Genomic DNA, 48,519 nt, shown 5'->3' with positions numbered 1-48,519 from the left:
ACACCACCCCCCCCACCGCCGGCCCGGCGCGGGCAGGGCCGATTGGGCCGGGGGGCGCGGGTTCACTGCGGGGCCCCCTTCGTGTATCGGAACTCGGCATCGCGCCAGCGGCGGCGCCCGCGCGAGGGCGGCCTGCCCAGGCTGCCACACGCAACAATGACGAGGTCCAGATGACGGCAAAGCCCCTCTATCGACGTGTCCTGCTGAAAGCGTCGGGCGAAGCGTTGATGGGCGAGCAGCATTTCGGCATCGATGTCTCGGTGGTCGACCGAATCGCCGCCGACATCGCCGAAGCCCGCGCACTTGGCATCGAGGTCGGCGTCGTCATTGGCGGCGGCAATATCTTTCGCGGCGTGGCGGTGGCATCCAAGGGCGGCGACCGCGTCACCGGCGACCACATGGGCATGCTGGCCACCGTCATCAACTCGCTGGCGCTGCGCACCTCGCTGAACAAGATCGGCGTCGATGCCGTCGTGCTGTCGGCCATCGCCATGCCCGAACTTTGCGAGAGTTTTTCCCAGCGCCAGGCCACCGCCTATATGAACCAGGGCAAGGTCGTCATTTTCGCCGGCGGCACCGGCAATCCGTTCTTCACCACCGATTCGGCCGCGGCCTTGCGCGCCGCCGAGATCGGCGCCGACGCGTTGTTCAAGGGCACCCAGGTCGACGGCGTCTATTCGGCCGATCCCAAGAAGGATCCGAATGCGACCCGCTTCGAGCGCATCAGCCATGCCGAAGTCATCAACAAGGGCCTTTCGATCATGGATACCGCCGCAATTGCACTTGCGCGCGAAAACAACATCCCGATAATCGTCTATTCGATCCACGAAAAAGGTGGTTTCGGCGATATTCTGCGGGGCGGCGGCCGTTGCACGATCGTCGCCGACGAGTGACCCGGAGTATACTCTCCTAAAAAGGGGATCAGTTTTCGAAAGCGGGTCCGAATATAGGCCCTAAGCACTGAACCCGGATCAAACGGGTCGAGGAGACTAAGATGAGTGGTGAGTTCGACGACCTCAAGCGGCGCATGGATGGCGCGATCGCCGCCTTCAAGCACGATCTGGCTTCGCTGCGCACCGGCCGTGCCTCCAGCAATCTGCTCGACGCCATCCAGGTCCAGGCCTACGGCACCACCATGCCCATCAACCAGGTGGCGAACGTGTCGGTGCCGGAGCCGCGCATGATCTCGGTTTCGGTATGGGACAAGTCGATGGTCGGCGCGGTCGACCGTGCCATCAGAGAATCCAATCTCGGCTTCAATCCGATCGTCGACGGCACCAATCTCAGAATTCCGCTGCCCGAGCTCAACGAGCAGCGCCGCAAGGAACTGGTCAAGATTTCGCATGGCTACGCCGAGAACGCCCGCGTTGCGGTGCGCCATGTCCGTCGCGACGGCATGGACTTCTTGAAGAAGGCGGAAAAGGACGGCGACATCAGCGAGGACGATCAGCGCAAGCGCTCCGATCAGGTCCAGAAGCTGACCGACGAAACGATCAGCACCATCGATCACCTGCTTTCCGATAAGGAAGCTGAAATCATGCAGGTCTAGGGTCGGCCCACACCGGCCCGAAAGCGAGACAATGGCAACGCCCGCGCATGTCGCGATCATCATGGATGGAAACGGACGCTGGGCCAAGGCGCGCGGCATGCCGCGGCTTGCCGGCCATCGCGCCGGCGTCGAAGCGCTGCGCAAGACGGTGCGCGCCGCGCCCGGTCTCGGCATTTCCTTCCTGACCGTCTACGCCTTTTCGTCGGAAAACTGGTCGCGGCCCAAGGCCGAAGTCAGCGACCTGATGGGGCTTTTGAAGCTGTTCATCCGTCGCGATCTGGCCGAACTGCACCAGAACGGCGTGCGCGTCAGGATCATCGGTGACAGGGCGGGGCTGCAGCCGGACATCAGGGGCCTGCTCGAAGAGGCCGAATCGCTGACTGCGCGAAATGAATCGCTGACCTTGGTCATCGCCTTCAACTATGGCGGGCGCGACGAGATCGTGCGCACGGCACGCAAGCTCGCAGCCGCAGTGGCGCGCGGCGAGATCGACGCAGAGGCGATCACGGCAGACACTTTTGCCGGCGCCCTCGACACCGCAGGCATTCCCGATCCGGAGCTGGTCATCCGCACCAGTGGCGAGCTTCGGCTGTCGAACTTCCTTCTGTGGCAGGCAGCCTACAGCGAACTGGTTTTTCTGCCTTGCTACTGGCCTGACTTCAGCCGCGAACACCTGGCCGACGCATTGCGCGATTTTGCTGGCCGCGAGCGCCGTTTTGGCGGGCTTGCCGCTCAAGATGTCGCTGCCTCGTGATCGGCGGCGGGATGAACAATCTTCAGCTTCGCATCGTCTCGGCGCTGGTGCTGGCCGCAATAGCGCTTGGCCTGACCTGGTTGGGAGGGCTGTGGTTCCGCCTGCTTTGCGCCGGGATATCGGCGGTCATCTTCTATGAATGGGCGCGCATGTCGCGCCCCTTGGCCGGTGCGACCCTCGGCTTCATTCCCGAAGCGCTGCTTCTGGTTTTCGTCGTCGCCCTGGTTGCAGGCGTGCCGGCATCGTGGCTTCTGTCTCTTGTCCTGGCCATGGTTGTGGTCGCTGCTGTCGGCGCCCGTATGCGTGGAGCGGCGCAATGGGATGCAGCCGGTCTTGCCTACGCGGCTTTGTCCGGCTTATCGCTGGCGCTGCTGCGCGGCGGCGACCATCCCGGCCTGGTCGCAATCCTGTTTCTGTTCGCCGTGGTCTGGGCGACCGACATCTTCGCCTATTTCGTCGGCCGCTCCGTCGGTGGGCCCAAGCTCGCGCCATCTATATCCCCCGGCAAGACGCAGAGCGGCGCGCTTGGCGGCGCTGTCGGCGGCGTGGCCGCCGGCGTGCTTCTGGCTGCCGCCGCCGGGGCCGGCAATCTTGGCGTCCTCGCCTTGGTTGCGCTGGTGCTGTCGATTGTTGCCCAGGCTGGCGATCTCTTCGAATCCTGGGTCAAGCGCCGCCACGGCCGCAAGGATTCAAGCGCGTTGATACCCGGGCATGGCGGTGTCATGGACAGGGTGGACGGGCTTGTCGCGGCGGCTTTTGCCCTATACGTGATCGGCTGGATTTCGGCGGGCGCCGATCATCCGGCGCAGGGGCTGTTTCCGGCTTGAGTGATATTTCACGGCGAAGAAATGGCGCACGCCACGGATTCGCCTGGATTGATGTCACAGTCGCGGCGACACCTTTTGCCGCGGGTGAATTTGAGGGCATGACTTGAACGAAATTCTTCACGCGTTTTTCAGCACGGAAGGCTTTGTCCTCGGCACGCTGGTGCCGTTTCTGTTCGTGCTGACCGTGGTCGTCTTCATTCACGAAATGGGCCATTACCTGGTCGGCCGCTGGTGCGGCATTGGCGTGAAGGCCTTTTCGATCGGCTTCGGCCCCGAACTTCTCGGCTTCAACGACAGCCACGGCACGCGCTGGAAGCTCTGCGCCATACCGCTCGGCGGTTATGTCAAATTCGTCGGCGACATGAGCGCCACGTCGAGCCAGCCGAGTTCGGAAGATCTGGAAACGCTGACTGACGCTGAACGCAAGGTCGCCTTCCACACGCAACCCATCTGGAAACGCGCCGCCACGGTGGTGGCCGGCCCGCTGTTCAACTTCCTTTTGACCATTGCCGTCTTTGCCGTGCTGTTTTCCCTCTATGGCCGCCCTGTGTTTGAGCCGATGGTGGCGGCGGTCACCGCCGGCAGTCCAGCCGCAAGGGCCGGCATTTTGCCAGGCGACCGATTCGTCGCCGTCGACGGCAGCAAGGTTGAGACCTTCGCCGACGTCCAGCGCCTAGTTTCGGGCCGCGGCGGCGACGCCATCACCTTCACCATGTTGCGCGAGGGCAAGGAGGTCACGGTCGTCGCGACGCCGGAGCCGATGGAGCAGCTGGACGCACTGGGCAACAAGGTCAAGGTGGCCGTCATCGGCGTCGTCAACAACAAGGATGTCGGCCAGCCCAGGCTGATCACCTACAGCCCTGTCGGAGCAGTCGGCGCCGCGGTCGAGGAGACGGGGCACGTCATTCAGCGCACCGGCCAGTTCCTGCAGCGATTCGTTGTCGGCCGCGAAGACAAATGCCAGCTGGGCGGCCCGATCAAGATCGCCAAGATGTCGGGGCAGGCGGCAAAGCTGGGCTTCCTATGGCTGGTGCAACTCGTCGCCGGCCTGTCGGTCGGGATCGGAATTCTGAACCTTTTGCCGATTCCCCCCCTCGACGGCGGCCATCTCCTGTTCTACGCACTCGAAGCCGTTTTCCGGCGTCCGGTATCGGAGCGGATGATGGAAATGGGATACCGGGCCGGCCTCTTTCTGGTGCTGGGATTTATGGGCTTCGTCTTCTGGAACGATCTGTTTGGGTGCTGAAATCATGAAGAAATTTGGCTTCAGCACCGGCAATGTTGAGACGCCGTTTACCATGCACGGGAGTATGCGTGACGCGAAAGCCACGCATCAGGGTTAAGTAATTACAAATTAACCAGAAGCCTTGCGTGTAGGGAAAATCCGGTTAATACGGTAGGAGAAATTACCGCACGTCCGGTTTTCTCGCCGTGGGGACTTCGAGAAAAGGTACAAAAGCCCGATGAAGGCAGCATCCAAATTTTTGAGCGCCGCGTCCGCGGTGGCTATGTCCGCCGCTCTGGTTGTACCAGGTGCGCTCGCCGTGCAGTTCGTTGCCACATCTGCGGCGCAGGCAGCCGTTGTCTCGAGAGTCGAGGTCAGCGGCAACCAGCGTGTCGACGCCGACACCATCCGCAACTACATCACGATCAAGCCGGGCAAGGCGTTTTCCAGCGCCGATATCGACGATGCGGTCAAGGCGCTGTTCGGCACCGGGCTGTTCTCGGACGTGCAGATCAATCAGGTCGGTTCGACGCTGGTAGTCAAGGTTGCCGAATACCAGGTCGTCAACCAGGTTCTGTTCCAGGGCAACAAGAAGCTCAAGGACAACGCGCTGGCAGTCGCCGTGCAGTTGAAGCCGCGCGGGACGTTCTCGCAGGCAACGCTGGACTCCGATGTCGAGGCGGTAAAGGCTGCCTACAGGCGAATTGGCCGGGATGACGCCGCTGTCACGACGCAGATCATGGATCTCGGCGACAACCGCGTGAACGTGGTCTTCAACATCAACGAAGGCGGCCGCACCAAGATCGCCGCTGTCAATTTCGTCGGCAACAGCGCCTATTCGAGCCGCCGCCTGTCCGACGTCATCGCAACCAAGCGCTCGAGCTTCTTGTCCTTCGTGCTGCGTGACGACGTCTATGACGAGGACAAGCTCCGCGCCGACCAGGAATCGCTGCGCCGCTTCTATTACAATCACGGCTATGCCGACTTCCAGGTGGTCTCAGCCGTCGGCGAGCTCGACGACACGACCAACCAGTACACCGTTACCATCACCGTCCAGGAAGGCGACCGCTATACGTTCGGCGACGTCAGCGTCGAGAGCACCATTCCCGAAGTCGACTCGAAGGCGCTGGAATCGGTGGTTCAGACCCACAAGGGCGACGTCTACAACGCCAAGAATGTCGAGGACACCATCATCGCGCTGACCGAAAAGGTCGCGGGTTCGGGCTATGCCTTCGCCCAGGTGACACCGCGCGGTGATCGCAACTTCGAGAACCACACCATTTCGGTCGTCTATACGATCGACCAGGGCACCAAGGCCTATATCGAGCGCATCGAAATCCGCGGCAACGACCGCACGCGCGACTATGTCATTCGTCGTGAGTTCGATGTCAGCGAAGGCGACGCCTTCAACCAGGTACTCATCCAGCGCGCGAAGAAGCGGCTGGAAAAGCTAGATTACTTTGAGAAAGTCGACGTTTCGACTGTCCCGGGTTCTGAGCCAGACCAGGTCGTGCTCGTGGTTGACGTAGTCGAGAAATCGACCGGCGAGTTCTCGGTTGGCGCAGGATATTCGACCGGTGGCGACACTGCGGGTCCGTCCGTCGAAGGTTCGGTCGCGGAGCGCAACTTCCTCGGTCGCGGCCAGTACATCAAGGTTTCGGCGGGTGGTGGCAAGAATTCGCGCGACTACAGCCTGTCCTTCACCGAGCCCTATTTCCTCGGGCGCCGTATCGCTGCCGGCTTCGACATCTTCCAGCAGACACGCAACTACGACCACTATGACAGCGAGACGCTGGGTGCGACGGTGCGCTTCGGCCTGCCGATCACCGACAACATCTCGACGCAGTTGGCGTACAATATCGCCCAGGAGAAGTACAAGCTCGACGACGGTTGCGATAACAATCCTGCCGTCCCGGGCAACGCCCCTGGCGACGGGATTCCCGACGCGGACTGCAACGTATCTGCGGCAATCGTCCAGGGAATTGATGAAAGCCCTTGGATCAAGTCGTCGGTCAGCCTTGGGTTGGTCTACAACACCATCGATGACATGAAGAGCCCGCATGAAGGCATCTACGCCACCACGACCATGGAAGTTGCCGGCCTTGGTGGCGATGCCAAATTCGTAAAGGTTACCGGTCGTGGGACTGTCTACCAGACGTTGTCCGAACAGCTGGACCTGGTCGGCCTGATCTCAGGCGGCGCCGGCCATATCCAAGGCTTCGGCGGTGACGGCCTGCGTATCTTCGATCAGTTCCAGAGCAGCGACCGCATGATCCGCGGCTTCGAGTATGGTGGCATCGGTCCTGCGGATATTGCAACGGGTGACCACCTCGGCGGCACCACCTATTTCAATGCGTCGGCGGAAGCTCAGTTCCCGATACCGGTCATTCCGGAAAGCTTTGGTGTGCGCGGCGCCGTGTTTGCTGATGCCGCCACACTGTATGGCAGCAAGATTAACGTCGCCGGGGTTACTCAAGCTTCAACTGATCTAGAGTTGCGCGCTTCGGTTGGTGTCGGCTTGTTGTGGTCATCGCCTTTCGGCCCGATCCGCATTGACTACGCGATGCCCGTCAAGAAGGAAAAGACCGACGACGTGCAGGAATTCAACTTCGGCATGTCGAGCCGCTTCTGATGCGCGGGTAACGATGCTTCCGGGCCGTTGGGGTCCGGAAGAGAACTGATCCGACCTAGCTGGATATTGCTTCTGGAATGACCGATCCGGTGTTCTTCGCGCCATCACGCCGGTATACGGCTGGCGAAGTCGCGAATCTGACCGGCGCATCGCTTGTCGATTCCGATTTTGCCCACATATCGATCGATGCGTTGGCGCCAGCCAATGAAGGCGGCGAGGGTGCGCTCGTCTTCGTCGACGGCAAGCGCAATTTCGCGCTGATGCAGTCGCTGAAGGCGGCGGCCGTGTTTTGTCCCGCCGAGTTCGCGGGCAAGGCGCCGGCCGGCATCGCGGTTCTGGTTCATCCGCGCCCGCAGCAGGCCTTCGCCATGATCGGCCGCCTGCTGTTCCCGACGGCGGCTACGCCGGGACCGATGACCAGCGAAACCGGGGTCTCGCCGCAAGCTCATGTCGATGCCTCGGCGCATATCGAGGCCGGGGCGATCATCGAGGCCGGAGCGGTCATCGGCCCCCGCGCTTCCATCGGCAGCGGAACGGTCATTGCCCCCCACGCCGTTATCGGCCCCTCCTGCCAGATCGGCTGTGACGGCTACATTGGGCCGGGTGTCAGTGTTCAGTATGCGCTGATCGGCAACCGCGTCATCATTCATGGCGGCGCCAGGATAGGCCAGGACGGCTTCGGCTTTGTCGGCGGCGCCAAAGGCCCTGAGCGTGTGCCGCAGGTCGGCCGCGTCATCATCCAGGACGATGTCGAAATCGGCTCGAACACGACCGTCGATCGCGGCGCCATGTCGGATACGGTCATCGGTCAGGGCACCAAGATCGACAATCTGGTGCAGATCGCCCATAACGTTCGCATCGGCCGCAATTGCATTATTGCCGGGCTCTCTGGTATTTCCGGCTCCGTCACCGTCGGTGATGGTGTCACCATGGGCGGCGGCGTTGGCCTTGCCGATCATTTGACCATCGGATCAGGGGCCAAGCTTGCTGCAAGAAGCGGGTTCATGAGCAACGTGCCGGCGGGCGAGATCTGGGGAGGCTATCCGGCGCAGCCGATGGCGGAAGCCATGCGCGAGATCGCCATGCTGAGGAAGCTCGCCAGGACGCGCAAGCAGGGCGAAGGGGGAAGTAGCTGAGATGGTGCCGGCGACGCTCGAAGCGGTCGATATATTGGGGTTGATGAAGCTTTTACCGCATCGCTATCCCTTCCTGATGATCGATCGCATCATCGAAATCGACGGCAATGATTCTGCCATCGGCATCAAGAACGTGACCATCAATGAGCCGCATTTCCAGGGCCATTTCCCGGATCAGCCGGTGATGCCGGGCGTGCTCATCGTCGAGGCCATGGCGCAGACCGCCGGCGCGATCTGCATCCGTAACCTCAACACGGAAAAGCCGTCGCTGGTCTATTTCCTGACCATCGATAATGCGAAATTCCGCAAACCGGTCGTCCCGGGCGACCAGTTGAAAATCCACGTCAAGAAAATCAAGATGCGCGGCAACCTGCTCAAATTCGCCTGCGAGGCCATGGTGGAGGGCACAAAGGCCGCCGAAGCCGAGATCTCGGCAATGATGGTTACCGGCTGACGGTTCGAAATGCTCATGAAAATACAGACTTCAATCCACCCCTCGGCCGTCATCGAGGCCGGCGCGCAGATCGGCGAAGGCGCCGCAATAGGACCTTTCTGCTATGTCGGCGCTGACGCCGTGATCGGTGACCGCGTCGAACTGGTCAGCCATGTCTCGGTGCTGGGCGCGACAACCATTGGCGCCGCGACCAAGGTCTATCCAATGGCGACACTGGGCGGACCGCCGCAGAACACCAAGCACAAGGGCGGCCGCACCACTTTGGTCATCGGCCAGAACTGCACGATCCGCGAAGGCGTGACCATGCATCTCGGCACCGATTCCAGCCGCGGCGAGACGACCGTCGGCGACAACGGCAATTTCCTTGCCTATGCCCACATTGCCCATGATTGCGTCGTCGGTAAAAACGCCACCTTCGCCAATGGCGCGACCCTGGGCGGCCATTGCGAGGTCGGTGACAGCGTTTATATTGGCGGCCTCAGCGCCGTTCATCAGTTCGTGCGTGTTGGTGACAACGCCTTTCTCGGCGGCTGCTCGGCTTTTGTCGGCGATGTCATTCCCTACGCCATTGCGGTGGGCAATCGCGCCAGCCTGCGTGGACTCAACATCATCGGCCTGAAGCGCGCCGGGTTGCCGCGCGCCGAAATCTACCTGCTGCGCAAGGCTTACAAGACCATCTTCGACCGCTCCCGCACTGTCGGCGAGAACATCGAATTCGCCAAGGCCGAGTTTGCGTCGTCGCCGACGGCCATGAAAATCATCGATTTCATCACCAGTCGCGGCAAGCGGCATTTTGCCGTCCCGTCGCTTAAGGGTGGCGACGGCGACGATGCCGATGACGAAGGCTGAGGCCACTTCAACGGGCCTCGAACTTGCGCCGGACGCCAGGGTCGGCATCATTGCCGGCGGCGGTAGCTTGCCGGTCGAAGTTGCCGCCGGCCTGGCGGAGGCCGGACATCGGCCTGTCATCATCCTGGTCGAAGGTCAGGCCGACCGTCAGTCCGACCTCACAATCTATGAGCATGAAAGCCTTGCGCTGGAAGACATCGGCTCGCTGGTTGCGTTGCTGAGGCGCCGGCGCATCACCCATCTTGTGCTTGCCGGCGAGATCAGGCGCAGGCCGCGGTTGGTCGACATGCGTCCGAACCTTGGGCTACTGGCACTTATACCCTCGCTCGCCATGGCGCTTGCCCGCGGCGATGACGGGCTGTTGAAGATATTGACCCGCGGCCTGGAGGCACGGGGCGTCAAGGTTGTCGGTGCGCATGAAGTCGTGCCCCGGCTCGTCGCGGCCGAAGGGCCGCTGACCAAAGCAGTGCCGCGAAAGTCCGACTGGCGCGATATCGAGGCGGCACACGCGGCGGCAAAGGCCATCGGCGCGCTCGACATTGGTCAGGCGGCAATTGCCATCGGTGGCCGCGCTGTTGCCCTGGAAGGCGTCGAGGGCACCCACGGACTGCTCGAGCGGACGCAGCAGTTGCGCGGCCATGGCAGGCTGGCCGGCAAGACGCGCGGTGTCCTGGTCAAATGCGCCAAGCCTGGCCAGGAATTGCGTGCCGATCTGCCATCTATTGGCCCCCAGACCGTCGAGGCGGCGCATGCCGCGGGGCTCGCCGGCATTGCCGTCGAAGCCGGCCGTTCGCTCATCCTCGAAGGCCCCGCCGTTCTCGCGCGCGCCAATGCGCTCGGCCTGTTCGTGTTCGGCCTGCCGGCTGCGGGGGCTGTCCATGGCAGCTGAGAAGCCGCTGAAGATTGCCATCGTCGCCGGCGAAGAATCCGGCGACCTGCTGGGCGCCGACATCGTGCAGGCGCTGAAGCGCATGACCGGGCGCGAGGTGCAACTCGTCGGCACTGGCGGGCGGCATCTGCAGGCGCTCGGACTGGCGCCGCTGTTCGACGGCGCCGAGATCGCGCTGATGGGGCTCAGCGCCATCCTGCGTGACTTGCCGCGCCTGATGCGGCGGATCAGCCAGACGGCAAGTGCTGTCGCCGCCGAAAAACCCGACTGTCTGATCACCATCGACAGCCCCGATTTCTCGCTGCGCGTCGCCAAAAAGATCCGCGCCGCCGATCCGTCGATCCCGATCGTCCATTATGTCTGCCCGAGCGTCTGGGCGTGGCGGCCGGGTAGGGCGGCCGCGATGAAGCCCTATGTCGACCACATACTGTGCATCCTGCCTTTCGAGGTAAAGGAGCTCAGCCGTCTCGGCGGCCCGCCCGGCACTTACGTCGGACATCGCCTCACGCATGATCCAGGCGTGCTGGGCGCGGCCAGGGCGCAAGCCCAGCCACGCGATCTCTCGGCCGATCACGTCAAGACGCTGCTCGTCCTGCCAGGGTCGCGGCGCGGCGAGGTGAGCCGGCTTATCGGTCCGTTCGGCGAGACGGTGTCGGCGCTGCGCGCGCGTGGCCACAGGCTGCGGCTGTTGCTGCCGACGGTGCCGCATGTCGCCGAACTGGTCAAAACATCGGTGGCGCGCTGGGATCAGGAGCCAGAAGTCATCCTCGATCCCGAGCGCAAGTGGCAGGCCTTCGGCAAGGCCGATGCGGCGCTGATCGCGTCTGGAACGGTGTCACTGGAACTGGCGATGTCGGGTGTCCCGATGATCTCTTGCTACAAGTTCGATCCGATCATGCTGATGGCGCAGAGCCTGATCACGGTGTGGAGCGCTGCTTTGCCCAACCTTATTGCCGACCGGCCGGTCGTGCCGGAAAGCTACAACCAGTATGTGCGGCCGCACTATCTGGCGCGGCAGCTCGAGGCACTGTTCTCAGACACCGCCTACCGCGCTTGGCAAAAGGACGGCTTTGGCGAGGTTGCCAGACGCATGGCCACCGACAGGCCCTCCGGCGACATCGCCGCCGATGTCGTTCTTCGCCACATCGGGAGAGCGAATAGGGCTTAGCGAGTGAATAGTGAATAGTGAATAGTGAATAGTGAATAGTGAATAGGATTAACGAGCTCTCGACTATAATCAAGCTGCTACTTACTACCTGCTATTACTACCTGCTATTCACTACTTACCATTCACCATTCACTCTCTTTCACCTTTTCGCAATCGGCACGTAGTCGCGTTCCGGGGCGCCGGTATAGAGCTGGCGCGGGCGGCCGATCTTCTGGTGCGGGTCCTCGATCATTTCCTTCCACTGCGCGATCCAGCCGACGGTGCGCGCGACCGCGAACAGTACGGTGAACATGGTGGTGGGGAAGCCCAGCGCCTTCAGCGTGATGCCGGAATAGAAATCGACGTTCGGATAGAGCTTCTTCTCGATGAAGTAGGAATCGGTCAGCGCGATCTTTTCCAGCTCCATGGCGATATCGAGCAGCGGATCGTCCTTGATGCCGAGTTCGCCCAGCACCTCATGCGCCGTCTTCTGCATGATTTTCGCGCGAGGATCGTAGTTCTTGTAGACGCGATGGCCGAAGCCCATCAGCCGGAACGGATCGTTCTTGTCCTTGGCGCGGGCGATGAATTCCGGGATGTGGTCGACATGGCCGATCTCGCCCAGCATGTTGAGCGCCGCTTCGTTGGCGCCGCCATGCGCCGGGCCCCACAGGCAGGCGATGCCGGCGGCAATGCAGGCGAACGGATTGGCGCCCGACGAGCCGGCAAGGCGCACCGTCGAGGTCGAGGCGTTTTGTTCGTGGTCGGCATGCAGGATGAAGATGCGCTCCATGGCGCGCGCCAGCACCGGATTGATCTTGTATTCCTCGCACGGCACCGCAAAGCACATATGCAGGAAGTTGGCGGCGAAGTTCAGCTCGTTCTTCGGGTAAATGAAGGGCTGGCCGATATGGTATTTGTAGGCCATGGCCGCAATCGTCGGCATCTTGGCAATCAGCCGCATCGAGGCGACCATGCGCTGATACGGATCCGAAATATCGGTGGAGTCGTGATAGAAGGCCGACAGCGCGCCGACCACGCCGCACATCACAGCCATCGGATGCGCGTCGCGGCGGAAGCCGGTGAAGAAGCGCGACATCTGCTCGTGCACCATGGTGTGGCGCGTCACCCGGTAGTCGAAATCGTCCTTCTGCGCCTTGGTCGGCAGTTCGCCGTAGAGCAGGAGGTAGCAGACTTCGAGGAAGTCGCCATGCTCGGCCAGCTGGTCGATGGGGTAGCCGCGGTGAAGCAGGATGCCGGCATCGCCGTCGATGAAGGTTATCGCCGACTCGCAGCTCGCCGTCGAGGTGAAGCCGGGATCGTAGGTGAAGGCGCCGGTGGTGTTGTAGAGCGCACCGATGTCGATGACGTCGGGCCCGACCGAGCCGCTCCGCACCTTGAATTCATGCGTCTTGCCGGCCAGTTCGAGCGTGGCAGTCGACGGGTGCGTCGTCTTGCTGCCGGTTTCCAGTCTTGTCGCAGCTTCGCTCATTCTCAACTCCTTCATGTTCCTCATGCCGGCAAGGCAATTCCTGCAAACGACACGTCGAAATCACCGGAATGCGCGAACTCGCCACCGCATTTTGGGAGGTGCGTGCCTGATTGGGCCAAGGCCTAATGTTGCACTGCGAAACCCGCCTTTCAATGCCAATCTTTTTGGGCCAGCTCGCTCCTAATCGATTTGATCCGCAATCCGCGCCAGGCTTTCCTCGCGGCCAAGCACGGCAAGAACGTCGAACACGCCGGGCGAGGTGCTACGGCCGGTAAGGGCCGCCCGGAGCGGTTGGGCCACGGCGCCGAGCTTGTGGCCGCCGGCCGCTGCGAACTCGCGCACCGCGGCTTCAGCCGCGGCAGCCGACCAATCGCCCGGAACAGTCTGCAAAGCGGCATGTGCGCCGCGCAGGATCGCGCGCGCGTCGGCACTGAGCAATGCTGCCGCCTTCTCGTCGATCGGCAGCGGCCGCTCGACGAACAGGAAGGCCGCGCCATCGGCCAGTTCCACCAGCGTCTTGGCGCGCTCTTTCAGGCCCGGCAAGGCGGCCAGCAGCTGCGCCTTCCTGGCGTCGTCGAGACGGGCGGCCATAGCAGATCCGCCTTCGAGGTATGGCAGAGTGGCGACGAAAATGTCGAACAGCTCGGTATCGGCCATCTTGCGCATATGCGCGCCGTTGATCGACTCGAGCTTGGCGAAGTCGAAGCGCGCCGCACCCTTGTTGACATCGCCGATGTCGAACCACGAAATCATGTCCTTGATCGACATGATCTCGTCGTCGCCATGGCTCCAGCCGAGCCGCGCCAGATAGTTGAGCAGTGCCTCGGGCAGATAGCCCATGGCGCGATAAGCCTCGACACCGAGTGCGCCGTGCCGCTTCGACAGCTTGGCGCCGTCGGCGCCGTGGATCAGCGGGATATGCGACATCGACGGGACGTCCCAGCCCATCGCGTTGTAGATCACCGTCTGGCGCGCGGCGTTGGTCAGATGGTCGTCGCCACGGATGATGTGGGTGACGCCCATGTCATGGTCGTCGACGACGACGGCATGCATGTAGGTCGGATTGCCGTCCGAGCGCAGAATGATGAAATCGTCGAGGTCCTTGTTGGGGAAGCGCACCTCGCCCTGCACACGGTCGTGCACCACGGTTTCGCCCTCGGTCGGCGCCTTGATGCGGATGGCGCCCTTGACGCCGGGAGGCGCCTCCGAGGGGGCACGATCGCGCCACTGGCCGTTGTAGCGCGGCGGCAGATCCTTGGCGCGTGCGGCCTCGCGCATCGCCTCGAGCTCGGCAGGCGTCTCGTAGCTGTAATAGGCCTTGCCCAGGCGCACCAGCTCCTCGGCCACCTCACGGTGGCGCGGCGCGCGCTCGAACTGCGATATGGCCTCACCGTCCCAGGAAAGGCCGAGCCAGGTCAGCCCATCCAGAATGGCCTGTGTCGCCGCCTCGTTGAAGCGTTCGCGGTCGGTGTCCTCGATGCGCAGCACCATCGTGCCGCCGGTGTGCTTGGCGTACAGCCAGTTGAACAGCGCCGTGCGCGCGCCGCCGATATGCAGATAGCCGGTGGGCGAGGGGGCAAAACGGGTGACGACCGTGTCGGACATGGAACTCTCGGAACCTTGGAAAGCGGAGCGTGATCGCGCGGACTTTCGCGCTTTGCGCGTTCATGTAGCATAGGGGGTCTGGGGCGCAAGGGGCAGACCCGATGGCTGGACGTGGCCGGGGCACGTCGGCAATTATCGGTTGCGTCAACTGGCGCTGGAGCCTTGTAGCACAAAATCTGTTCGCACCCTCCGCGCAACCTCGTTTGACAGCAGCGTCAATGTCTGGGTTTCATTCGGCTGCAGCGTCCGTCACAGTGCCTGGAACATCGCTGCGACGGTGGTAGCCCCCTCTGACGAGCGGACATTTCTTCACGGATGCGGCACTGCCCGACTACAACGCCGCCGTGACAGCGTTGGCTTGGTCACGCATATAGACCTTTCTGCAATCATTATCGTGAACACCGCAACTGTGTGCAGGCCGGTCTCGCCACGAAGGAGGCATGATTGAAAGAAGGACTACCGATGACCGAAAACGCCGACCATACGGAGGGTGATCCGTTCTACCATGGTACCCGGGCGGATTTGAAACCCGGGGATCTGCTGAGCGTCGGCCACCCTTCCAATTTCAGAGGTAAACCACTGTCATGGATCTATTTCACCCAGACACTGGAAGCCGCCATCTGGGGAGCAGAGCTTGCAACGGGTGACGGTCGTCAAAGGATTTACATCGTAAAGCCGACGGGGTTTTTTATGGATGACCCTAACCTGACCGACAAAAAATTTCCCGGTAATCCGACGAAATCCTACCGCTCCCGTGATCCGTTGCTCATCCTGGGTGAACTCGGTGAATGGCAGGGTCATACACCGGAACAATTGAAGGCAATGCACGATGGGCTTGCTCGCCTGAGGGCGGAGGGCCAGGATATGATTGAGGATTGAGCGTCCTTGCCAGGTGATGGTCGATTCCGGCGCGGTGGACGTGATCACGCGGACTTTCGCGCTTTGCGCGTTCATGTAGCATAGGGGTCTGGGGCGCAAGGGGCAGACCCGATGGCTGGACGTGGCCGGGGCACGAAGGAAGGCGAAGGCGCCGAGGCAAGCGTCAGCGAACGCTCGCTGTTTGCCGATAGTCCCTATGCCGAGCCGCTGCCCCTCGCGCTGCCTGAGCCGCATCCCGGCGTCGCGCCTGCGCTGCCCGGTGGCGCGTTGCCGGCGCAAGTCACAGCGCCCGGATCTATCGCCCGTCTGCGCAGACGGCTTCGCCGTCCGTCATGGCCCGCGCTCCGCCGCAGCCTTGCCGTGGCCGCCAACACGGAGCTCGACCGGGGCGTCGCCTTCCTGCTGGTGCCGGTTTTCCTGGCGGCCGGCGTCATCATTTATTTCTCGCTGGCCGGCGAGCCCGGCTTTGCGCAGCCAATCGCCATTGTGGTGCTGGCGACATGTTGCGCCCTCGCCACGCGATCGCGGCCGAGGACGCATCTGTTCTGCATGGCCGCGATGCTGTGCGCGCTCGGCGTCGTCGCCGCCAAAGTCGAGACTTGGCGCGCCGGAACGCAGATGCTCGGCTCCGAGATTCAGACACGGCTGACCGGCCGCGTCGTCAGTCTCGAACAGATGGAAAGCGGCCGCATCAGGCTGACGCTCGATGTGGTTTCGACCGCTTACCCCGAGCTGCGCTACGCCCCGGAGCGGGTCAGGCTCTCGGCGCGGACCGTTCCCGCCGATATGACCGCCGGCTCCCTGATCACCGGCTATGCCAGGCTGTTGCCGCCGACCGGTCCGGTGCGGCCGGAGAGCTACGATTTCTCCTTCGACAGCTATTTCACCGGTATCGGCGGCAGCGGCTTCTTTCTCGGCAATCCGAAAACCATTGCTACGCAGGGACCGCCGCCGCTGACCGCGCGGCTCTCCTCGGCAATCGAGAACGCGCGCGAAAACATTGCCGACCATATCAGGGGCAAAATCGGCGGCGCCGAAGGCGAGATTGCCGCGGCGTTGATTGTCGGGGTGCGCGCCGGCATCCCGGACGAGGTCAACGAAGCGATGCGGCGCACCGGCATCTACCACATCATCTCCATCTCCGGCCTGCACATGGCGCTGGTTGCCGGCACCATCATGGCGTTGCTGCGTGGCGCCTTTGCGCTGTTTCCCGATTTCTCTTCGCGCCGCCCAGTCAAGAAATATGCAGCAGTGGCAGCACTCGTCTCCATCGCCGCCTATCTCGTCATTTCAGGCGTCGTGGTTGCCGCCGAGCGCAGCTTCATCATGCTGGCGGTCATGCTTGTCGCCGTGCTGTTTGATCGCGCCGCACTCACCATGCGCAATCTGGCGATCTCCGCCATTGCCGTCATCCTGGTGTCGCCGCACGAGGTGGTCGGTCCCAGCTTCCAGATGTCGTTTGCTGCCACCGCCGCCCTTGTCGGCGCCTATGCCGGCGGGGCCGATTACCGCGCCGACAAGGTGAGAACGCCGCCGGCAAAGCGCTCCTTCGTCGGCTTCCTGTCGCGAAAATTCGCGCTGGCCATGGGCGGCCTCGCCATGACCTCGATCATCGCCGGCAGTGCAACCTTGCTGTTCGCCATCTGGCATTTTCAGCGTGTGTCGCCGCTCAGCCTGATCGCCAATCTGGCCGTGATGCCGATTGTTTCGTTGATCGTCATGCCTTTTGCCGTGCTCAGCGCACTGGCGATGCCGTTCGGCGCCGACGGGCCGTTCCTCTATGTGATGGGCAAGGGTCTGATGGCGATGATCGCTATATCGGCCTGGATTTCCGAGCGCTCGCCGGTCGACGCCGTCGGGCTGATCTCCATCCGCTCGGTGCTGTTGGTGGCGGTCGCCCTCGTCATCGCCACCATGGCCACCACCTGGCTCAGGTTGGCGGCCGTGCCTTGCGCGCTGGCCGGCCTGTTGACGGTGCCGCAGGTGCTTACGCCCGACGTGCTCATATCCGAGGATGCGCATCTGGTGGCCATGCCGATCGGTGGCGGCGAACTCGCCCTCAACCGCGAACGCTCCAACGAATTCACCACGGACAATTGGAAACGGGCGCTGCGGGCCAAAACCATTATCCCACCTGAGATTTTCGAGGCAACAGATACGCGGTTCGATCTCGATCCGCTCGATCTGCCGCCCGGCTCGCCCTTCTATTGCACCGGCGATCTCTGTATCGCCCGGCACCCTTCCGGAGCCATTGTAGCGCTTGCGAAAGACCGCAAGACGGCGCGGCCGGCCTGTGCCTTCGCGAGCCTGATCGTCATCGATGACGCCACCGCCTACAATCCGTGCCGCGACCCGCTGGTGCTGGTCGTGACGAAGAAACAGCTGGCCCGCGACGGCAGCGCCGCCGTCTTCTTCGATCCGCAATCGGCAGCTGCAGCGCCAACCATCCGCTTCGCCGTCGACAAGCCGTATCGCCCCTGGCACGAGCAACGCCGCTTCTCCCGCGAAGCGCGCGGCCTGCCGCCTTACAACCAGCGTGAAAAGTACAAACCCAAGCCGGCTCAGTAGCGCCGGATCAATCCGACAAGCTTGCCCTGCACCTTCACCCTGTCCGGTCCAAAAATGCGGGTCTCGTAGGCCGGGTTGGCGGCTTCCAGGGCGATCGAGGCGCCCTTGCGGCGGAAGCGTTTCAGGGTCGCTTCCTCATCGTCGACCAACGCCACCACGATCTCGCCGGGGCTGGCTGTGTCGGCATTGCGGATGATGACCGTGTCGCCATCGAAAATGCCGGCCTCGATCATCGAATCGCCCTTGACCTCGAGCGCGTAGTGTTCGCCGCCCATGATCATATCGGGCGGCACCGAGATCGAATGGGTCTGATGCTGGATGGCGTCGATCGGCACGCCGGCGGCGATGCGTCCCATAACCGGGATTGAAATCGCGGAAACGGCATCGTCATTGCCGGCCGACATCGAACGCGACGGCGAGCCCGGCTTGATCTGGCGGCCGAGACCGCCTTGGCCCAACGCGCCTTGTCCTTGGCCGCCTTGCCCTTGGCCGGTTTGACCAAGACTGCCCTGAATGACGCTCGGCGAAAACTTCCTCGCCGCATTGAGGCCTGGTGCGATCGAGTCGGGCAGCCGCAGCACTTCCAGCGCGCGCGCCCGGTTCGGCAGCCGGCGAATGAAACCGCGCTCCTCAAGCGCCGTGATCAGGCGGTGGATGCCGGACTTGGAGGCGAGGTCGAGCGCTTCCTTCATCTCGTCGAAGGACGGCGGGATTCCGCTCTCCTTCAGGCGTTCATGGATGAACATCAGAAGCTCATGTTGTTTGCGCGTCAGCATCGCGGCCCCCAAGGGTTCTGAAACCAGAATCAGAAAAAACAAACCCAGAACAAACACTATCTGTTCCAGTTGTGTTCCGCAACCTTTTAAAGTTTAATGAATGTGTTGACGTTTTGTTCAGCGTAACGTTCGGCGCTGCGAGCGCCGCTCGTAGTCGTTGGCCGGCAACGGGGTGAAACGAAGACAAAGTGCCCTGCGTCGTCGGCTACGATCGCCGCTTCCTTTTCGGACGGGGCTGCGCAGCATCCGCGCCGGGTTCACTCTGGGCATAGACCTGCAGCGTGTAGCCGATGTGAGCGGTCATCAGAGTTTTCGCACGTTCGACGTCGCGATCGAGGGCCGCTTCCATCAGGGCGGTATGGTGTTCGATCGCCACGGCGTCGCGCAGGGCCGCCACGGCCTTCCGGTGGCCATCCGTGCGGCCGGCGGCGGCGCGCAGCGTCGGGGCCAGACCCAGAAAGCGGTGATGGCGATGCAATTGGTCGGAAATCGTCGCATTGAAGCGCAGCAGCCAGCTGGATGTCGCGGCACTGAGCAGCGCCGCATGGAAGGCATCGTGTTTTTCGTACCACGCGTCGACCGCATCATCCGATGGATCGTCGAGAACAGACCCGCACCGTGAGAGACGATAGTGGGCGGCAACGACCGCGTCTTCCCACTCACGGTCGCCCTCCTCGATCGATTCCACCAGCAGGGGCAGTTCGACCACCAGCCGCGCACGCGCCAAATCCTCGAGCTCCGCCCGAGAGACGGGAGCGACCGCAAACCCGCGGTTGCTGATGGCGGTCACAAGCCGTTCCGCCTCCAGCCGCGACAGCGCCTCGCGCAACGGCGTCCAGCCGATGCCGTAGGTGTTGCGCAGCGTGCTCAGCTTCAACGGCGCGGCAGGCGCCAGCCGGGTCGCAAGAATATCGCGCCTGAGCAGGCGATAGGCCGCTTCCGTCTTCGAGGTCTGCTCGTCATCCAGCATCGTGATCCATCAGACATAAACGCTCGGCGGATCATTATATATCAAAGCCTTTCAATGGGTGAATTATATATAATGTTTGACAGTTCAAGGGCGACCACTCAAGATCGCCGGCATGTTTGGGCGGCAGGCTCCGCCGCGCGCGTTTGTCCATGGAGGGGCGCCGGATCATGAGCACGACACCCGATCTCGCTACAATCGAAGCAATGGATGCCGCCGATCCGCTGCGCTCGATGCGCGAACGCTTTGTCTTGCCGCAAGGCGTGATTTATCTCGACGGCAATTCCCTGGGCGCCGCGTCAGCGGTCGTCTTCAGCGAACTGCAGCAGGCCGCCACGCAGGAATGGGCGCACGATCTCATTCGCGCCTGGAACACCGCCGGCTGGTTCAACATGCCGGTGGAACTCGGAGATCAGCTCGGGCGACTGATCGGCGCGGCTGATGGGCAGACGGTGGTCTGCGACACAACCTCGATCAACATCTACAAGCTGCTGCACGCAGCGCTCGGCATGCGGCCGGATCGGTCGGTCATCGTTGCCGAGGGCGACAGTTTCCCGACCGACCTCTACATGGCCGAAGGCGTCGCCTCGACCCGGCCGGGAACGCGGCTGCGGCTGGAGGGCGTCGACGCGGCCGCAATCGAGGAGCTGATCGACGACAGCGTTGCCGTCATCCTGGTCAACCACGTCAACTACAAATCCGGCCAGTTGCGCGACATGGCGGCGCTGACGCGCAAGGCACATGACGCCGGCGCGCTGATCATCTGGGATCTCTGCCACACGGCCGGCGCCTTGCCGGTCGAACTTGACCGTGCCAATGCCGATTTCGCCGTCGGCTGCACCTACAAATACCTCAATGGCGGCCCGGGCTCGCCAGCCTTCATCTACGCGGCCGAGCGCCACCATGACGATGCCCACCAGCCGCTCAGCGGCTGGTGGGGCCATGCGCGGCCCTTTGCCTTCGAGCAGGGCTTTGCCGTCGGCAGCGGCATTCGCCGCTTCCTGTGCGGAACGCAGCCGGTGCTGTCGATGCGGGCGCTCAAGGGCGCGCTCGATATCTGGAACGACGTCGATATGGCGGCGGTGCGCAGAAAAAGCATCGCGCTGACCGACCTGTTTATCCAGCTCGTCGAAGCCAGATGCGGCGCCTACGGGCTTGAACTGGAAAGTCCTCGCGACGGCAGCCAGCGCGGCAGCCAGGTGTCGTTCCTCCATCCGCATGGCTATCAGGTGATGCGCGCGCTGATCGAGCGCGGCGTGATCGGCGATTTCCGGGCGCCGTCGACCATCCGTTTCGGCTTCACGCCGCTCTATGTCGGATATGGCGATGTCTGGCAGGCGGTCGAAGTCCTGGAGGATATTCTGCGCACCGGCGCCTGGCAGGACGCCCGCTTCGCGGTGAAGACCGCGGTCACCTGAGGAACTAGAGCAATTTCAGGAAAAGTGTGAAGCGGTTTTCCGTCCGCAATTGCGTCAAATCAAAGAGCTAGAGCATTTCGCCGTTTACGTTAAACGGTGAAATGCTCTAGAGCCGGGTGCGGACCGTCCAGAGCTCCGGAAACAGCACAACCTCCAGCATCTTCTTCAGATAGGAGGCGCCTGAGGTGCCGCCCGTGCCGCGCTTCAAGCCGATGATGCGCTCGACCGTGGTGACGTGGTTGAAGCGCCAGCGGCGGAAGTAATCCTCGAAGTCGACCAGCTTCTCGGCCAGTTCGTAGAGCATCCAGTAGCGCTGCGGGTCGCGGTAGACGGTTTGCCAGGCAGCCAGCACGTCTTCGTTCTCGACGCGCGTCTCGCGCCAGTCCGTGCGCCCGGCATCGGCGCCGATGTCGAAGCCATTGCGCGCCAAAAGCAGAAGCGCCTCGTCGTACAGCGACGGCGTGGCCAGGATCGCTTCCAGCCTGTCCGTAAGATCGGGCCGGTGCTTGTGCGGCCCGAGCATGGCTAGGTTGCGGTTGCCGGCCATGAACTCGATAGCGCGGTACTGCCACGACTGGAAGCCCGAGGATTGGCCGAGCGCGTCGCGAAACTCGGTGTATTCGCTTGGCGTCATCGTGCGCAGCACGTCCCAGGCATTGTTGAGCTGCTCGAAGATGCGCGCGACGCGAGACAGCATCTTGAAGCTCGGTTCGAGGCGGTCGGCGCGGATAGAGCGGATCGCGGCGCCGATCTCGTGCAAAGCGAGCTTCATCCACAATTCCGATGTCTGATGCTGGATGATGAACAGCATCTCGTCATGGGCCGAAGACAGCGGCGCCTGCGCATCGAGCACCTTGTCCAGCTGCAGATAGTCGCTGTAGGACATCCGCTCCTTGAACGACATCTGCGCGCCATCGGACGCCGGATCGTGCGGCTTAATCAATTGCTCTTCTCCGCGCGCAACCGGAAGCGCTGGATCTTGCCGGTCTGGGTTTTGGGCAAGGCGTCGATGAACTTCACCGAACGCGGATATTTGTAGGGCGCGATCGTTGCCTTGACGTGGTCCTGCAGGCGTTTGACGGTCAATGCGTCCGGCGAAACACCTTGCACAAGCACGATATGCGCCTCGACGATCTGGCCGCGTTCACCGTCCTCGGCGCCGGTCACCGCGCATTCGGCGACGTCGGGATGCGAGAGCAGCGCCGCTTCGACCTCGGGGCCGGCGATGTTGTAGCCGGCGCTGACGATCATGTCGTCGGAACGCGCGGCGAAGTGGAAGAAGCCATCCTCGTCCTGCGTGAACGTATCGCCGGTGAGATTCCAGCCATCGCGGACATAGTCCTTTTGCCTGGCATCGGCCATGTAGCGGCAGCCGGTCGGGCCGCGCACCGCCAGCCGGCCAGTAGAGCCGCGCGGCAGCTCCCGCATCTCGTCATCGACGATGCGTGCCTGATAGCCGCCGACGGGTTTGCCGGTGGAGGCCGGCTTCATGTCGTCGAAGCGGTTGGAGATGAAGATATGCAGCATCTCGGTGGCGCCGATCCCATCGAGAATCGGCTTGCCGGTCTTCTCAGTCCATTCCTCGAAGACAGGCGCCGGCAGCGTCTCGCCCGCCGAAACCGCGACGCGCAGCGAGGACAGGTCAGCGCCTTGATCCATGGCCTTGAGCATGGCCCGATAGGCGGTTGGAGCGGTGAAGGAAATGGTCGCTTTGTAGGTCTCGATGATGTGGATCATGTTGGGTGGCGTCGCCTGTTCCAGCAGCGTCGCCGCGGCGCCGAAACGCAGCGGGAAGATGGCGAGCCCGCCAAGACCGAAGGTAAAGGCAAGGGGCGGGGAGCCGACGAAGATGTCGTCGGGCGTCACCTCCAGGATTTCGCGGGCATAGGCGTCGGCGATGATCAGCAGGTCGCGGTGGAAATGCATCGTCGCCTTCGGCACGCCGGTGGTGCCGGAGGTGAAGCCGAGCAGGGCGACATCGTCGCGGCCGGTGTTGACGGCAGTGAAGGTGACCGGCTTGTCGAGGGCGGCGCGGTCGAGTTCCGCGTCATGGTTGGCCGTGCCGTCGAAGCCAATGACCTGCTTGAGATACGCACTGCCCTTGGCGCAGGCGGTCATCTCGTCCATCAGCCTTGTATCGCAAAGCGCAACCGTGATTTCCGCCTTGTCGACGATCTTGGCGAGTTCGCCGGCGCGCAGCATCGGCATGGTGTTGACGACCACCGCGCCAACCTTGGTGGCGGCCAGCCAGCAGGCGACCATGGCCGGATTGTTGGCCGAGCGGATCAGCACCCGGTTGCCCGGCTTGACGCCATAATTCTCGACCAGGGCATGGGCGAGCCTGTTGGTCCAGTCGGACAGTTCCTTGTAGGTGCGGCGGCGGCCATTGCCGATCAGCGCGGTGTGGTCGCCGAACCCTTTTTCGACCAGCCTGTCGGTCAATTCGACGGCGGCATTTATGTGGTCGGGATAGTCGAAGCCGTCGAGCAAAAACTCCGGCCATTGCTCCGGCGGCGGCAGGTTGTCGCGCGTGAATGTGTCGATATGCGCTGATGGCCCAAGCATTTTCGGCTGCCCCTGTCTGCCTCGCGCCCATGGCTGAACAAGGCGCAGGATCGCACCAGTCGAAATTTGTTTCAAGCCTAAAATGTTTTTAGGTCGCAGGATTGACGCCGCCCTGTTCGGCGGCCATTCCTGTCGACTGAACTGAAGCCATCCGGGAGGGATGCAGATGCTCCAACATCGTGTTGCCGATTGGGACAATGCCTACGCCAACGGCGACAACATTGCCGGCAGCAATCGCTGGCCGGCCGCGTGGGACACACCGGCACAGGCTTTTCGCGACACAATGTCGGCGTCCGGTCGGGCCAAGCTCGACATCGCCTATGGCGACAGCCCGCGCAACAGGCTCGATCTGTTCCTTCCCGATGTCATGCCCAAAGGGCTCGTCGTCTTCATCCATGGCGGTTACTGGAAGGCGTTCGACAACAAGCCATGGTCGCATCTGGCCAACGGCGCGGTTGCCAATGGCTTTGCCGTGGCAATGCCGACTTACACGCTTTGTCCCGACATACGCATTTCCGGCATCGTCAGGGAAATCGCGGCGGCGATCGGCAAGGCGGCGACGATGGTCGGCGGGCCGGTGATCCTGACCGGGCATTCCGCCGGCGGCCATCTCGCCTCCAGGATGGTGACGACAACGACGCCTCTGGCCGCCGATGTGGCCGGCCGCATACGCAATGTCGTCTCGATCTCCGGGGTTCATGATCTGCGGCCGATCATGCGGACGGGGATGAACGCGACACTGGCCATCGATGAAGCGGAAGCACTGGCCGAAAGCCCGGTTCTGCTGCGCCCCATGCAGGGCGCGCGCATCACCTGCTGGGCCGGCGGCGGCGAGCGGGCGGAGTTCCTGCGCCAGAATGCGCTGCTTGCCAACATCTGGATCGGCCTCGGCGCCACGACCAGCACAGTGGTCGAGCCGGACCGGCATCATTTCAGCATCGTCGACGGGCTTGCCGATCCGACACATCCGCTGACGCGGACATTGCTGGCGGAGTAACAACCAGTCTTATCTCTTGGAATTAACGGCTTGGATCCGCGACCTTCAGCGCAACATCAGAACGCTGCAAGCGGCGCCTGCTTCTGCCGCCGGAGCGAAGGGCTCGCGCACGATCAGGCCGTTGGCGTCGGCCAGCATTCTCAGCATCGAGGAATCCTGGATGCCGAACGGCGTCGCCACCAATGCGCCGGCTTCTTCCCGGACCACGGCGCGCACATAGTCTTGCCTTAGATCATTGGCCGGCATCGCGGCGCCAAGCTGAGCCTGGCGGATGTCCTGCCGGTGGGGACGGCCGCCGAGCTGCGCCAACAGCGGCTTCAGGAACAATTGCGAGCAGACCAGGCTCGCCACCGGATTGCCGGGCAGGCCGATGCACCTGATATCGCCCAGCCGCCCGAACATCAGCGGCTTGCCCGGGCGCATGGCGAGCTTCCAGAAGTCGAGGTTCATGCCTTCGCCGGTCAGCACGTCATGGACGAGATCATGGTCGCCGACCGAGGCGCCGCCGAGCGTGACGATGACGTCGGCTTTCGCATCGACCGCCTTTTTCACCAGCGCCGCGATCGCTTCCTTGCGATCGGCCGCTATACCGAGATCGAGCGCGCGAGCGCCGACCGACTGCGCCACAGCAGCGACGCCATAGGCGTTGGACGAGATGATCTGGTCGGGGCCAGGTTCGCTGCCCGGTGGCAGCAATTCGTCGCCGGTGGCGATTATGGCGACCAGCGGCCGTTGCACCACGTTCAGCCGGGAATGATTGGCCGACGCCGCCAGCGACAATGCAGCCGGATCGAGCACGCGGCCTTTTTCCAGCAGCACGTCGCCTTGCGCAAAATCCAGTCCAAGGCGGCGGATATTGCGGTTCTTCGCCGTCGGTTCGGCGACCTCGATCCGGCTACCGCCGAGATCGCGGACATTTTCCTGGATGACGATGGTGTCTGCGCCTTCAGGCAGCGGCGCGCCGGTGAAGACGCGCACGGCCTCGGATTTACCAACTGTGCCGTCAAAGCGGCGCCCTGCGGGCGCCATGCCGATCACCGAAAGCCGCGCCGGAGCGGACGCCACATCCTGCGCCCGTGCGGCATAGCCGTCCATGGCAGATGCATTGAAAGGCGGCTGGGTACGCAGCGCCACGACCGGCTCCACCAGCACCCGGCCGGCCGCATCCGCCAGCGCGACGCTTTCACCGGGCAACGCCACAGCGCCGTCGAGGAGGCGTTGAAGCGCCTCGGCGACCGGAACCAGCACCATTTACGAACCCGCCTTGTAGTCGCCGGACTTGCCGCCGGTCTTTTCCACCAGCTTTATACCGGAAATCACCATGGCGCGGTCGACCGCCTTGGCCATGTCGTAAATGGTCAGGCACGCGACAGATGCCGCGGTCAGCGCCTCCATCTCGACCCCGGTCTTGCCGGTGACGCGGGCAAGCGCGGTGACCCTGAGGCCGGGCAGCGTGGTGTCCGGTTCGATGTCGACCGACACCTTGGTCAAAAGCAGCGGATGGCAGAGCGGAATCAGCTCATGCGTCTTCTTGGCCGCCATGATGCCGGCAATGCGCGCGGTACCCAGCACATCGCCCTTCTTGGCGTCGCCGTCGAGGATCATCTTCAGGGTTTCGGCCCGCATCGAGACAAAGCCCTCGGCGACCGCCGTGCGCGTCGTCTCCGCCTTGTCGCCGACATCGACCATGTTGGCCTCGCCCTTGGCGCCGAGATGGGTGAGGGCGGCTGCCATCCTCAGATGGCCTCTGCCTTCGCCTTGCCTGTCAAAAGCAGCCGCGTTGCCGCAGCGACATCCTCTTGCCGCATCAGGCTCTCGCCGACGAGGAAGGTGCTGATGCCGGTCTTTTGCATCCTGAAGCAATCGTCGTGGGTGAAAATGCCGCTCTCGCTGACCAGCAATCGGCCGCCCGGCACCATCGACGCCAGCCGTTCCGAGGTCTCGAGGCTGGTCTCGAATGTTCTCAGATTGCGGTTGTTGATGCCGATCAGCTGCGACGAGAGTTTTACCGCGCGCTGCGTCTCGGCCTCGTCATGCACCTCGATCAGCGCGTCCATGCCGAGTTCGAACGCGGTCGCTTCCAATTCGCTCGCCAAGGCATCATCGACGCTGGCCATGATGATCAGGATGGCATCGGCGCCCCATGCGCGAGCCTCGTAGACCTGGTAAGGGTCGAACAGGAAATCCTTGCGCAGCGCGGGCAGGGACACTGCCTTGCGTGCATTGGTGAGAAATTCCGGCGCGCCCTGGAAGGATGGCGCATCGGTCAGCACCGAAAGACAGGCGGCACCGCCTTTCTCATAGGCCTGCGCCAGTGCGGGCGGGTCGAAATCGGCACGGATCAAGCCTTTGGAAGGGCTTGCCTTTTTGATCTCGGCGATCAGGCCGAAGCTGCCCGATCTGCGCTTCGCCTCAAGCGCCCTCAGAAAGCCACGCGGTGCGTCGGCATCCTTGGCTCGCGCCTTGATCTCGGCCAACGGTATCCGCGCCTTCGCCGCCGCGATCTCGTCGCGTTTGTAGGCCTCGATCTTGCGCAGAATGTCAGCCACGGCTCATCCGTTCGAAATCTCGACCAGCCTGTCGAGCACGCCCAGCGCCCGGCCGCTGTCGATGGCCTGTGTGGCCGCGGCCATGCCGTCGGCAAGCGTCGTCGCCTTGCCGGCTACCACCATGCCGGCGCCGGCATTCATCAGCACCGTATCGCGATAGGCGCCGGCAGCACCGCCCAGCATGTCGCGCAACGCCTTGGCATTGTAGGCGGCATCGCCGCCGCGCAGCTCGTCCTTGCTGTGGCGCTGCAGGCCGACCGCTTCCGGGGTGAGCGTGAAATGACGGATCTCGCCACCGGCCAGTTCCGCAACCACAGTCTCGCCGGTGGTAGTGATCTCGTCATAGCCGTCGCCATGGACGACCCAGGCATGCTCGGTGCCCAGCGCCTTCAATGTCTCGGCCACCGGCACGATCCATTCCGGCAGGAACACGCCGACCATCTGCCTGCTGACGCCGGCCGGATTGGACAGCGGTCCGAGCAGGTTGAAGATGGTGCGCGTGCCGAGCTCGACGCGGGTCGGGCCGACATGCTTCATCGCCGGGTGGTGCGCAGGTGCGAACATGAAGCCGACGCCGGCATCCTGGATGCAGCGGCCGATTACCTCTGGTGGGATATCGATCTTGACGCCGAGCGCGACCAGCACATCGGCAGCGCCCGTCAGCGACGACAGGCCCCGATTGCCGTGCTTGGCGACCGGCACGCCGCAGCCAGCAATGACGAAGGCCGAAGCGGTCGAGATGTTGACTGAATGCGAATTGTCGCCGCCGGTGCCGACGATGTCGATTGCGCCCTCAGGAGCTTCGACGCGCAGCATCTTGGCACGCATGGTGGCGACGGCCCCGGAAATCTCGCTCACCGTCTCGCCGCGCACACGCAAGGCCATCAGGAAGCCGCCGATCTGGCCCGGCGTCGCGTCGCCAGACATGATGATGTCGAAAGCTTCGCGCGCTTCCTCGAAGGTAAGCCCGGTTCCCGTGGCGACCTTGGCGATATGGGTCTTCAGGGCGCTCATTCGGCCAAGACGTTCATTGGGCTAGGGCCATTCATTGGGCGAGGGCTTGGGCAACGGCGGCCTGGTCGACGCTGACGGCGTACTGCGTCTGCAACTGCGCCACCAACTGGTCGAGCAGATCGTCGGACATGCCTTGCGTGAAGGATTTTTGCGCATCGTCGGGTACCGAGCTGGCGTCGGCTCCGGCCGGCTCGAACACTTCGGCGACCTTGAACAGGATCTGGCCGTCGCCGGTGGGCGAGGGGATCAGCCCGGTGCCGCCTTCGCCGACGCCGAACATCGCAGCAGCACCCTCCTTGCCGAAATCGACATCGTCGGCCTCGCGCTTCACGCCGCGCTTGGTCTGCTTTTCAAGCTTCAGTTCGCCGGCGATGACGTCGAGTGTGGTGCCAGCCTTGAGGCGCTTGTCGAGTTCGTCTGCTTTCGCGGTCAGCCGCTTGGTCGTTTCCTCTGTCGTCCAGTCCGCCACCACGCGCTGGCGGACTTCGTCCAGCGTGCGGTCGCGAGCCGGCGTGATCGATGTCAGTTCATAGAACACGAAGCCGTTGTTAGGGGTGGTCAGGGCTTGATTCTCGGTGTTGGGCTCGGCCTCGAACACCGCCTTGATGAGGTCCGGCGATGCCGGCAGGTCCTTGATGATGGTGCCGTCCGGCTTGAGGCCGGTGCGGTCTATGGCCTCGACGGTAACGTCCTTGAGCTTGAGTTTGGCGGCGGCTTCGGCCAGCGTGCTGCCGGCGGCGCGGGTGTCTTCGTAATTGTCGTGCACGTCGAGCAGGATGCGGCTTGCTTCGCCAAGCGCCAGATCCTTGCGGATCTGGTCTGACACTTCGGCCAGCGGCTTCACCGTTTCCGGTTTGATCTCGGTAACGCGCAAAAGCACCGGACCGAACGCGCCCTGGACGACCGGGCTGACTTCGTTGACGGCAAGCGCGAATGCGGCATCGGCGACCGCCTTGTCGGTGATCTTATCCTTGGAGAGCGTGCCGAGCAGCGTGTCGGCCGGGGTCTTGCCCTGCGCGGTGACGATCTTGTCGAAAGTGGCGCCCGTCTTCAGCGAATCGGATGCCGCCTTGGCGGCGTCCGCGGAAGGAAACACCAGCTGTTCGATGGTGCGCATTTCCGGCGTGGTGTAGCGGCCCTTGTTCTTGTTGTAGTCGTCGCTGACCTGCTGGTCCGTTACGGCGCTGACATCCATGATGTCTTCGGGCTCGAGCCGGACATAGGAGAATTTGCGGTATTCTGGCGCCGCGTAGGTTTTCTTGTTGGCCTCGAAATAAGCCTGAAGCACGCTGTCGGATGGCGCCTCGATCGGCTCCACCAACGCCTTTGGCAAGATCAGATAGTCGATGGTGCGGTCTTCGCCGCGATAGAGCGCAACTGCCTTGAAGAAGGTATCCGGAGCCTTGAGCCCGTCCGAAACCGCTTCGACGATCTGCTGGCGCACCGCCACCTGAGCCCGGTTCTTCAGATAATCCTCCGGCCGCATTCCCAGTTCGCGCAGGCGGGATTCGAACAGCCGGCGGTCGAACTGGCCATTCGGGCCCTGGAAGGCGGGTTCCTGCCGCGTCAGTTCGGCCAGCCTGTCCTTGGAGAAGCCAAGCCCGAGCTTGCGCGCCTGTTCGTCGAGGACGGCGCCGGACACCAACTGAGCCAGCACCTGGTTGTCGATGCCATAGGCCTTGGCCTGGTCGCGGCTGATGCGCTGGCCGATCTGCTGTTGCAGCATGGCGATCTGGCGATCGTAGGCGAGGCGGTATTCGGTGATCGACACGGTGGTGCTGCCGGCGGTGATCACCGCATGATGGCCAGCCAGGAAGCCGCCCGTCATCCGCGTGGTGACGCCCCAGGCAAGGAAACTCAACACCAGCAGCGACAGCAGGGCTTTCGCGACCCAGGTCCCTGCCGCGCTTCTCAATATACCAAGCATTGTTACTTCCGATTTTTGCGCAGTTTTGCGTGCGCCCGAGTCTGAAACAAGCGCAATAGCGCCCTTCCGGCTCACTGTCGATTGCTTTGTGGCCTGATTTTGATAGGGAGGGCGAGACCCCAATGTCGCCCGGAGAACCAGATCCCCATGACGCCAGGAATTCGACCGCTCGTTGCCGGCAACTGGAAAATGAACGGCACCAGCGCTTCGCTGAACGAGCTCAGGATGATCGGCAACGGCTTCATGAGCGGGCTCGACGCAGAGACCGAAGCATTGGTCTGCGTGCCGGCGACCTTACTGTCGCGCGCCGTCGAAATCCTGTCGCGCACGCCGGTGCGGGCCGGTGGCGAGGACTGCCACATCAAGGAAAGCGGCGCCTTCACCGGCTGCGTCTCAGCCGAGATGCTGAAGGATGCGGGCGCCAGCCACGTCATTGTCGGCCATTCCGAGTGCCGCGAACAGCGCAGCGAGGACGATGCCATCGTCCTCGCCAAGGCCTCGGCGGCGTGGCGGGCAGGGCTCGTCGCCATCATCTGCATCGGCGAGACCAAGGCCGAGCGCGAAGCGGGCACAGCACTCGACGTGTTATCGCGCCAGGTCGCCGGCTCGGTGCCACCGAGCGCAACGCCCGCCAACACCGTTATCGCCTACGAGCCGGTATGGGCTATCGGCACCGGCCTGACGCCGACCGCCGAAGACGTGGCGGAGGCGCACGCGCATATCCGCCAAAAACTGGCGGAAGCGCTCGGCGCAGCCGTGGCCGGCAAGATGCGCATCCTCTATGGCGGCTCGGTCAAGGCGTCCAACGCTGTCGAACTGCTAGGCGTCAAAAACGTCGATGGCGCGCTGGTTGGCGGCGCCAGCCTGAAGGCGTCCGACTTTCTCGCCATCGCCGAGGCATACCAGAATATCTCGTAGGCCCCGGAATTTCGTTGCCGACCAGTTCGGTCATAGACTTATGAACGCAGCAGTTCGGCGGAAATCGTTGCAAAGGGCGCATTGCTTCCCATATTCCGGCCACGGGCTTGGAAATGCCGTTAAAGCATTGTATGGAGCCGCCTCCAAATCACCGGCCCTGATCGCCAGGGAGCGGCAGGGCTTGCCAGGATAAAATATGGAAACCGTACTGATCGTCATCCACCTCATGGTCGTGCTCGCCCTTGTCGGCGTGGTGCTGCTGCAACGCTCCGAAGGCGGTGGTCTCGGCATTGGCGGCGGTTCCGGTTTCATGACCGCGCGTGGCGCCGCCAATGCGCTGACGCGGGCGACGGCGATCCTGGCCGCGGCCTTCTTCGTGACGTCGCTGACACTCTCGATCGTTGCCCGCTATGGCGAAAAACCGATCGACATTCTCGACCGCGTGCCGGCCGACAGCGGCAACGGCGTGCTCAATCAGTTGCCCGGCACGACGGCGCCGACGCCGCCTTCGGGCAACACCGCACCGGCCGCGCCCGCGGCCAACGGCGCCGCCACCACGCCGCCCGCCACCACGGCCCCGGCGACGGCTCCATCTCCGGCGACGCCACCTGCAACCGATTCGGCTACGCCGCCGGCTACCAATGGCGTTACCTTGCCGGTGACACCGCAGGTTCCGAACCAGTAGTCGGTAGCGTCAGATGCCGCGATCTGTTGTTGTTTCAACACAGTCGCGGCAAATGGCACACGATCACGAAGATTCGACCGCACCCCGTGCTTGAGGCCCGTACGCCACTTCGATTATAGATTGCCGGCGGCACTTTCTGCGCCCTTGGGGGGCGCCGGGCGACGCCGTGGGCAACAAGCATTGAACGATCGGATCTTCGCCATGCAGCTTCGCAGCTTCATTTTCATGGGGTTTTGTGCCGTATTCGGCATGAGCTCCGCGGTCTTCGCCGGCACTCCGGCAATGACCTCACCGCAGGCGGTTGGCAAAACCGCTGTCATCAACGTCGCCGCCAAGAGCGATGCGACGCAGCTGAAGCTTCTCAAGAAGAAGAAAAACCCGAGCCCGGATGATCTGGCTCAGATCAGCAAGCTCGAAGACAAGATCGCCGCCGACAGGGATCTCGCCCGCGTCAAGGCGCTCGAGGCCCGCAAGCTGGCGATGCGCGATGCGGCGAAAGCCAGGGCCGATGCCCAGCGCCAGGCGTTCCTGGCAAGCAAGGGCAAGCCGGTCGTGGTTGCCGACGCCAAGCCAGGCAAGAAGACCACCAAGATCATCGCTCCGGTTGACCCGATCGCGCCGATCGAGCCGATCGAATCGGCTGAACCGCTTCCGGCCGAAGCGATGAATATCGCGCTGACCGGCAACAATGGCGAATTGCGCAGCGAGGCCCCGGGCCAGAAGCCGACGAGCGGCGGACTGTTCGCCGGCCTGTTCGGCGGCACGTCCTCTGCCTCGTCGATTGCCTATCTCCCCGAAACGCGCGCGCTCGACCAGGCTCTCGCCAAGCGGCAAGCCAAGAAGCAGTTCAAGGTGAAGCCGGAATTCGTGCCGCAGGACGTCGAATTCAGCGGCTATGAGCCGGGTACGATCGTCATCGATACCAGCGCGCGCCGCCTCTACCTCGTCGAATCGGCTTTCACCGCCCGCCGCTATGCGATCGCGGTCGGCCGCGAAGGCCTGCAGTTCAAGGGCAAGGTTGCCGTTGGCGACAAGCAGGAATGGCCGCGCTGGATCCCGACGCTCGACATGCAGAAGCGCGAACCCAAGCATTATGGCCAGTACAAGGACGGAATGCCCGGCGGCGGCCAGAACCCGCTCGGCGCCCGCGCCATCTATCTCTACGACGGCAAGAAGGACACGCATCTGCGCATCCACGGCACCATCGCGCCGCAGTCGATCGGAACCAGCGCCTCCAATGGCTGCTTCCGCATGATCAACGAGCACGTCATGGACCTCTACAGCCGCGTCAGGGTCGGCACCAAGGTCGTCATCATCTGACGCTTTCACAAACCTGCCGAAAGGGCCGGCTTTTGCCGGCCCTTTTGTTTTGACCAAAACACCAGTCTCGAACCTCGGGACTATCGCGCCTTCTCTGGAAAAAGCCTCAGCGGCGGTTTTTTCTCTGGCGGAATCAATTCGGCCGCGTTAAGCGATGACTCCCATGGCGCGATATGTATTCATCACAGGCGGCGTGGTTTCCTCACTTGGAAAAGGCATCGCTGCAGCGGCCCTTGGGGCTCTCTTGCAGGCGCGAGGCTATCGCGCACGCATCAAAAAGCTCGATCCCTATCTCAATGTCGATCCCGGAACGATGTCGCCTTACCAGCATGGCGAGGTTTTCGTCACCGATGACGGCGCCGAGACCGATCTCGATCTTGGCCATTACGAGCGCTTCACCGGCCGCTCGGCCAACCAGCAGGACAACATCACCACCGGCCGCATCTACAAGAACATCATCGAGCGCGAACGGCGCGGCGACTATCTCGGCGCCACCGTGCAGGTCATTCCGCATGTCACCGACGAGATCAAGAATTTCGTGCTCGACGGCAATGACGACTATGATTTCGTGCTGTGCGAGATCGGCGGCACGGTTGGCGATATCGAGGCGATGCCGTTTCTCGAGGCGATCCGTCAGCTCGGCAACGATCTGCCGCGCAACAACGCCGTCTATGTCCACCTGACCTTGATGCCTTACATCCCGACGGCCGGCGAGTTGAAGACCAAGCCGACCCAGCATTCGGTCAAGGAACTGCGCGGCATCGGCATCGCGCCCGATATCCTGCTGGTCCGCGCCGACCGCGCCATCCCCAAGGAAGAGCGCAGAAAACTGTCGCTGTTCTGCAATGTGCGCGAAAGTGCCGTCATCCAGGCGCTCGACGTGCCCCACATCTATGACGTGCCGATGGCTTACCACAAGGAAGGGCTCGATTCGGAAGTGCTGGCCGCCTTCGGTATCGATCCGGCGCCGAAGCCACGTATGGAGCCCTGGCAGGCCGTGTCCAACCGCATCCACAATCCGGAAGGCGAGGTGACGATTGCCATTGTCGGCAAATACACCGGCCTCAAGGATGCCTACAAATCGCTGATCGAGGCTTTGTCGCATGGCGGCATGGCCAACCGCGTCAAGGTCAAGCTCGACTGGATCGAGAGCGAGATTTTCGAGAAGGAAGACCCCACGCCGTGGCTGGAAAAGGTGCACGGCATCCTGGTGCCCGGCGGCTTCGGCGAGCGCGGCTCGGAAGGCAAGATCCTGGCGGCGAAATTCGCCCGCGAGCGCAAGGTGCCGTATTTCGGCATCTGCTTCGGCATGCAGATGGCCTGCATCGAGGCGGCGCGCTCGCTGGCCGGCGTCGAACACGCCTCGTCGACCGAATTCGGTCCGACCGACGAGCCGGTCGTCGGCCTGATGACCGAATGGCTGAAAGGCAACATGCTGGAGAAGCGCCGCGAAACCGGCGATCTCGGCGGCACCATGCGGCTTGGCGCCTATCAGGCTGAACTCGCCAAGGGTTCGAAGATCGCCGACATCTATGGCGACACCCAGATTTCCGAGCGCCATCGCCACCGCTACGAGGTCAATATCGACTACAAGGAGCGGCTGGAAGATTGCGGCCTGGTGTTTGCCGGCATGTCGCCCGACGGCGTGCTGCCGGAAACGGTCGAATACCCCGACCATCCCTGGTTCATCGGCGTCCAGTACCATCCGGAGCTGAAGAGCCGGCCGCTTGAGCCGCATCCCCTGTTCGCCAGCTTCATCTCGGCCGCGGTGGACCAGTCGCGACTGGTCTAGGGCCACGGTGAGGTTTCGCAGCTGATGCAGACCTATGTTGCGCTGCTCTACAGCATTATCCTCGGCGAAGGCCGCCGGGTCGTCATGGCCGACCTCAAGGCGATGGCTGAACAGCTTGGGCTGAAGAACCCGCGCACCCTGGTGGCGACCGGCAATCTGGTCTTCGAGACACGGGCGACCGGCATCGCCAAGCTGGAACAGCGGCTGGAAACGGCCTTCGAAAAAACCTTCGGCCGCAACGTCGTCATCATCGTGCGCACTGCCGAGGATTGGCTGAAACTTGCCGCCGGCAACCCATTCCCGGCCGACTCTGCCGAGGCAGGCGATCAGGTGGCTGTGCGGGTGATGCGCAAGCCAGCGCCAGCGGATGGTGTGGCCGCGCTCCAGGCCTATGCCGCGGAGGACGAGAAGGTGGCTTCGGTCAACGGTGACATCTGGGTCGTCTTTTCGCGCGAGCGGCCAAGCTCGCGGCTGCTCGCTGCCATGAACCACAAGCGCATGGGCATCGGCACCGCACGCAACTGGAACACGGTGCGGAGGTTGGCTGAGATGGTAGGGAGTAGGGAGTAGGGAGTAGGGAGTAGGGAGTAGGGAGTAGGGGTTATACTATTCCCTACTGGCTACTGACTACTCCCTATCTCTCATTTCACGCCTTCGCCGTCCTGGCCCCTGCGCCAAGGGCGGCGGTGCGAAGGACGTAGTAGATGACCCCTGCAATGCCGACGCCGAAGAACCAGCCATAAACGCCCCACCATGCCGGCAGCAGGTTGGTGAAGTTCGGCAGGACCGAGGAGAAGATGGCGCCGATGCCGGCGGCTATGAAGGCGTTGACGTGCCAGCCGCCCTGGAAGCGGAACTCGCCATGTTCGCGGTACAGTGCCTCGACGTCGACCTCGCCCTTCCGGATCAGATAGTAGTCGACCATCATCACCCCGAAGATCGGCCCCATCGTCGCGCCGATGACGTTGACGAAAGATGCGGCACTGCCTTCCCACGGCGCGAAGGGATAGAGCACCAGCGCGATCACAGCTGCGATATAGCCGCCCTTCTTGAAGTCGATCTGCCGGGGAAAGACATTGGAGAAGTCGAAGGCCGGCGAGACGAAGTTTGCCACCACATTGATGCCGAGCGTCGCCACGGCAAAAGTCAGGGCTGCAAGCGCTGCCAGGAACCAGCTGTCGAATTTCGCCGAGATCTGGTCGGGATGCAGAAGCACTTCGCCATACACGTCGAAGGCAGCGATGGTGGTCACGCCGGCGACCAGCGAGAACAGGATGAGATTGATCGGCAGGCCCCAGATGTTGCCCTTGCGCAGCGATGCCTTGTCTGGGGCATAGCGGGCGAAATCGCAGAAATTGAGATAGAGCGCCGAGAAATAGGTGACCCAGATCGCCGCCACCGCAAACAGCGACGTCCAGGAGCCAGGGGTTCCGGGTACGCCGGCATCCTTTGTCTTGTCGAGCAGCACATCCATCGGGATGTCGCTGGTGAAGGCAAACCTCCCGGATTTTACACAGAGATAGATCGCCAGGATCAACATCATCACCCACACCGCCGGGCCGGCCCAATCCTGGAAGCGGCGCACCGTTTCCATGCCGTTCTGGATGATCAGCAATTGCAGTGCCCAGATGACCACAAAACAGATCACTTCCAGACCCGTATGGCCGAGGAAATGCGTGTTGGCGTTGAAATCGGCGAACCATTGCGAGCGGATCAGCAACGCCACGATCGCGCCCGATGCCGCCGCCGTCTGCGCGCCGTACCAGAAGCAGGCGACGATGGCGCGCACCAGGGCCGGAATGTTGGCGCCCCAGATGCCGAAGGAGGCGCGCGCCAGCACGGGGTAGGGCACGCCGGTCTTCACGCCGGCATAGCCGACCATGTTCATCAGCGCGTAGATGATCAGCGAACCGATGCCGATGGCGATGATGAAATTGACGAAGCCGCCGCAAAACAGGAACAGGCTTGCGGCGAGATAATAGCCCCAGAGGCTGTGGACGTCCGACGTCCAGACGTTGAAGATCGAGAACGGCCCCCAGTTTCGGACTTTGGCCGGAGCCAGATCCTCATTGTATAGATCAGGTGATGCGCCTTGTATGGTCACTGCGATGTCCTCCCCTTGATGCCGCACGCGCCCTCACGCGTCGACTGCGCAGGTTATGCCTGACGCAGGGGAACCGGCAAGCAATCCATTTGCCGGCTTTGGCCTTAAAGATATTCAATGAGAACAGCGCTTATCGATCGGCTTTTGGCGAAGGTCGGCGCAAACGCGGCGTATCTTGATTCGATCCGCAGGCGGCAGCGATCAGGACGCTTTGCGGTTGAGAGCCGGTGATGCGTCGAAATTGGCGGCAAGCCAAGCTATCGCGCAGGTGACATCATCGAGCCTGTATTGGGCCACGGTCGGCCCACGCGGTTTGACCCGGATCGAGATGCCGCCGGCCTCGTTGATCGCCTCGAAACCGTTTTCGTCGGCGGTGTCGTCGCCGAGAAAGACCGGCCGCCGTCCGGCAAAGGGCGGGATTGCCATGAAACGCCGCACGGCAGCGCCCTTGGCCGCTTCGAGCGGCATGAGTTCGACGCCGGCGTTGCCCGGGATAACCCGATAGCCCTTGGGAAGCTCGGTCAATGCCTGTTCGGCAAGATGCGTTGCCCTGGCCAGCAGATGCGGCGCCGCACGCGTATGGATGGCGAGGATCGGACCCTTGCGCTCGATATGAACAAGGCCGTCATCGAGTTCGGCCTCGATGGCGTCGGCAAGGGCAGCGATATCGGCGGGAGCATCCGCGGTAACGACCGGGCCGTCCGGCGTCAGCCGGTGTTCCAGCCCATAGAGACCGGCAACACGCAGCTTCAACGGATGAAACAGGCGGTCGGCGCCCTCGACCGAGCGGCCGGTGATAAAGGCGACGGCGCCGTCCAGCCGTTTGTCGACGGCGCCGAGGAGGTTGCGCAGTTCGTCGCTCACGGACACGGCGTCGGGGTGCGCGGCGTGCTCCAGCAACGTGCCGTCGATGTCGAGGAAAAGCGCCCATTGTCCTTCCGGCAGGTCGGGTGCGGTTGGCAGGCCCGGTGCTTTCGACAGGCTATTCATGACGCCACCTTCCGCATGCGGTCGAACAGTGAGACGATGTTGCTGCCGGTGTTTGCGGGCCGCTCGGCGACACTTGTCGCTCTTTCGAGGTCGCCGCGTTTGCGCAGGCGCGCCGCATCGAGCAGCATGCTGCCGGCCCAGCGAAAGACATTGTTGTCGCGCACTATTTCGCGCATCGGGCGCATGCGCTCGCGTTGTTCGTCCGGTGACATGGTCAGCGCCTGCAGCAGCACCTGGCTCATCATCGCCGCGTCGTAAGGATTGACGATCAGTGCTTCCAGCAGTTCGCGCGACGCGCCGGCAAACGTGCTGAGCAACAGCACGCCCTGTTCGTCGTCACGCGCGGCGACGAATTCCTTGGCTACGAGGTTCATGCCGTCATGCAGGCTGGTGACCATGCAGATGTCGGCGGCGCGATAGATCTCATAGACCTGTTGCTGCGAATGGTGCTCAGCCACCATGACCACGGGCTTGTAGCCGTCATGACCGTAGCGCTGGTTGAGCTCGTTGGCATAACGCAGGCATTCATCGTGCAATTGCTGGTACGCCGGCAGCGTGCCGCGGCTTGGGGCAGCAATCTGCAGGAACACTACCTTGCCGATCCACTCGGGGTGGCGCGTAAACAATTCGTCCAGCGCATGGAAGCGGTCGAGGATGCCCTTGGTGTAGTCCAGGCGCTCGACGCCGACGCACAGCTTGACGTCCGCCGACAGGCCGAACCGCTCACGCAGGCGGGCGCGGCTTTCCTCGACCGGTGGCAGTTTGGCCAGGAGTTCGGCCGGCCATTCGATGGAGATGGGATAGGCGTGCACCAGTGTCGTCCGCCCGCCATACGAGATCGCGGCGTCGGCGCGCTCGATCCGGCTTTCCAGGAACCTGTCTACGCTTTCAGTGAAATTATTGGCATGAAACTGGGTGTGAAAGCCGATGATCGAGCTCCCGAGCAGTCCATCAAGAACGCGTTCGCGCCATGGGCAGATGCTGAACACTTCGGAGTTCGGCCACGGGATGTGCCAGAAGGTGATGATGATCGCCTCCGGCAGGCGCTCGCGGATCATGCGCGGCAGGAGCGCGAAATGGTAATCCTGAACCAGCACGATCGGCCGCTCATTGCGCGCCTCGGCAACCACCATATCGGCGAATTTGCGGTTGACGGCCTCATAGGCCTCCCAGTCCGAGGCACGGAAGACCGGCCGTGTGAAGGCGATATGGCAGAGCGGCCAAAGCCCTTCATTGGCAAAGCCGAGATAGTAGCCCTGATATTCGTCGTCGCTCAGCCACACGCGGCGCAGCGTATAGGACGGATTGTCGGGCGGCACCTGAACCCGATCGTTGCTATCGACCGTCAGACGATCCGCCGTTCCGCCGCCATAGGCGATCCAGGTGCCGCTGCAGGCGCGGGTGATAGGCTCAAGCGCCGACACCAGGCCGCTGGCCGGCACCAGAAGCTCGACGCCGTCGTCCTTGATGTTGTGGATATAGGGTTCCCGGTTCGAGACGACGATGACCTGCGCGTCCGGCAGGTCGTCGGCAAGTATCTTGCGCAAGGTGTCGGGCGACCAGTTCACCAGCGCCGCGTCGGGAGATTGTCCGTTCTTCTCGAACTCCCGCAAAACCTTGCGCGTCGCTTCCGATGCGACGTCCTCGCCGGCAGTCGGTGCAACCGTCAAGCTATGGCTACGTTGCCTGGAGATCGATAACAGAACGGCTAGAATCGAAAGGCCAAGGCTTGCAAGGATCAAGACCCAGAGCAGGGCCATGCCATAATCAGTCATTCCAATTCCAACTCAATTTTGGCCGTCAGGGCCTTTTTCTTCATGGTTCGATTTTGAGTGTTCGCAGCCGACGATCGCCCGTGAGAACCTGTGTTTTTTGCAACGCACAAACCCTGGGATCGGTTCCCGTTGAAAGCCGTTCCGATCATGTCCGCACGATCAGCGGAACCAGCCCCTCATGGCGGTCGGCGAGAAAGGCGACGACGCGGTCGCCGACGCGCTGAAAGGTAAGATCGACCCTCTTTTCGGCGACACCCAGATGCCTGAGCGTCAGCGTATCGATGCCGATCGGCAAACGGGGTCGAGTGACGTGGATTTCGCCGTTCCAGCCGTCGATTTCCAGACCGAGGCACGCCTGCATCAGCATGAAGGCCGAACCGGCGGACCAGGCTTGCGGCAGGCAGGCGACGGGGTAGGCGATCGGTGCTTCACCCGGCGAGCGGGTAAAGCCGCAGAACAGTTCCGGCAGCCGCATGTTGAAGTGCACGGCGGATTCGAACGTGCCGCTCATCAGCCGCACCACGCTGTCACGCTCGCCGAACCGCGCCAGGCCGGCGCCGCACATCGCCGTGTCGTGTGGCCAGATGGAACCGTTGTGGTACGACATCGGGTTGAACAGCACAGCATCGTCGGAAAGCGTTCGCACTCCCCAGCCGGAGTGGAAGGAAGCCGAAAGCAACTGGTCGGCGACCATCTTAGCCCGCGCCGGTTCGGGCAGGCCGACGTAGAGCAGGTGTCCGGCATTCGAGGTGCGCACCTTGCACGGCTCTCCGGCGCCGTCGATCGCCAGCGCATAGAACCCGAGATCGTCCAGCCAGAAATCACGCTCGACGGCGATCCGCATCTCTTCGGCGCGATTTTCCCAGTGCTCGGCCTGCGCGAACTCGCCCCGGCGGCGGGCGAGAGCGGCAAGGCCCCTGAAGGCGGCGAAGACATAACCCTGCACTTCGACCAGCGCGATCGGCCCCTTGGGGATGCGCCCGTCGGCGTGGAAGACGGAGTCGAAGCTGTCCTTCCAGCCCTGGTTCGCAAGGCCGGATTCGGCAGCGCGCTGATAGGTGACGAAGCCGGTTGCGCGGCTGGCCTCTTCCGTCCACTTGGCGGCGGCGCAGAGAGACGGCCACAGGCTGGCGATGAAATCCATGTCGCCGGTGCGTTCGGCATAGGCGCAGGCGAGGTGGATGTAGAGCGGCGTGGTATCGACGCCGCCATAGTAGCGGCCGAAAGGCAGTTCCTGCAGCGCCACCATCTCGCCCTTGCGCGTCTCGTGCATGATCTTGCCGGGCTGCGAGTCGCTGAAAGGCGATGTCTCGGTCGCCTGGTGCTGGGCGAGGAAGGCAAGCACGCCGCGCGCCAGGCCGGGGTTGAGCCATAGCATCTGCAGCGCCGAGATGACGCCGTCACGGCCGAAGGCCGTCGAAAACCAGGGGATGCCGGCATAGGGGTAGGGGCCGGTCGACAGCTCGGTGGTCAGCAAGGCGACATCCGCGCGGGCGCGTTCGACCCAATCGTTGAAGACGCGGCCCGAACTGTGCACCGTCGCGCCATGGCGGCGCTTGGCCCGCATGCCGAAACGAGCGCGCGCCGCGGCCGCCCGAAAACGGTCGCGATCGGGCGTTTCGGTCAGTTCCGCGCCGACCTCGACGTAAAGCATCTTGCTGCTGCGTTTGGTCACTGCGATGAGGAAATCCGCGCGCTCGGCGCTCAACTGGTCCGGCGGCTGCGAGAACGAGATCGCCGACACCCGCGCCAGCCCGTCCAGTCCGTCATAGCGCAGCAGCACCGAGGCAGGCTCGATCTCCGCTGCATGCGCCATTCCGCGCTTCGGCCGGGTCGAACCGCGGACCTCGAACATGTCGCGGAAATCGGCGGCAAAATGCAGCGAGACGCGGATTGCCGAATGCTCCTGGCTGTAGTTGGAAAGGGTGATTCGCTCGAACAGCCGGTCCTGCCACAACAGCCTGACGCGCTCGATATGGATGGCGCCCTGGGGGATGTCGCGGCCACCGACGCTTTGCATCGGCAAATTGGTCATATTGCTGGTGAACAGCACATTGTCCTGGCTGAGGGAGGCGCCGAGCAGCGATGTCTGCCGGCCGCCGACGGTGAGCCTGAACTCCGACAGCACCCGGGTGTCGTCACGGAAGAAACCGTCGCCCGCACCCCTGATATCGCCGTAGGCATCGGCCACGGCAAAACAGTCGCCTTGCTTTAGGGCAAACAGCCGGTGCGGCTCGCGCGGCGCGGTTTCGTCCAGGGAGGCAAGGGCCACGGCAGGGTCGAGCTTGCGCTCGTCAAGTTCGGTCATCAGTCACAAATCTCTGTTTCGGGCTCGGAACGTCCGCCGTCGTTCACGACGCTTTCGATTGAGCCGGGGCGCCGATGAGACGCGCATAGGCAGTGAGATAGTCGCGCGCCATCCTGTTGGCGGAGAACCGACTTTCGAAGACGGCGCGCACCTTTCGCCGGTCGAGTTGCAGCAAGGCCGGCACCGCGGCGACCGCGGCGTCGAGAGAATCGACGACAAATCCGGTAACGCCATGGTCGATGACTTCCGGCAACGCACCGCAGTTCCAGCCGATGGTTGGCGTACCGCACGCCATCGCCTCGATCGCGGCAAGGCCGAACGGCTCGGGCCAGTCTATCGGAAACAGCAGACCAGCGGCATTGCCGAGGAATTCAGTCTTCTCACTCTCGGCGATCTCGCCGACATAGTCGATGCGGTCGCCATCGATCAACGGCTCGATCGTCTCATGGAAATAGGCGCGATCATCGTCGCCGATCTTGGCCGCCAGCTTGAGTTTCATGCCCGAGCGCAAGGCGATGTCGATGGCCCGGTCCGGCCGCTTGTCGCGCGAAAGCCGGCCGAGAAAGGCGAGGTATGGTTCGCCTGCCGCCGTCTCGAAGGTCGGCTGATAGAGACCCGTCGGCAGCCCGTGATGGATGGTGGCCAGCCAATTGGCATTCGCAAGCCCGGTCTTCTGGCTATGCGAGATCGAGATCAGCGGAAAGCGCGGAAAACGCTCATAGGCTGGCGCCAGATCGACATAATCGAGCCGGCCATGAGGCGTTGTCACCGTCTTGTCCGGCATGGTCTCGAAGAACGAGAAATGCAGGAAATGGCTGAGATGAAAATGAATGATATCAAAGTCGTGGGCTCGGTTCCTCACATCGGCAAGCATCGCAAGATGCGCCGCCGTGTCCGATTTCAGTGGACGCGGATCGAGGCGTAGCGCGCGTTCGCGACCTGGTATCAGTCTGGCCGACGTCCGGCTGTCGCCGCTGGCGAACAGCGTCACCTCATGGCCGAGTTCGACCAGCCCTTCGGTCAGATAGGAAACGATGCGCTCGGTGCCGCCATAGAGAAGGGGTGGCACCGATTCGTGCAAAGGGGCGACATGGGCTATGCGCATGGTTTGAACGTGTCCCTCAAGGCAATCACGAGAGCGAAATGCATCAGCCGGCCTAACGTTCCGGACAAAAGCGGGCGTCGGCAACCCAAGCCCACCAGCGCAGATTTTTTTGCAATAAGCGGAACAAACGCGCCATCCGCGAATTTAGTGGAGTTGGTTCGCGCTGCGGCCGACCAGGGAGAGAACAAAATGGACCGCTTGCATTTCTTTACGCCCGTGCGCATTGCGCGCGGGCAGGGACACCCCGTCGAGGAAGTCGATAGCGTTGCCGAAGCGATGGTCTTTTTGCAGAAATGGCCATTGGGACGGCGTGGGCCTGTGTATCAGTGCGCCGTGAATTGCTGCTCCGCGGCCCTGTCGGGCAGAATGTCGGCCGAAGCAGCCAGGAAGGCGTTTACGGGCTTTGCCCGCATCACCCGGCTGCTCGATGATGACATGGCCCTGCCGATGGGCGGCGAAAGCATGGCGGAAGTCCACGCGCTGAGGCGCTAGGCGCCGGTCCAGCCATTTGGCTATTGAACACCCGGGCTTTGGCGGCGCGGGCATCATCTTTTCCGCACCGGAGTATTCCGGCGCGGCCCTTCACCTCATGGGCCACACTGTGCTTTCATGCGGCGTTTCGCATGACCGGTGGGTGACGACCATCCACAGGCGGCCCGAACGTGGAGGGGTAGACAATGCCGAGACTGATCCTGGGAACACTCGGCGCTATCGTCATCGCCCTCATCTGGGCGGTCTTTGCCAGTTTGATGGGCGCGCCATCGATCGTGATCACGGTCGGCGCGGTCGCCATTGGGGCCGGCGTCTACACCTACGTCGACCGACGCTCGACTTGACGCGTCCCCGGTCTGCCGCGCGCTCGACCAATTGCACGCCGGTGTTTGACGCGCGCGGCAGTCGCGGCGGGCATTCTTCAAAGATGAGCTTGCTGGCCGCATAGAGAGCCAAGGCGCAGACAGGGCGCCACACGTCGGACCGGGCTCCGCGAGAACTTGGGAGAGATCGTCAAAGATCTTTCAATCCGGCCAATGTAGATCGAAACGGCGAATCTGTGGATTTCCGGTGGAACATCGTCGCCTCGAAACACTTCGGGCGTTGCACTGCCCCATCAGTGCACGTTCCCTTGTTCTGTTGGAACTGGCCGGCTGCCGAAAGGTGGCCGGCTTTTTTGTATATTAGCGGAACCTGAAATTACGGGGCTTGTTCTGCATGCGGCAGCGAGCCCCTCGCTGCTGGTCGAGGGCCGTAACCCTTGGCCGGGCCCGCATCGCTCCGCCAGTGGTGCGGGCCCACGGCCTCCGGTTTTTCCGGGCGTCTCGACTCGCTGATCCTCACCCTGGTCCGGCTATGCATGTCACTCAAAAAAAGGCTCGGTTGTGAGACAATGACATGCACACGCGGCGCGCTTTAGCACAATCATTCACAAAGCCGTGGGTTCAACTGTTGCTACCCTTCTTGGCTGGATTGTGCGAATGATGACTGTCCTTTTCACCGCCACCCCCTGAAACTCGGCTTTTGGATCGACGGTCTTCATCCGCCGGGGGTTTGTTGACCTGCAGGGGTTTTCTGGCGTTCTCGTGCGATGCGCCTGGCCCGCCCTGCCGGATCGTGTTCGGGTGTTTCTTCGATGTGGACATGATCACCGATCCTGCTGACGGCCCTGATGAGTGGTGTTGACCTTGGTGTTGGCTTGCTGCCCTTGGCGCTCCGGATCCGGCGCTCCGTGAGTGCCGTGCTGGGCATCATCGTGGCTAACCTGTCGCCCTTCTCCTCGACCCTTCTGGCTCTGGTTCTCAGGCGGCACGGGCGGCATTTTGCTCGACATCTGCATCTCCTTGGGTTGGTATCGTGACTCAAAACCGTGATCGTGGGGGGAAGTTCCGTCTGCTTCGTCAGCACCTGTGCTTTTCGGTGCCGACGGAATCTGACTCCCAACGCGGATTTCAAGGAACGGCAGCGGCCCGCCCGCGTCGCCCTGCCAGTGGTGCGGGCCTGCAATATAAATCCTAAGCCTGGGCTGCTATCGCTGTTTATTGCGAGCTTGCGGCGACTTGCGTAGCGGGCCGCCGTGGCTTTCAGGGGACAGCGTGTTGTATCCGGTCGATCTGGAGCGACCGAAATACAGTGCTTGACCACGTTGCTGACATGATCGGTGAAGAGCGCGGTGTCGCGCCTGGATCGCGGCAGCAGCCTCTGGTCCGATCTGCCTGCAGCTGATGGCAGCTAAAACGACGTCAAAAGACCTAAGCCTCTTTGATCGCCCTCGCTGCTCGCACGAGCGATGACCAGTCAGCTCCCATGGCTGCGACAAGGTCTCGAGCATCTTCGTCTGATATTCCGGTACGGTCTACGAGCTTCCGTGCCAGCAATTCGAATGCCAATTCTATGATCGTCATAGCTCAGCCCCTACGAGAGTGCCCGTGACGATAGCTTGCAAATGGGTCTTCCGCATTTGCACATGTTAAGCGACCATCACGAATGTCTCATGTACCGCAGAATGTCTGCAGGACGCGCTCATCCGGGCGTGGCGGCTCAGCAAAGCGTTCCATTCCCGGCTGCTCATCGAAGGGACGGCTGACGACCGCCAGAATCTCCTCGAACGGTCTGAAGTCGCCGCCCAACGCCGCCTGGATCATCGCCTCGATGCGATGATTGCGGGGGATGAATTTGGGATTGACCGATTGCATGGCAGAACGGCGCGTGGCCGTGTCGCCCTCGCTTGCGATGCGCTGGCGCCACCGCGCCGACCAGGCATCGAATGCACCTGGATCCTTAAACAACTGCCGCGCCGTGCCTTGGCCGTCCGCAGCGTCGAGGTCATCGCCCAGGCGCCGGAAGCCGAGCGTAAAATCCGCTTCGCCGCGAGCCAGCACATCCAGAAAGTCGGCAGCGAGCTGCAAGTCGCCTTCCGCTTCGGTCAGCAGTCCGAGTTTTCTGCGGAAGCCGCGCTGCAACACAGCCTCATAGGAGGCCTGGAACGACCTCAGCACCTCTTCCGCTTCAGACACTGCTTCATTCTCGTCCGTGCTCATGAGCGGCAGCAGGGTCTCGGCAAAGCGCGCAAGGTTCCATGTGGCGACACGAGGCTGGTTGGCATAGGCATAGCGACCGGCGCGGTCTATCGAACTGAACACCGCGCTGGGGTCGTAAGCGTCCATGAAGGCGCATGGGCCATAGTCGATCGTCTCGCCCGAGATCGACATGTTGTCGGTGTTCATGACGCCATGGATGAAGCCGACCAGCATCCAGCGCGCCACCAGGTCCGCCTGTGCGGCGACAACGGCCTCCAGCAAAGCCCGGTACGGCCGTGCTTCCCCCGCCAGCTGTGGGAAGTGACGCTGAATGGCATAGTCGGCCAGTATCTTGAGCGCCTCGGTGTCGTGGCGCGCGGCGAAATATTGGAACGTGCCGATCCTGATATGGCTTGCCGCCACCCGTGTCAGGACGGCGCCGGGCAGCCGGACCTCGCGATAGACCGGGTCGCCGGTGAGCACCGCCGCAAGGCTTCGCGTCGTCGGAATGCCGAGCGCCCCCATCGCTTCGCTGACGACATATTCGCGCAGGACAGGGCCGAGTGCGGCGCGGCCGTCGCCGTTGCGCGAGAACCGCGTTGGTCCCGATCCTTTCAGCTGGATGTCACGGCGAACGCCGTTGACGTCCACCACTTCGCCAAGCAGCAGGGCGCGCCCGTCGCCAAGCTGAGGCACGAAGTTTCCGAACTGGTGGCCCGCATAGGCCAGGGCGATTGCTTGCAACCCTTCCGGAAATCTGTTGCCGGCAAGCATCGCCACTCCATCCGGGCTGGTAAGCTGGTCGGCATCGAGCCCGAGTTCCTCCGCGAGGTGCCGGTTGAACCGGATCAGCCGCGGTTCGGACACCGGCTTCGGATCTGTTTGCGCGAAGAAGCGCTCCGGCAATTGCGCATAGCTGTTGCTCAGGGCGGGAAGCCCCGTCTGAATGACCGGGGGTTGTTCAGCAGTCGCAGGTGACGTCATGACGAGCTGTCTCTGAAGAGGAGGGGTTCAACAGATCCCGTTTCGAGGAGCCTGTGTTCATTTGTTCATATAGGGACGCAACGTCGTTGGTGCCATCCGGATCCATCAGGCCGGCACCGGATACAAGCTGGGAACCACCCGCCTCAACTATCGAGGTTCGGGCTGCCGTGGGACGACGGGCCGTGGCGGAATCCAGAGCTGACCCCGCATCGCCACTGTCTCCGAACTGAGCACCCGGCAATCTAGTCAGTGCGGGCGTGCAATGCCGGGGCGGCGTCTGCCTTGGTTGGCAGCGGCTCTCTCGGGGCCGCTCCCGGCGATGATTTCGAACCCGGTTCGACTCGCTCCTCGGCGATGAGCCGGGCGCCACGCTCATAGGTCAGGTAGCGCCAGAGCCACTGGATCGAGACCTGAACGCGGTGCTGAAAACCGACGAGCAGGTAGACATGGATGAGCGCCCAGGCAGACCAGGCGAACCAGCCTTTCAGTTTCAGCCTACCCGATTCGAACACGGCAGCGTGGCGGCCGACAATGGCCGTGTTGCCTCGATTGCTGAAGACAAAAGCGGGCAGCGTATCGCCAGCATCTATCCGGCGTGCCAGTGCCTTGCCGAGGTGCTCGCCCTGCTGCTTGGCGACCTGGGCAAGACCCGGCAATGGCTGGCCGTTCCCATCGAGGACCAGTGCGACGTCGCCAAGCGCGAAGACATCGGGATGGCCGACGACCTGCAGGTCGGATTCGACCTTCACCCGACCGCCGCGGTCGAGCCCGACACCAAGCTGGGCGACCAGCGGAGAAGCCGCCACCCCGGCGGCCCAGAGCGTCAAGGCCACCGGGATCACCTGGCCGCCGACGGTGATCTGATGCGCTTCGATCGCCTCGACCCGGTTGCCGAGCGCGACCTCGACGCCCAGGCTTTCAAGGCGCAGACGTGCATATCTGGAAAGCTCCGGGGCGAATCCGGCGAGCAGACGCTCGCCGGCTTCTACCAGTATGATCCTTGTCTTCTCGGGCCGGATGTTGCGGAAGTCGCGCGCCAGTGTGTGCCGGCTGAGTTCGGCGATCGAGCCCGCCAGTTCGACACCGGTCGGGCCGCCGCCGATAATGGCGATCGTCATCAGCCGGGATTGCTCGACTGGATCGGTGGTCCGTTCCGCGTGCTCGAACGATAGCAGCAGCCGTGACCGGATCGTGCGCGCGTCCTCGATGGTCTTCAAACCGGGACAGACCCGAGCCCAGCTCTCCTGGCCGAAATAGAATGGCTGCGAACCAGTGGCCAAGACCAGGATGTCGTAGGGGACCGTGGTC

The 48,519-nt window shown here is 63.0% G+C and carries 42 protein-coding genes (1 of these 42 cut by a window edge); 22 read left to right on the top strand and 20 right to left on the bottom strand.

Annotation, left to right across the window (positions count from 1 at the left end):
- Window positions 1-170 precede the first annotated feature (170 nt).
- The 11 genes from pyrH (at window position 171) to lpxB (ending at window position 11,483) form a co-directional block, all read left to right on the top strand.
- Window positions 171-893: a UMP kinase gene (pyrH, locus tag NKJ64_RS10670; protein WP_023671026.1), complete on the top strand. Its 723-nt coding sequence runs from the start codon at window positions 171-173 to the stop codon at window positions 891-893.
- Between the two features lie 101 nt (window positions 894-994).
- Window positions 995-1,549 carry a ribosome recycling factor gene (gene frr / locus NKJ64_RS10665; protein WP_023671027.1) on the top strand — a complete coding sequence of 185 codons (555 nt, stop codon included), beginning with the start codon at window positions 995-997 and terminating at the stop codon, window positions 1,547-1,549.
- 31 nt (window positions 1,550-1,580) lie between these two features.
- Window positions 1,581-2,303, top strand: a complete 723-nt coding sequence (locus NKJ64_RS10660; RefSeq protein ID WP_023748403.1) for an isoprenyl transferase — start codon at window positions 1,581-1,583, stop codon at window positions 2,301-2,303.
- Between the two features lie 11 nt (window positions 2,304-2,314).
- On the top strand, window positions 2,315-3,130 hold the full coding sequence (locus NKJ64_RS10655) for a phosphatidate cytidylyltransferase (RefSeq protein WP_023696555.1): 816 nt from the start codon (window positions 2,315-2,317) through the stop codon (window positions 3,128-3,130).
- A 103-nt stretch (window positions 3,131-3,233) separates the two neighbouring features.
- On the top strand, window positions 3,234-4,376 hold the full coding sequence (rseP, locus tag NKJ64_RS10650; protein ID WP_023684693.1) for an RIP metalloprotease RseP: 1,143 nt from the start codon (window positions 3,234-3,236) through the stop codon (window positions 4,374-4,376).
- Window positions 4,377-4,593: 217 nt separating this feature from the next.
- Window positions 4,594-6,987 carry an outer membrane protein assembly factor BamA gene (gene bamA / locus NKJ64_RS10645; RefSeq protein WP_023684694.1) on the top strand — a complete coding sequence of 798 codons (2,394 nt, stop codon included), beginning with the start codon at window positions 4,594-4,596 and terminating at the stop codon, window positions 6,985-6,987.
- 77 nt (window positions 6,988-7,064) lie between these two features.
- Window positions 7,065-8,123, top strand: a complete 1,059-nt coding sequence (lpxD, locus tag NKJ64_RS10640) for a UDP-3-O-(3-hydroxymyristoyl)glucosamine N-acyltransferase (protein ID WP_352462512.1) — start codon at window positions 7,065-7,067, stop codon at window positions 8,121-8,123.
- Between the two features lies 1 nt (window position 8,124).
- The gene (gene fabZ / locus NKJ64_RS10635) at window positions 8,125-8,577 is read left to right on the top strand and encodes a 3-hydroxyacyl-ACP dehydratase FabZ (protein ID WP_023684696.1); all 453 of its coding nucleotides are present in this window, start codon (window positions 8,125-8,127) and stop codon (window positions 8,575-8,577) included.
- 15 nt (window positions 8,578-8,592) lie between these two features.
- Window positions 8,593-9,426 (top strand): acyl-ACP--UDP-N-acetylglucosamine O-acyltransferase, encoded by an 834-nt coding sequence (gene lpxA / locus NKJ64_RS10630; protein ID WP_023706235.1) that lies wholly within the window; start codon window positions 8,593-8,595, stop codon window positions 9,424-9,426.
- Entirely contained in the window at window positions 9,413-10,315 is a 903-nt protein-coding gene (locus NKJ64_RS10625) for an LpxI family protein (RefSeq protein ID WP_352462510.1), read from the top strand. The genes lpxA and NKJ64_RS10625 overlap by 14 nt, the downstream gene beginning before the upstream one ends.
- A complete protein-coding gene (gene lpxB, locus NKJ64_RS10620; RefSeq protein ID WP_352462509.1) occupies window positions 10,305-11,483 on the top strand; it encodes a lipid-A-disaccharide synthase in 1,179 nt (392 codons plus the stop codon). Before NKJ64_RS10625 ends, lpxB begins: the two co-directional genes overlap by 11 nt.
- A gap of 139 nt (window positions 11,484-11,622) precedes the next feature.
- Here lpxB and gltA read toward each other — a convergent pair whose 3' ends face one another.
- Window positions 11,623-12,954: a citrate synthase gene (gene gltA / locus NKJ64_RS10615; protein ID WP_023671037.1), complete on the bottom strand. Its 1,332-nt coding sequence runs from the start codon at window positions 12,952-12,954 to the stop codon at window positions 11,623-11,625.
- A 180-nt stretch (window positions 12,955-13,134) separates the two neighbouring features.
- Window positions 13,135-14,559 carry a glutamate--tRNA ligase gene (gltX, locus tag NKJ64_RS10610; protein ID WP_352462508.1) on the bottom strand — a complete coding sequence of 475 codons (1,425 nt, stop codon included), beginning with the start codon at window positions 14,557-14,559 and terminating at the stop codon, window positions 13,135-13,137.
- A gap of 462 nt (window positions 14,560-15,021) precedes the next feature.
- Between gltX and arr the strand changes: the two genes are divergently transcribed.
- Together arr and NKJ64_RS10600 are read left to right on the top strand one after the other, a co-directional pair.
- Window positions 15,022-15,438: an NAD(+)--rifampin ADP-ribosyltransferase gene (gene arr, locus NKJ64_RS10605; RefSeq protein WP_023688571.1), complete on the top strand. Its 417-nt coding sequence runs from the start codon at window positions 15,022-15,024 to the stop codon at window positions 15,436-15,438.
- 111 nt (window positions 15,439-15,549) lie between these two features.
- Window positions 15,550-18,006 carry a ComEC/Rec2 family competence protein gene (locus NKJ64_RS10600; RefSeq protein WP_352462507.1) on the top strand — a complete coding sequence of 819 codons (2,457 nt, stop codon included), beginning with the start codon at window positions 15,550-15,552 and terminating at the stop codon, window positions 18,004-18,006.
- Here the strand turns inward: NKJ64_RS10600 and lexA are convergent.
- Together lexA and NKJ64_RS10590 are read right to left on the bottom strand one after the other, a co-directional pair.
- Entirely contained in the window at window positions 18,000-18,782 is a 783-nt protein-coding gene (lexA, locus tag NKJ64_RS10595; protein ID WP_023684703.1) for a transcriptional repressor LexA, read from the bottom strand. The genes NKJ64_RS10600 and lexA overlap by 7 nt on opposite strands.
- 205 nt (window positions 18,783-18,987) lie before the next feature.
- Window positions 18,988-19,752, bottom strand: a complete 765-nt coding sequence (locus NKJ64_RS10590) for a GntR family transcriptional regulator (protein WP_023688568.1) — start codon at window positions 19,750-19,752, stop codon at window positions 18,988-18,990.
- 167 nt (window positions 19,753-19,919) lie between these two features.
- On the opposite strand from NKJ64_RS10590, the gene kynU reads away from it, so the two are divergent.
- Window positions 19,920-21,167 carry a kynureninase gene (gene kynU / locus NKJ64_RS10585; RefSeq protein WP_023696564.1) on the top strand — a complete coding sequence of 416 codons (1,248 nt, stop codon included), beginning with the start codon at window positions 19,920-19,922 and terminating at the stop codon, window positions 21,165-21,167.
- 106 nt (window positions 21,168-21,273) lie between these two features.
- Here the strand turns inward: kynU and kynA are convergent, their stop codons facing one another.
- Entirely contained in the window at window positions 21,274-22,110 is an 837-nt protein-coding gene (gene kynA, locus NKJ64_RS10580; RefSeq protein ID WP_023748414.1) for a tryptophan 2,3-dioxygenase, read from the bottom strand.
- The gene (locus tag NKJ64_RS10575) at window positions 22,107-23,732 is read right to left on the bottom strand and encodes an AMP-binding protein (RefSeq protein WP_023829634.1); all 1,626 of its coding nucleotides are present in this window, start codon (window positions 23,730-23,732) and stop codon (window positions 22,107-22,109) included. The genes kynA and NKJ64_RS10575 overlap by 4 nt, the downstream gene beginning before the upstream one ends.
- 160 nt (window positions 23,733-23,892) lie before the next feature.
- Between NKJ64_RS10575 and NKJ64_RS10570 the strand changes: the two genes are divergently transcribed.
- Window positions 23,893-24,729, top strand: coding sequence for a hormone-sensitive lipase (locus NKJ64_RS10570; protein WP_488473701.1), 837 nt, complete (start codon window positions 23,893-23,895; stop codon window positions 24,727-24,729).
- Between the two features lie 45 nt (window positions 24,730-24,774).
- Here the strand turns inward: NKJ64_RS10570 and NKJ64_RS10565 are convergent, their stop codons facing one another.
- Genes NKJ64_RS10565 through NKJ64_RS10545 form a run of 5 tightly spaced genes read right to left on the bottom strand, consistent with a single transcriptional unit; the run spans window position 24,775 to window position 30,219 of the window.
- Window positions 24,775-25,980, bottom strand: coding sequence for a molybdopterin molybdotransferase MoeA (locus NKJ64_RS10565; protein WP_352462504.1), 1,206 nt, complete (start codon window positions 25,978-25,980; stop codon window positions 24,775-24,777).
- The gene (moaC, locus tag NKJ64_RS10560; RefSeq protein ID WP_023819950.1) at window positions 25,981-26,463 is read right to left on the bottom strand and encodes a cyclic pyranopterin monophosphate synthase MoaC; all 483 of its coding nucleotides are present in this window, start codon (window positions 26,461-26,463) and stop codon (window positions 25,981-25,983) included.
- Between the two features lie 2 nt (window positions 26,464-26,465).
- The gene (gene trpC / locus NKJ64_RS10555; protein ID WP_023688562.1) at window positions 26,466-27,278 is read right to left on the bottom strand and encodes an indole-3-glycerol phosphate synthase TrpC; all 813 of its coding nucleotides are present in this window, start codon (window positions 27,276-27,278) and stop codon (window positions 26,466-26,468) included.
- Window positions 27,279-27,281: 3 nt separating this feature from the next.
- A complete protein-coding gene (gene trpD / locus NKJ64_RS10550) occupies window positions 27,282-28,292 on the bottom strand; it encodes an anthranilate phosphoribosyltransferase (protein ID WP_023819951.1) in 1,011 nt (336 codons plus the stop codon).
- A 31-nt stretch (window positions 28,293-28,323) separates the two neighbouring features.
- Window positions 28,324-30,219, bottom strand: a complete 1,896-nt coding sequence (locus NKJ64_RS10545) for a peptidylprolyl isomerase (RefSeq protein ID WP_023738725.1) — start codon at window positions 30,217-30,219, stop codon at window positions 28,324-28,326.
- 147 nt (window positions 30,220-30,366) lie between these two features.
- On the opposite strand from NKJ64_RS10545, the gene tpiA reads away from it, so the two are divergent.
- The 5 genes from tpiA (at window position 30,367) to NKJ64_RS10520 (ending at window position 35,504) form a co-directional block, all read left to right on the top strand.
- A complete protein-coding gene (tpiA, locus tag NKJ64_RS10540) occupies window positions 30,367-31,137 on the top strand; it encodes a triose-phosphate isomerase (RefSeq protein ID WP_023688559.1) in 771 nt (256 codons plus the stop codon).
- A 196-nt stretch (window positions 31,138-31,333) separates the two neighbouring features.
- Window positions 31,334-31,822 carry a preprotein translocase subunit SecG gene (gene secG, locus NKJ64_RS10535; protein WP_023693455.1) on the top strand — a complete coding sequence of 163 codons (489 nt, stop codon included), beginning with the start codon at window positions 31,334-31,336 and terminating at the stop codon, window positions 31,820-31,822.
- 201 nt (window positions 31,823-32,023) lie between these two features.
- A complete protein-coding gene (locus NKJ64_RS10530) occupies window positions 32,024-33,142 on the top strand; it encodes a L,D-transpeptidase (protein ID WP_023693456.1) in 1,119 nt (372 codons plus the stop codon).
- A 154-nt stretch (window positions 33,143-33,296) separates the two neighbouring features.
- Complete coding sequence (gene pyrG / locus NKJ64_RS10525) at window positions 33,297-34,934, top strand: CTP synthase (protein WP_081725397.1); 1,638 nt, start codon at window positions 33,297-33,299, stop codon at window positions 34,932-34,934.
- A gap of 24 nt (window positions 34,935-34,958) precedes the next feature.
- Window positions 34,959-35,504, top strand: a complete 546-nt coding sequence (locus NKJ64_RS10520; protein ID WP_023830059.1) for a DUF1697 domain-containing protein — start codon at window positions 34,959-34,961, stop codon at window positions 35,502-35,504.
- A gap of 76 nt (window positions 35,505-35,580) precedes the next feature.
- Here the strand turns inward: NKJ64_RS10520 and NKJ64_RS10515 are convergent, their stop codons facing one another.
- The 5 genes from NKJ64_RS10515 to NKJ64_RS10495 form a co-directional block, all read right to left on the bottom strand.
- On the bottom strand, window positions 35,581-37,038 hold the full coding sequence (locus NKJ64_RS10515) for an NCS1 family nucleobase:cation symporter-1 (RefSeq protein ID WP_023710457.1): 1,458 nt from the start codon (window positions 37,036-37,038) through the stop codon (window positions 35,581-35,583).
- A 201-nt stretch (window positions 37,039-37,239) separates the two neighbouring features.
- Window positions 37,240-38,028, bottom strand: a complete 789-nt coding sequence (otsB, locus tag NKJ64_RS10510; protein ID WP_023748419.1) for a trehalose-phosphatase — start codon at window positions 38,026-38,028, stop codon at window positions 37,240-37,242.
- On the bottom strand, window positions 38,025-39,803 hold the full coding sequence (locus NKJ64_RS10505; RefSeq protein ID WP_352462502.1) for an alpha,alpha-trehalose-phosphate synthase (UDP-forming): 1,779 nt from the start codon (window positions 39,801-39,803) through the stop codon (window positions 38,025-38,027). Before NKJ64_RS10505 ends, otsB begins: the two co-directional genes overlap by 4 nt.
- 145 nt (window positions 39,804-39,948) lie before the next feature.
- Window positions 39,949-42,111 (bottom strand): amylo-alpha-1,6-glucosidase, encoded by a 2,163-nt coding sequence (locus NKJ64_RS10500; RefSeq protein ID WP_023682446.1) that lies wholly within the window; start codon window positions 42,109-42,111, stop codon window positions 39,949-39,951.
- A gap of 43 nt (window positions 42,112-42,154) precedes the next feature.
- Window positions 42,155-43,216 carry a glycosyltransferase family 4 protein gene (locus NKJ64_RS10495; RefSeq protein WP_352462500.1) on the bottom strand — a complete coding sequence of 354 codons (1,062 nt, stop codon included), beginning with the start codon at window positions 43,214-43,216 and terminating at the stop codon, window positions 42,155-42,157.
- On the opposite strand from NKJ64_RS10495, the gene NKJ64_RS30490 reads away from it, so the two are divergent.
- Both NKJ64_RS30490 and NKJ64_RS10485 read left to right on the top strand, forming a co-directional pair.
- The gene (locus tag NKJ64_RS30490) at window positions 43,202-43,708 is read left to right on the top strand and encodes a DUF982 domain-containing protein (protein ID WP_502902860.1); all 507 of its coding nucleotides are present in this window, start codon (window positions 43,202-43,204) and stop codon (window positions 43,706-43,708) included. The two genes, NKJ64_RS10495 and NKJ64_RS30490, sit on opposite strands and share 15 nt — an antisense overlap.
- A gap of 185 nt (window positions 43,709-43,893) precedes the next feature.
- Window positions 43,894-44,052: a hypothetical protein gene (locus tag NKJ64_RS10485; protein WP_023672685.1), complete on the top strand. Its 159-nt coding sequence runs from the start codon at window positions 43,894-43,896 to the stop codon at window positions 44,050-44,052.
- Between the two features lie 600 nt (window positions 44,053-44,652).
- Here NKJ64_RS10485 and NKJ64_RS10480 read toward each other — a convergent pair.
- The 4 genes from NKJ64_RS10480 to NKJ64_RS10465 all read right to left on the bottom strand — a co-directional run.
- Window positions 44,653-44,853, bottom strand: a complete 201-nt coding sequence (locus NKJ64_RS10480) for a hypothetical protein (RefSeq protein WP_081725396.1) — start codon at window positions 44,851-44,853, stop codon at window positions 44,653-44,655.
- A 2-nt stretch (window positions 44,854-44,855) separates the two neighbouring features.
- Window positions 44,856-45,041: a hypothetical protein gene (locus NKJ64_RS10475; protein WP_023688550.1), complete on the bottom strand. Its 186-nt coding sequence runs from the start codon at window positions 45,039-45,041 to the stop codon at window positions 44,856-44,858.
- A 658-nt stretch (window positions 45,042-45,699) separates the two neighbouring features.
- Complete coding sequence (locus tag NKJ64_RS10470) at window positions 45,700-47,211, bottom strand: protein adenylyltransferase SelO (protein ID WP_352462499.1); 1,512 nt, start codon at window positions 47,209-47,211, stop codon at window positions 45,700-45,702.
- A gap of 242 nt (window positions 47,212-47,453) precedes the next feature.
- Window positions 47,454-48,519, bottom strand: partial view of an NAD(P)/FAD-dependent oxidoreductase gene (locus NKJ64_RS10465; RefSeq protein ID WP_023693465.1) — the 3' portion only. 311 nt of this gene lie beyond the right edge of the window; the window shows 1,066 of its 1,377 coding nt (coding positions 312-1,377); its start codon lies off the right edge, out of view — the gene reads right to left on this strand; it ends in the stop codon at window positions 47,454-47,456.

It is taken from the genome of Mesorhizobium sp. M0062, assembly GCF_040323125.1.
In the GTDB taxonomy this organism is placed as follows: domain Bacteria; phylum Pseudomonadota; class Alphaproteobacteria; order Rhizobiales; family Rhizobiaceae; genus Mesorhizobium.
Note: the sequence above shows the minus strand (reverse complement) of the source record. Positions and strands in the feature narration are given on the sequence as shown.

What these genes read in the sequence shown, in the direction of transcription:
- pyrH (WP_023671026.1), top strand. Translation starts at nt 171, where the DNA reads ATGACGGCAAAGCCCCTCTATCGACGTGTCCTGCTGAAAGCGTCGGGC.
- frr (WP_023671027.1), top strand. Translation starts at nt 995, where the DNA reads ATGAGTGGTGAGTTCGACGACCTCAAGCGGCGCATGGATGGCGCGATC.
- NKJ64_RS10660 (WP_023748403.1), top strand. Translation starts at nt 1,581, where the DNA reads ATGGCAACGCCCGCGCATGTCGCGATCATCATGGATGGAAACGGACGC.
- NKJ64_RS10655 (WP_023696555.1), top strand. Translation starts at nt 2,315, where the DNA reads ATGAACAATCTTCAGCTTCGCATCGTCTCGGCGCTGGTGCTGGCCGCA.
- bamA (WP_023684694.1), top strand. Translation starts at nt 4,594, where the DNA reads ATGAAGGCAGCATCCAAATTTTTGAGCGCCGCGTCCGCGGTGGCTATG.
- lpxD (WP_352462512.1), top strand. Translation starts at nt 7,065, where the DNA reads ATGACCGATCCGGTGTTCTTCGCGCCATCACGCCGGTATACGGCTGGC.
- fabZ (WP_023684696.1), top strand. Translation starts at nt 8,125, where the DNA reads ATGGTGCCGGCGACGCTCGAAGCGGTCGATATATTGGGGTTGATGAAG.
- lpxA (WP_023706235.1), top strand. Translation starts at nt 8,593, where the DNA reads ATGAAAATACAGACTTCAATCCACCCCTCGGCCGTCATCGAGGCCGGC.
- NKJ64_RS10625 (WP_352462510.1), top strand. Translation starts at nt 9,413, where the DNA reads ATGACGAAGGCTGAGGCCACTTCAACGGGCCTCGAACTTGCGCCGGAC.
- lpxB (WP_352462509.1), top strand. Translation starts at nt 10,305, where the DNA reads ATGGCAGCTGAGAAGCCGCTGAAGATTGCCATCGTCGCCGGCGAAGAA.
- gltA (WP_023671037.1), bottom strand. Translation starts at nt 12,954, where the DNA reads ATGAGCGAAGCTGCGACAAGACTGGAAACCGGCAGCAAGACGACGCAC.
- gltX (WP_352462508.1), bottom strand. Translation starts at nt 14,559, where the DNA reads ATGTCCGACACGGTCGTCACCCGTTTTGCCCCCTCGCCCACCGGCTAT.
- arr (WP_023688571.1), top strand. Translation starts at nt 15,022, where the DNA reads ATGACCGAAAACGCCGACCATACGGAGGGTGATCCGTTCTACCATGGT.
- NKJ64_RS10600 (WP_352462507.1), top strand. Translation starts at nt 15,550, where the DNA reads ATGGCTGGACGTGGCCGGGGCACGAAGGAAGGCGAAGGCGCCGAGGCA.
- lexA (WP_023684703.1), bottom strand. Translation starts at nt 18,782, where the DNA reads ATGCTGACGCGCAAACAACATGAGCTTCTGATGTTCATCCATGAACGC.
- NKJ64_RS10590 (WP_023688568.1), bottom strand. Translation starts at nt 19,752, where the DNA reads ATGCTGGATGACGAGCAGACCTCGAAGACGGAAGCGGCCTATCGCCTG.
- kynU (WP_023696564.1), top strand. Translation starts at nt 19,920, where the DNA reads ATGAGCACGACACCCGATCTCGCTACAATCGAAGCAATGGATGCCGCC.
- NKJ64_RS10575 (WP_023829634.1), bottom strand. Translation starts at nt 23,732, where the DNA reads ATGCTTGGGCCATCAGCGCATATCGACACATTCACGCGCGACAACCTG.
- NKJ64_RS10570 (WP_488473701.1), top strand. Translation starts at nt 23,893, where the DNA reads ATGCAGATGCTCCAACATCGTGTTGCCGATTGGGACAATGCCTACGCC.
- NKJ64_RS10565 (WP_352462504.1), bottom strand. Translation starts at nt 25,980, where the DNA reads ATGGTGCTGGTTCCGGTCGCCGAGGCGCTTCAACGCCTCCTCGACGGC.
- moaC (WP_023819950.1), bottom strand. Translation starts at nt 26,463, where the DNA reads ATGGCAGCCGCCCTCACCCATCTCGGCGCCAAGGGCGAGGCCAACATG.
- trpD (WP_023819951.1), bottom strand. Translation starts at nt 28,292, where the DNA reads ATGAGCGCCCTGAAGACCCATATCGCCAAGGTCGCCACGGGAACCGGG.
- NKJ64_RS10545 (WP_023738725.1), bottom strand. Translation starts at nt 30,219, where the DNA reads ATGCTTGGTATATTGAGAAGCGCGGCAGGGACCTGGGTCGCGAAAGCC.
- tpiA (WP_023688559.1), top strand. Translation starts at nt 30,367, where the DNA reads ATGACGCCAGGAATTCGACCGCTCGTTGCCGGCAACTGGAAAATGAAC.
- secG (WP_023693455.1), top strand. Translation starts at nt 31,334, where the DNA reads ATGGAAACCGTACTGATCGTCATCCACCTCATGGTCGTGCTCGCCCTT.
- NKJ64_RS10530 (WP_023693456.1), top strand. Translation starts at nt 32,024, where the DNA reads ATGCAGCTTCGCAGCTTCATTTTCATGGGGTTTTGTGCCGTATTCGGC.
- pyrG (WP_081725397.1), top strand. Translation starts at nt 33,297, where the DNA reads ATGACTCCCATGGCGCGATATGTATTCATCACAGGCGGCGTGGTTTCC.
- NKJ64_RS10520 (WP_023830059.1), top strand. Translation starts at nt 34,959, where the DNA reads ATGCAGACCTATGTTGCGCTGCTCTACAGCATTATCCTCGGCGAAGGC.
- otsB (WP_023748419.1), bottom strand. Translation starts at nt 38,028, where the DNA reads ATGAATAGCCTGTCGAAAGCACCGGGCCTGCCAACCGCACCCGACCTG.
- NKJ64_RS10505 (WP_352462502.1), bottom strand. Translation starts at nt 39,803, where the DNA reads ATGACTGATTATGGCATGGCCCTGCTCTGGGTCTTGATCCTTGCAAGC.
- NKJ64_RS10500 (WP_023682446.1), bottom strand. Translation starts at nt 42,111, where the DNA reads ATGACCGAACTTGACGAGCGCAAGCTCGACCCTGCCGTGGCCCTTGCC.
- NKJ64_RS30490 (WP_502902860.1), top strand. Translation starts at nt 43,202, where the DNA reads ATGGGCTATGCGCATGGTTTGAACGTGTCCCTCAAGGCAATCACGAGA.
- NKJ64_RS10495 (WP_352462500.1), bottom strand. Translation starts at nt 43,216, where the DNA reads ATGCGCATAGCCCATGTCGCCCCTTTGCACGAATCGGTGCCACCCCTT.
- NKJ64_RS10485 (WP_023672685.1), top strand. Translation starts at nt 43,894, where the DNA reads ATGCCGAGACTGATCCTGGGAACACTCGGCGCTATCGTCATCGCCCTC.
- NKJ64_RS10480 (WP_081725396.1), bottom strand. Translation starts at nt 44,853, where the DNA reads ATGTCCACATCGAAGAAACACCCGAACACGATCCGGCAGGGCGGGCCA.
- NKJ64_RS10475 (WP_023688550.1), bottom strand. Translation starts at nt 45,041, where the DNA reads ATGTCGAGCAAAATGCCGCCCGTGCCGCCTGAGAACCAGAGCCAGAAG.
- NKJ64_RS10470 (WP_352462499.1), bottom strand. Translation starts at nt 47,211, where the DNA reads ATGACGTCACCTGCGACTGCTGAACAACCCCCGGTCATTCAGACGGGG.